The sequence below is a fragment of the Rhizobium arsenicireducens genome, from assembly GCF_964021225.1.
Map to the genome: position 1 here is coordinate 3,368,588 of NZ_CAXHYK020000001.1, position 53,913 is coordinate 3,422,500.

Annotated in this window: 46 protein-coding genes, 1 tRNA gene, 2 rRNA genes and 1 pseudogene (2 of these 50 only partly in view); 34 read left to right on the forward strand and 16 right to left on the reverse strand. The window is 62.8% G+C overall.

Features of this window, described 5'->3' with window-relative positions; translation table 11 throughout:
• The 4 genes in view from ACWPVA_RS16705 to ACWPVA_RS16720 are tightly spaced (at most 9 nt apart) and all read left to right on the forward strand, a layout consistent with a single transcriptional unit that may run on beyond the window.
• Positions 1-610, forward strand: the 3' portion of a protein-coding gene (locus ACWPVA_RS16705) for a C4-dicarboxylate TRAP transporter substrate-binding protein (protein WP_454288748.1). It extends 470 nt beyond the left edge of the window; only the last 610 of its 1,080 coding nucleotides appear in the window; its start codon lies beyond the left edge, outside the window; its stop codon occupies positions 608-610.
• Positions 607-1,158, forward strand: a complete 552-nt coding sequence (locus ACWPVA_RS16710; RefSeq protein ID WP_454288749.1) for a TRAP transporter small permease subunit — start codon at positions 607-609, stop codon at positions 1,156-1,158. The genes ACWPVA_RS16705 and ACWPVA_RS16710 overlap by 4 nt, the downstream gene beginning before the upstream one ends.
• A complete protein-coding gene (locus ACWPVA_RS16715) occupies positions 1,155-2,471 on the forward strand; it encodes a TRAP transporter large permease (RefSeq protein ID WP_454288750.1) in 1,317 nt (438 codons plus the stop codon). The genes ACWPVA_RS16710 and ACWPVA_RS16715 overlap by 4 nt, the downstream gene beginning before the upstream one ends.
• A 9-nt stretch (positions 2,472-2,480) precedes the next feature.
• Complete coding sequence (locus ACWPVA_RS16720; protein ID WP_454288751.1) at positions 2,481-3,008, forward strand: NADPH-dependent FMN reductase; 528 nt, start codon at positions 2,481-2,483, stop codon at positions 3,006-3,008.
• A gap of 54 nt (positions 3,009-3,062) precedes the next feature.
• On the opposite strand, the gene ACWPVA_RS16725 is transcribed toward ACWPVA_RS16720, so the two are convergent.
• The 3 genes from ACWPVA_RS16725 to ACWPVA_RS16735 form a co-directional block, all read right to left on the reverse strand.
• Positions 3,063-5,354, reverse strand: coding sequence for a Lon protease family protein (locus ACWPVA_RS16725; RefSeq protein ID WP_454288752.1), 2,292 nt, complete (start codon positions 5,352-5,354; stop codon positions 3,063-3,065).
• A gap of 143 nt (positions 5,355-5,497) precedes the next feature.
• Complete coding sequence (locus tag ACWPVA_RS16730; protein WP_454288753.1) at positions 5,498-6,130, reverse strand: hypothetical protein; 633 nt, start codon at positions 6,128-6,130, stop codon at positions 5,498-5,500.
• Positions 6,131-6,471: 341 nt separating this feature from the next.
• Positions 6,472-7,416, reverse strand: coding sequence for a sugar-binding transcriptional regulator (locus ACWPVA_RS16735; RefSeq protein ID WP_454288754.1), 945 nt, complete (start codon positions 7,414-7,416; stop codon positions 6,472-6,474).
• 179 nt (positions 7,417-7,595) lie between these two features.
• On the opposite strand from ACWPVA_RS16735, the gene ACWPVA_RS16740 reads away from it, so the two are divergent.
• The 9 genes from ACWPVA_RS16740 (at position 7,596) to ACWPVA_RS16780 (ending at position 16,892) form a co-directional block, all read left to right on the forward strand.
• On the forward strand, positions 7,596-8,318 hold the full coding sequence (locus tag ACWPVA_RS16740) for an HAD family hydrolase (protein WP_454288755.1): 723 nt from the start codon (positions 7,596-7,598) through the stop codon (positions 8,316-8,318).
• Positions 8,319-8,454: 136 nt separating this feature from the next.
• Entirely contained in the window at positions 8,455-10,089 is a 1,635-nt protein-coding gene (locus ACWPVA_RS16745) for an ABC transporter substrate-binding protein (protein WP_454288756.1), read from the forward strand.
• Positions 10,090-10,198: 109 nt separating this feature from the next.
• Positions 10,199-11,197, forward strand: a complete 999-nt coding sequence (locus ACWPVA_RS16750) for an ABC transporter ATP-binding protein (protein ID WP_454288757.1) — start codon at positions 10,199-10,201, stop codon at positions 11,195-11,197.
• Positions 11,198-12,184, forward strand: coding sequence for an ABC transporter ATP-binding protein (locus ACWPVA_RS16755; protein WP_454288758.1), 987 nt, complete (start codon positions 11,198-11,200; stop codon positions 12,182-12,184).
• 10 nt (positions 12,185-12,194) lie between these two features.
• A complete protein-coding gene (locus tag ACWPVA_RS16760; RefSeq protein ID WP_454288759.1) occupies positions 12,195-13,121 on the forward strand; it encodes an ABC transporter permease in 927 nt (308 codons plus the stop codon).
• Positions 13,122-13,146: 25 nt separating this feature from the next.
• Positions 13,147-14,013: an ABC transporter permease gene (locus ACWPVA_RS16765; protein WP_454289624.1), complete on the forward strand. Its 867-nt coding sequence runs from the start codon at positions 13,147-13,149 to the stop codon at positions 14,011-14,013.
• Positions 14,014-14,048: 35 nt separating this feature from the next.
• A complete protein-coding gene (locus ACWPVA_RS16770) occupies positions 14,049-14,798 on the forward strand; it encodes a glycerophosphodiester phosphodiesterase family protein (RefSeq protein WP_454288760.1) in 750 nt (249 codons plus the stop codon).
• Positions 14,799-14,833: 35 nt separating this feature from the next.
• Complete coding sequence (locus ACWPVA_RS16775) at positions 14,834-15,748, forward strand: TIM barrel protein (RefSeq protein WP_454288761.1); 915 nt, start codon at positions 14,834-14,836, stop codon at positions 15,746-15,748.
• Between the two features lie 148 nt (positions 15,749-15,896).
• A complete protein-coding gene (locus tag ACWPVA_RS16780; protein ID WP_454288762.1) occupies positions 15,897-16,892 on the forward strand; it encodes a substrate-binding domain-containing protein in 996 nt (331 codons plus the stop codon).
• A 232-nt stretch (positions 16,893-17,124) separates the two neighbouring features.
• Here the strand turns inward: ACWPVA_RS16780 and ACWPVA_RS16785 are convergent, their stop codons facing one another.
• The 6 genes from ACWPVA_RS16785 to ACWPVA_RS16810 form a co-directional block, all read right to left on the reverse strand.
• Positions 17,125-18,390: an ABC transporter substrate-binding protein gene (locus tag ACWPVA_RS16785; RefSeq protein ID WP_454288763.1), complete on the reverse strand. Its 1,266-nt coding sequence runs from the start codon at positions 18,388-18,390 to the stop codon at positions 17,125-17,127.
• A gap of 25 nt (positions 18,391-18,415) precedes the next feature.
• Complete coding sequence (locus ACWPVA_RS16790; protein WP_454289625.1) at positions 18,416-19,252, reverse strand: carbohydrate ABC transporter permease; 837 nt, start codon at positions 19,250-19,252, stop codon at positions 18,416-18,418.
• Positions 19,252-20,187, reverse strand: coding sequence for a carbohydrate ABC transporter permease (locus ACWPVA_RS16795; RefSeq protein WP_454288764.1), 936 nt, complete (start codon positions 20,185-20,187; stop codon positions 19,252-19,254). Before ACWPVA_RS16795 ends, ACWPVA_RS16790 begins: the two co-directional genes overlap by 1 nt.
• Complete coding sequence (locus ACWPVA_RS16800; protein ID WP_454288765.1) at positions 20,180-21,349, reverse strand: ABC transporter ATP-binding protein; 1,170 nt, start codon at positions 21,347-21,349, stop codon at positions 20,180-20,182. Before ACWPVA_RS16800 ends, ACWPVA_RS16795 begins: the two co-directional genes overlap by 8 nt.
• Positions 21,346-22,182: a metallophosphoesterase family protein gene (locus tag ACWPVA_RS16805; protein ID WP_454288766.1), complete on the reverse strand. Its 837-nt coding sequence runs from the start codon at positions 22,180-22,182 to the stop codon at positions 21,346-21,348. The genes ACWPVA_RS16800 and ACWPVA_RS16805 overlap by 4 nt, the downstream gene beginning before the upstream one ends.
• A gap of 326 nt (positions 22,183-22,508) precedes the next feature.
• On the reverse strand, positions 22,509-24,122 hold the full coding sequence (locus ACWPVA_RS16810; protein ID WP_454288767.1) for a sulfatase-like hydrolase/transferase: 1,614 nt from the start codon (positions 24,120-24,122) through the stop codon (positions 22,509-22,511).
• 92 nt (positions 24,123-24,214) lie between these two features.
• Between ACWPVA_RS16810 and ACWPVA_RS16815 the strand changes: the two genes are divergently transcribed.
• Entirely contained in the window at positions 24,215-25,138 is a 924-nt protein-coding gene (locus tag ACWPVA_RS16815) for a lysylphosphatidylglycerol synthase transmembrane domain-containing protein (RefSeq protein WP_454288768.1), read from the forward strand.
• Between the two features lie 82 nt (positions 25,139-25,220).
• Here ACWPVA_RS16815 and ACWPVA_RS16820 read toward each other — a convergent pair whose 3' ends face one another.
• Entirely contained in the window at positions 25,221-26,000 is a 780-nt protein-coding gene (locus ACWPVA_RS16820; protein ID WP_454288769.1) for a CDP-alcohol phosphatidyltransferase family protein, read from the reverse strand.
• Between the two features lie 7 nt (positions 26,001-26,007).
• Positions 26,008-27,132 carry a GTP cyclohydrolase II RibA gene (ribA, locus tag ACWPVA_RS16825; protein ID WP_454288770.1) on the reverse strand — a complete coding sequence of 375 codons (1,125 nt, stop codon included), beginning with the start codon at positions 27,130-27,132 and terminating at the stop codon, positions 26,008-26,010.
• Between the two features lie 321 nt (positions 27,133-27,453).
• On the opposite strand from ribA, the gene ACWPVA_RS16830 reads away from it, so the two are divergent.
• The 4 genes from ACWPVA_RS16830 to ACWPVA_RS16845 are packed head-to-tail and all read left to right on the forward strand — an operon-like array spanning position 27,454 to position 30,707.
• The gene (locus ACWPVA_RS16830; RefSeq protein ID WP_454288771.1) at positions 27,454-28,452 is read left to right on the forward strand and encodes a zinc-dependent alcohol dehydrogenase; all 999 of its coding nucleotides are present in this window, start codon (positions 27,454-27,456) and stop codon (positions 28,450-28,452) included.
• Between the two features lie 25 nt (positions 28,453-28,477).
• Positions 28,478-28,876, forward strand: coding sequence for a 6-pyruvoyl trahydropterin synthase family protein (locus tag ACWPVA_RS16835; RefSeq protein WP_454288772.1), 399 nt, complete (start codon positions 28,478-28,480; stop codon positions 28,874-28,876).
• Positions 28,873-29,916: a glycosyltransferase family 4 protein gene (locus ACWPVA_RS16840; RefSeq protein WP_454288773.1), complete on the forward strand. Its 1,044-nt coding sequence runs from the start codon at positions 28,873-28,875 to the stop codon at positions 29,914-29,916. Before ACWPVA_RS16835 ends, ACWPVA_RS16840 begins: the two co-directional genes overlap by 4 nt.
• Positions 29,913-30,707: a class I SAM-dependent methyltransferase gene (locus tag ACWPVA_RS16845; protein ID WP_454288774.1), complete on the forward strand. Its 795-nt coding sequence runs from the start codon at positions 29,913-29,915 to the stop codon at positions 30,705-30,707. The genes ACWPVA_RS16840 and ACWPVA_RS16845 overlap by 4 nt, the downstream gene beginning before the upstream one ends.
• On the opposite strand, the gene ACWPVA_RS16850 is transcribed toward ACWPVA_RS16845, so the two are convergent.
• Both ACWPVA_RS16850 and ACWPVA_RS16855 read right to left on the reverse strand, forming a co-directional pair.
• Positions 30,663-31,466 carry a RibD family protein gene (locus tag ACWPVA_RS16850; RefSeq protein ID WP_454288775.1) on the reverse strand — a complete coding sequence of 268 codons (804 nt, stop codon included), beginning with the start codon at positions 31,464-31,466 and terminating at the stop codon, positions 30,663-30,665. The two genes, ACWPVA_RS16845 and ACWPVA_RS16850, sit on opposite strands and share 45 nt — an antisense overlap.
• An 8-nt stretch (positions 31,467-31,474) precedes the next feature.
• Positions 31,475-32,032: a cytochrome b gene (locus ACWPVA_RS16855; RefSeq protein WP_454288776.1), complete on the reverse strand. Its 558-nt coding sequence runs from the start codon at positions 32,030-32,032 to the stop codon at positions 31,475-31,477.
• 230 nt (positions 32,033-32,262) lie between these two features.
• Between ACWPVA_RS16855 and ACWPVA_RS16860 the strand changes: the two genes are divergently transcribed.
• The 16 genes and pseudogenes from ACWPVA_RS16860 to ACWPVA_RS16935 all read left to right on the forward strand — a co-directional run bounded on the left by ACWPVA_RS16860 (position 32,263) and on the right by ACWPVA_RS16935 (position 51,460).
• Complete coding sequence (locus ACWPVA_RS16860) at positions 32,263-34,122, forward strand: SLC13 family permease (RefSeq protein ID WP_454288777.1); 1,860 nt, start codon at positions 32,263-32,265, stop codon at positions 34,120-34,122.
• Between the two features lie 283 nt (positions 34,123-34,405).
• Positions 34,406-35,809, forward strand: a complete 1,404-nt coding sequence (gene atpD, locus ACWPVA_RS16865; protein ID WP_454288778.1) for a F0F1 ATP synthase subunit beta — start codon at positions 34,406-34,408, stop codon at positions 35,807-35,809.
• A 13-nt stretch (positions 35,810-35,822) separates the two neighbouring features.
• Positions 35,823-36,182, forward strand: coding sequence for a F0F1 ATP synthase subunit epsilon (locus ACWPVA_RS16870; RefSeq protein ID WP_454288779.1), 360 nt, complete (start codon positions 35,823-35,825; stop codon positions 36,180-36,182).
• A gap of 5 nt (positions 36,183-36,187) precedes the next feature.
• Complete coding sequence (locus ACWPVA_RS16875) at positions 36,188-36,487, forward strand: AtpZ/AtpI family protein (RefSeq protein ID WP_454288780.1); 300 nt, start codon at positions 36,188-36,190, stop codon at positions 36,485-36,487.
• A 30-nt stretch (positions 36,488-36,517) separates the two neighbouring features.
• Positions 36,518-36,820: an N-ATPase subunit AtpR gene (locus tag ACWPVA_RS16880; protein ID WP_454288781.1), complete on the forward strand. Its 303-nt coding sequence runs from the start codon at positions 36,518-36,520 to the stop codon at positions 36,818-36,820.
• Positions 36,811-37,527: a F0F1 ATP synthase subunit A gene (locus ACWPVA_RS16885; RefSeq protein ID WP_454288782.1), complete on the forward strand. Its 717-nt coding sequence runs from the start codon at positions 36,811-36,813 to the stop codon at positions 37,525-37,527. The genes ACWPVA_RS16880 and ACWPVA_RS16885 overlap by 10 nt, the downstream gene beginning before the upstream one ends.
• Before the next feature lie 2 nt (positions 37,528-37,529).
• Complete coding sequence (locus tag ACWPVA_RS16890) at positions 37,530-37,820, forward strand: F0F1 ATP synthase subunit C (RefSeq protein WP_454288783.1); 291 nt, start codon at positions 37,530-37,532, stop codon at positions 37,818-37,820.
• 4 nt (positions 37,821-37,824) lie between these two features.
• Entirely contained in the window at positions 37,825-38,619 is a 795-nt protein-coding gene (locus tag ACWPVA_RS16895) for a F0F1 ATP synthase subunit B family protein (RefSeq protein WP_454288784.1), read from the forward strand.
• A gap of 10 nt (positions 38,620-38,629) precedes the next feature.
• On the forward strand, positions 38,630-40,168 hold the full coding sequence (locus ACWPVA_RS16900) for an alternate F1F0 ATPase, F1 subunit alpha (protein ID WP_454288785.1): 1,539 nt from the start codon (positions 38,630-38,632) through the stop codon (positions 40,166-40,168).
• Positions 40,155-41,033 (forward strand): F0F1 ATP synthase subunit gamma, encoded by an 879-nt coding sequence (locus tag ACWPVA_RS16905; RefSeq protein WP_454288786.1) that lies wholly within the window; start codon positions 40,155-40,157, stop codon positions 41,031-41,033. The genes ACWPVA_RS16900 and ACWPVA_RS16905 overlap by 14 nt, the downstream gene beginning before the upstream one ends.
• A gap of 160 nt (positions 41,034-41,193) precedes the next feature.
• Positions 41,194-42,351, forward strand: coding sequence for an osmoprotectant NAGGN system M42 family peptidase (locus tag ACWPVA_RS16910; protein WP_454288787.1), 1,158 nt, complete (start codon positions 41,194-41,196; stop codon positions 42,349-42,351).
• Positions 42,352-42,699: 348 nt separating this feature from the next.
• Positions 42,700-44,475, forward strand: a complete 1,776-nt coding sequence (locus ACWPVA_RS16915; protein WP_454288788.1) for an N-acetylglutaminylglutamine amidotransferase — start codon at positions 42,700-42,702, stop codon at positions 44,473-44,475.
• A gap of 1 nt (position 44,476) precedes the next feature.
• The gene (gene ngg, locus ACWPVA_RS16920; RefSeq protein WP_454288789.1) at positions 44,477-46,258 is read left to right on the forward strand and encodes an N-acetylglutaminylglutamine synthetase; all 1,782 of its coding nucleotides are present in this window, start codon (positions 44,477-44,479) and stop codon (positions 46,256-46,258) included.
• Positions 46,259-46,870: 612 nt separating this feature from the next.
• Positions 46,871-47,848 (forward strand): TAXI family TRAP transporter solute-binding subunit, encoded by a 978-nt coding sequence (locus ACWPVA_RS16925; RefSeq protein ID WP_454288790.1) that lies wholly within the window; start codon positions 46,871-46,873, stop codon positions 47,846-47,848.
• Positions 47,849-47,982: 134 nt separating this feature from the next.
• A complete protein-coding gene (locus ACWPVA_RS16930) occupies positions 47,983-50,166 on the forward strand; it encodes a TRAP transporter permease (RefSeq protein ID WP_454288791.1) in 2,184 nt (727 codons plus the stop codon).
• 146 nt (positions 50,167-50,312) lie between these two features.
• Positions 50,313-51,460 (forward strand): annotated as a pseudogene (locus ACWPVA_RS16935) (IS3 family transposase).
• Positions 51,461-51,730: 270 nt separating this feature from the next.
• On the opposite strand, the gene ACWPVA_RS16940 reads toward ACWPVA_RS16935, so the two are convergent.
• The 3 genes from ACWPVA_RS16940 to ACWPVA_RS16950 form a co-directional block, all read right to left on the reverse strand.
• Positions 51,731-51,807 (reverse strand) — tRNA-Met (locus tag ACWPVA_RS16940).
• Positions 51,808-52,018: 211 nt separating this feature from the next.
• Positions 52,019-52,133 (reverse strand): 5S ribosomal RNA (rrf, locus tag ACWPVA_RS16945).
• A gap of 236 nt (positions 52,134-52,369) precedes the next feature.
• Positions 52,370-53,913 (reverse strand): 23S ribosomal RNA (locus tag ACWPVA_RS16950); it runs 1,258 nt beyond the window's last position.

The window sequence follows — 53,913 nt, forward strand, 5'->3', positions numbered from 1 at the left end:
TTTCACCAAAAAGCCGGTCGCCAAGCTGGAGGATCTTGCCGGCATGAAGCTGTCGGCTCCCGGAGCACTCGGCACATGGCTGCGCGGCACGAATGCCAATGCCGTGGATGGTGCCCTCACCACCTTCTACACCGACATCCAGACCGGTGTATCGGATGGTGTCGTCTCACTTGCGCTCGGCGCCCTTCCCGCCAAGCTTTACGAAGTCGCGCCCTATGTCACCCGCGTCGACCTCGGCGTTGTGTTCTCCGGCGGCCTTGCCATCAACAAGGACACCTGGGACGGATTGCCGGAGGAAGTGCAGACGGCGCTTCTAGCCGCTGGCGACTTTTACTCCAAGGCCCATGCCGAGGACCTGATGCAGCGCCATGAGGTAGCGCTGAAGAAGATCGTCGAACTCGGAGCCACGCAGTCGCCGCCGGTTACTCTCACGCCGCTTGCCGCCGAAGAGCGCCAGCGCTGGGTCGACCAGATGCCAGATCTCGCAGGCGAATGGGCCTCGGCTGCCGAGGCGAAAGGCCTGCCGGCCAAGGCTTTCCTCAAGTCCTATATGGACGGTCTGCGCTCGCGCGGCGAAAGGCCGGCCCGTGCCTGGGATGAAACCAAGTGAGCGCGACGAAAATGGGTGCTCCCTCCGCCGCAAGGCGGGGGGTTCTCCACGGCTGGAGCTTTCTCGTGGATGGGATGGCGGCACTTGGCACCGTGCTGATCGGCGTGCTGATGGCAGTGATCTGCGCCGACGTGGTGGCGCGCAATCTGATGGGAGCCTCGCTGCCGCTGGTCTCGGAATTCGGTGCTTTGCTGCTGGTGATGATCGTCTATCTCCAGCTCGCCACCACCCTGCGGCATGATCGCATGCCTCGCTCGGATTTCCTGCTGATCGCGCTCGACAAGGCGCTGCCCTTGCCGGGTCGCATCATCCGAGGCGTGTTCGATCTCGTCACCGCGCTGTCGCTCGGCGTCATTGCCTGGTCGACCCTCGGCATTCTCAGCAAGGATCTGTCGGCCGGTGCCTTCATTGGCGTGACCGGCGTAGCGACAGTGCCGGTCTGGCCCTTCCGGGCCATCATACTCGCCGCCATGACGGTCGCCTGCATCCAGGCCTTGTTGCAGGCTGCAACAGGAACGGAAAAAAACGAGGGGGAGCCCGTAGAATGACCGGCGTCGAAATCGGAGTTTTGGCGGTCGCGGGTCTGGTCCTCCTGATCGTCATGGGCATGCCCATCGCTGTCGGCATGCTCGTCGTGTCATTCTTTGGCGTGGTAAGCATCCGGGGCAGCGGGGTGGCCTTACGCATGGCCGGTTCTGTGGGCAATGATGCTTTGCGCGAATATCTCTATGCGGTTGTCCCGCTGTTCATCCTGATGGGTCTTCTGGTGACCGTCTCTGGAGTAGGCAAGGATACGTTTGATGTTTTCCAGCAGTTGCTGCGGCGGGTGAAGGCCGGTCTTGGGGTCGCTACCGTCTTCGCCAACGCTGTGTTCGCAGCCATCACAGGTATCTCCGTCGCCTCAGCCTCGGTATTTGCCCGTATCGCAGTGCCGGAAATGCGCCGTCATGGTTACAGCAAGTCGTTTTCGACCGGCGTTGTTGCCGGCAGCTCAGTGCTCGGCATGCTGATCCCACCCTCGCTACTGATGATTGTCTACGCCGTGCAGGCTGAGGAATCCGTCGGACGGATGTTTCTGGCCGGAATTGGTCCTGGCATCGTGCTGGCGCTGGTCTTCACGCTGACGATCGCCCTTCTTGCGCGCTTTAGGCCGGGCTTCATATTCGACATGCCTGATATGACGAAATCGGACGCGACACTCTATACGGTTCCGCAGATGGCCGGCAAAGCGGTACCGATCCTGATCCTGGTCTCACTCGTACTCGGCGGTCTTTATGGGGGGTTCCTCAATCCCACCGAGGCCGGTGCTGTCGGAGCGCTCGGCGCTCTGGCAATCGCACTGTCGCGCCGCACGCTATCCGCCCGCTCGTTCTGGCGACTCCTGGTCGAAACCGGGCAAATCACCGTCTCTGTGTTATTCCTGATCCTGGCGGCCACATTCTTCTCGCGCATGCTGGCCATGTCCGGCCTTCCGGCTGCAGTCGCTGACGCGCTGTTGTCGGGGCCCATCGGCCCGCTCGGCTTCCTCGTCCTTTATCTCTTGCTGGTCATCGCGCTCGGCTGCCTGATCAATTCCATCTCGATCATGCTGATCGTGCTGCCGATCGCCCTGCCCGTAGCCGAAGCCGCCGGTTTCGACCTGATCTGGTTCGGGGTTCTGACTGTGGTCGCGGTGGAAATCGGGCTGTTGACGCCGCCCTTCGGCCTGTCGGTTTTCACCATCAAGGCAGCTCTGAACGATCCGTCGGTAGGGCTCGCCGACATCTTCCGGGGTGCATTGCCTTTCATCGCCGCCATGATCGCCTGCCTGGCACTGATCATCGCATTCCCCGGCATCGCAACCTTCCTTGCACGCCTCTGAGGTCCATCCATGCAACTTCTCGGCATTTCCGGCAGCCTGCGCGCCGCCTCCTCGTCCACAGCTCTGCTGCTTACCCTGAAAGAGCGGCTTGGGCCTGACATTACCCTGACACAGGCGGTGATTGGCGACATTCCCCTCTACAATGCCGATCACGACGGCGGCGCTGCTGTGGCGCGTCTGCGCGCCGAGATCGAGATGGCATCAGGCCTCATCTTCGTGACCCCGGAATACAACTATTCCATTCCCGGCGTGCTGAAGAATGCCATCGATTGGGTTTCTCGTCCTGCCTATGCTTCTCCATTCAAGGGCAAGCGTTGCATGGTAATCTCGGTCTCCAATGGAGCGTTGGGTGGGGTGCGGGCCCAGGCTCACCTCAAATACATACTCAACGGAATGTTAGCCGAGGTTCCCCCCACCATGGAGGTAGTCGTACCGAGATCACAAGGCTATGTCAGGGAACAACACTTTGATGATGAGAGCATCCTGAAGTTCGCAACGCAGGCAATCCAAGACAGCTTCAAGGTCCCTGGCAGATAGTTCTTGTATCAACGTGAGCCGAGGGTGTCCACGAAACTCAAAGCAATTCAACCCTCATGCATCCTCGGCGCCTCCCAGCCCCTCGGGCAATCGCAATTGCAGCATCGAGCTGCGGGTGTCGGCAAACTCCAGAAGCCTCACCTCGATATTGGCGTTGACCGAGCCTTCCTGAAACTCGCCATTCAGCATTCGTTTGCCGGCTGGCAGGCCAGTCAACTGTTCGATCGCATCGTCGATATTTGTGACTGTATGGATCTGAAAACGCCCCGCCGCGACCGCTTCAACGACATCTGGCCGCAGCATCAGGCTGGACTGGTTCGAATGTGGGATGATCACGCCCTGCCGCCCGGTCAGTCCTACGGCCTGGCAGACGTCGAAGAACCCCTCGATCTTTTCATTGATGCCGCCAACTGCCTGTACCTCACCCATCTGATTCACCGATCCGGTGACTGCAAAGGATTGCGAGAGCGGCACTTCTGCCAGCGCCGACAAAAGCGCGCAGAGTTCGGCGAGCGAGGCGCTATCACCCTCGACGCCACTGTAACTTTGCTCGAATACGAGGCTCGCCCAAAGTGAAAGCGGGGTATCCGGAACATAGCGCGTTGCCAGGAAGCTCGACAGGATCAGCACAGCCTTGGAGTGGATCGGTCCACCCAGCCGCACCTCGCGTTCGATATCGACGACACGTCCAGTGCCCATGCGCACACGGGCGGTGATGCGGACCGGTGCGCCAAAGCACTCCTCGCCGAGAGCGCTGATGGTCAGGCCGTTCACCTGGCCGATCACGCTGCCCTGCGTGGATATCTGGATTATGCCCCGGACAATCGCCTCTTGCAGCCGGTCACGGGTCAGCCCACGGCGGCGATCAGCGGCAGCAATGGCCCGCGCGACATGGTCCGCGGTCACCGAGGCTGCATGATCCTTTCCGGCCAAATGATCGGCTTCGAACAAGATGTCCCAGATCTCGCCCATCCGCAGCGACAGCTTTTCCTGGTCTTCGGCGGCGCGGGTCGCGGCATCGACAAGAGCGGCCACCCCGTCTCGCGCCACGGGTCGCAGGCCCTCGCGCGCCACCACGGTTGCCGCGAGCCGTGCAAACAGGGCTACTGATTCCGGGCCGCGAGCCATATCCTCGCCAAATTCGGCGGCGACGCGAAAGTACTGCGCAAAATCCGGATCGAGTTCAGAGAGCAGCAGATGGAGCAGCCGATCGCCCACCAGCACGACGCGCACCCTAAGCGGGATAGGTTGGGGTTCGAGCTTGGTCGTGGCAATCAGGCCCGATCGTTCGGCGGCGGTGATGAGATGCACCGCCCTGGTCTCGAGGCAGCGTTTCAGCGCATCCCAGGCATAGGGTTCGCTCAGCACGCGTCGCGCGTCGAGGACCAGAAAACCGCCATTCGCGCGATGCAAAGCCCCCGGTTTGATCTGCGTGAAATCGGTAACCAAGGCACCCTGCAACGGAATGTAATCGATCTCTCCGGTCAGATTGGCCAAAGTGGGCAAGGTCTCAACGACCACCGGCGCGCCAGCGATGTCCTCGCCATGGGTAATCATCACATTGACAGAATAGCGGTGAAAGCGCGGATCGTCGCGCAAGGCCACAAGTTGGGCGGGAAATGGGTCATCGGCCTTGCCGTGTTCCAGCGACAAGAACAGATCCGCGTGGGCGATTAGGTCAGCCCGTAGCGCCTCGAAATAGGCAGCCAATGCCGGTATGCCAACAAAATCGTGAATAGCCCGCGAGAGCGCGGCGTCCACCGCGAGCTTTGCCATTTCCTCGTTCAGCTGGCCGATAGCACTGCGTTGTTCGCGTTCGAGTTCTGGCAGGGCCAGCAGAAAATCCTCCAGCTCCTGCTCTGTCGCCGCGACATCTTCATCGACCTTCTGGCGTTCGCCTTGGGATAAGCGTTCCATCGCGTCGGCTTTGAGGATCTCGTCCCCGTGCATGGCCGCGAGTGAAAACCCCATCGGAGTGCGCAGGATCGCCACATTGCGCGTTTCGGCTGCTTTGCGCAGGATTTCGAAGGCGGATTCGTGGCGAGCGCCGTATTCCTGCTCCAGCGCCCTGCGGCGATTCTGGTAGTCTTCTGACACCAAAAGGGACGGAATGTGGATCGCCAGATCTTCAACCAGCGAGATCATGGCTGCACGCATCTTGGGCGCCATGCCGCGCGGCACTTCGATGGCAAGCGGGCGGTCAGGATCGCCGAAATTCTGGACGTAAACCCAGTCCGAGGGCACCGGCCGCCCCGCTGCTTCCTCGTTGAGGATTTTCAGCACCGCGGAGTGGCGACCGCTGCCTTCCGGCCCGTGGACATAGAGATTGAAGCGGTGGTGCTCCATCTGGGCGGCCAGACGGATCGCCTCGACTGCACGGTCTTGCCCGATCAATACCTCCAATGGCTCGAGCGTGGCGGTGGTGTCAAACGACAGGGAAGCCGGATCGCAAACGGCGCGCAGCTGGTCCGCCGACAGAGATGTGGCGCTCATGGCTGCACCGCGCCAGCAAGGGCTATTGTGCCGTGCAAACGTCTTGTCATCACCGCGCCGCCAAGAAAATGAAATCCCAAGCTCCGCTGGATGCGCCCGGTCCGATGAAATAGCGCCGAGAAAGCAAGCCTGAGCCGGATTGCCAGTACGGATGCGCGAAGACGAACTCCAATGAGATTGCAGGCATGCTCTTCCAATTTTCTGTTGATCAATTTTTTGTCCACACCATTCAAATCACAATGCCGCGCAGTTTCAACCTTAGCTGAGATATCGCCGTTTCGGCGCGAAAGAAAGAAACGCTGTTTTAGACTTGTGCAGAAAGGCCGAGCAGCTTGCCAGCCGACAATCTTTTCAATTGCCGGCGGTCGCCAGCGACACCGGGTTGCCGTACGAAAAGAATGGCAGCTGGACCGAAACGATCTGCTGGGGGTAAAAATGGTGATGCGGCCAACGCCTCGCTCGCAGCCGTCCGGGTCCATCAGCACGCCGCCCTCAGGGCTGACGACTAGGCCGAAGGACGCGCTGTTGGCCAGGTGTTCGGCGCTGTACTGCTCGCCGGGGTCACAACGGGCGACGTATGAGCAACTCAACGTTGGCGTCTTCCGGGCGACCCAATCGGAAGGCGGCATCCAGTGCCGGCTTCCGGCGCGACCCGCGAGCCAGAACTCTACAATCGCCACAAGCAGATGATCTCAGATGCCGTGATCGCCTACCTCCAGTCTGAATAGACAGGAGATCTGGGGAGGCCTATTCGCTAAGAAGTGAAGAAAGGTCACCATCATGGGAAAAACCAAGCGGGACGCAGTGCATCAGCTCGCCTGACCGCTATATCTTCCGAGTTCTCGCAGACCTCGCCGACGAGGCATTGGCCCGACCGGTGTCAGATCCCACGATCAGCTCGCTGTTCTCGCCTGCCCTGGCTGACGCGCTACGGTGGGCTCTCTGCCTCGTCAGCGAGGCGTCGCTCACGTCAGGCGCCTGGGCCCTTTAGGAGAAACCTTGCGCTTTCGGCATCGGTGACAATCGCAGTTGCAAGTGACGCCCGCAGCGCTGCAAGCAGGATTGCACGCTTGTGCGGCCCACCGGATGCAAGGATACGGGTCGGAATGCCGCGATAGGCGATAAGATCCGGCGAAATGACCTGACGGTTGAGGGGGTGATGGACCGGGCTTCCTTCAGCATCGAGATAGCGCCCGAGAAGGTCGCCGACAGCACCCATCGCAACGAGTTCGCTGATATCGGTCTGTTGCGGCAAACCATAGCGTACCTGTAGCGAGCGGCCAGTCACATCGCCGACGCTCAAGAAGGATAGGTCGACATTGGAACCTTCACGCAGGAATTCCTGAAAGACCGGCTGGGCCATGATCACTGCATGGGCCTCTTCGCTGCCGGCATAGATGGGTGCCGCGAAATAGTGGCACTTGGCGTTCAATACCTTGGCAAAGCTTCTGACGATTTCGAACGTATTGATCTCGGAACCGCGCGTCAGCCCGCCCATCAACGAACGCACGCGCATCTCGGGTTCGTTTGCACCCGTCATCTGCTTGACCGTTTCATGCAGCGTGGCGCCCCAGCCGACACCGATCGACCTCGGTTTGCGGACCTGGATGAGCCGGTCGAGAAATACAGCCGACGCCCGGCCTATCACCGCATGCATGCGTGACGGATCCGCAGGCGTCGGCGCCACCACGGCATCTTGAAGCCCGAAGTGTTCGCAAAGCCGCGCCTCCAGCTCGACATTCTCGGCAAGCGGTGAGCTGAAACTGATCCGGACGACGCCCTGCTCGAGGGCGGCGGCCAGCAACTCGTTGATTCGCCGGCGGGTGAGGTTCATCCGTTCGCCGATCTGCGCCTGGGTCAAGCCCTCGACATGATAGAGCCACGAAGCCCGCACCATCAATTGCTGGTTTTCCAAATTCCCTCTCCGATCAAATGTCACATGCGCGTAACATATGTAACGTAGACACACCGCATAGATGACCGCGGGCGTGAAGACAATTGTTTCCGAAAGCCGGCCGGCCAGCAAGCCATGCGAAGGCGAGAACTGGACCCAACGTTCACCCTGCCTCCGCCGCAACAGGAACGGACCGCGCCTTGACCACGACGGAACTGCTTATCTTCGATTGCGATGGCGTGCTGATCGACAGCGAACCTGCATCGAGCCGCGTGTTCTGCCGCGCTTTGAGAAATGCCGGGGTGGAGATCACCCCGGACGAAGTGCACCGTCGCTTTACTGGCTATTCCGAGACCGATGCCATGCGCATCTGCCGGGAAGAATTCGGCCTGGACGACGTGACCGCGGTCTTTGCCGAGACCCGGTCCGATCTCTATGGCGAATTCGCCCGCTCGCTTTCGCCCATGCCCGGCATGCCGCAGCTCATCCGCTCCCTGCCGCATCGCAAATGTGTCGCTTCCAACAGCACCCTCGAGCGCTTGAAGAACAGTCTTGGCCTCTTCGATCTCTGGAATGCCTTCGGGGGCCATATTTTCAGCGCCGAGATGGTCGCGCGACCGAAGCCCGCACCGGATCTCTTCCTGCTCTGTGCAAACCGTTTCGGCGTCGACCCAACCCACTGCATCGTGGTCGACGACAGTCCGCATGGCATCGCCGGCGCAGTCGCCGCCGGAATGCGGGCGATCGGCTTCATCGACCCGGCCGATCCGCGCGCCGACCGGCAGTCTGTGTTGGCCGGTGCCGGTGCGTCATTGATCGCGATTGGAGCCGATGAACTTGCGGGCGCGTTCGACACGCTTCTTTCCACATCAACTTGTCGCGTGCCGGCTCGCGAACCAGCAGCGCGCACGGTGACTGCCTGACCGTTGTCCGTCGCGGTCTCCGCGGCGGAAATATCACTAAAAATTCATGGGGCCATTAACAAACCGACACCCGGCAAGCGCAAGAAACCGCTTCCGCTTCCCCGGCTGTCTCTCTCTTGCGAAAAGGAGTATTCCGATGCTTCCCATCACCCGCCGTCACACCCTTGGACTGTTCGGCGCGACCGCCGGCAGCCTCATCCTGCCGCGCATGACCTTCGCCCAGGGCAAGCGCCCCTCGGTGACGATCGCCGTGCAGAAGATCACCAACAACAACACGCTCGACATCTGGAACGAACAGTCCAACGTCGGCGAACGCGTCTTCTTCCCGAACTTCTGGGAAGGCCTGATCAACCGCGACTGGATGGGCAATCAGGGTCCGGTTGCCGGCCTTGCCACCGAGTGGAAGCGCATCGACGACAAGACGCTCGAGCTGAAATTGCGCCAGGGCGTCAAGTTCCACAATGGCGACGAACTGACGGCCGAAGACGTCGTCTTCTCCTTCTCCAAGGAACGCCTGTTCGGCAATACCGAGCCGAAGGGCGGCAAGACGATCTATGAATCCGACAACAAGCCGACCACCGTCAAGGAACTGCCGGCAGCCGTTCCCGGCATCGGCCGCCGCCTGTGGCCGGCGCTCGCCGGCGTCGAAGCCGTCGACAAGTACACCGTGCGCTTCCACAACGCGACGCCGGACGTGACGCTCGAAGGCCGCCTCTATGCTTTCGGTTCGCAGATCACCAACCGCCGCGCCTGGGACGAAGCCGCTTCCTATACCGACTGGGCCCGCAAGCCGATCACCACCGGCCCCTACATGGTCGGCGAATACAAGCCGGACGTCTCGCTGACGCTGGTTGCCTTCGACGAATACTGGGGCGGCCGCCCGCCGCTCGAGGAAATCCGCTTCGTCGAGGTTCCGGAAGTCGCCTCGCGCGTCAACGGCCTGCTGTCGGGCGAATACGACTTCGCCTGCGACCTGCCGCCGGACCAGATCGCCACGGTTCAGGCCGCCTCGGGCTTCGAGGTCCAGGGCTCTACCATCCTCAACCACCGCGTTTCGGTGTTCAACACCCAGAACGAAATCCTCGCCAACCCGCTGGTGCGTCGCGCCATGACCCATGCGATCGATCGCCAGGCGATCGTCGATGCCCTGTGGGGCGGCCAGACCGTGGTGCCGCCGGGCCTGCAGTTCGACATCTTCAAGACGACCAACATGTTCATCGATGGCTGGGCCGCGCCGGAATACAATCCGCAGCTCGCCCAGGACCTCTTGAAGCAGGCCGGCTACAAGGGCGACGCCATCCCCTTCCGCCTGCTCAACAACTACTACACCAACCAGACCGCCAATGGTCAGGTCATGGTCGAGATGTGGAAGCAGGTCGGTCTCAACGTCGAGATCCAGATGAAGGAAAACTGGGCTCAGATCCACGATCCGGAAGGCGTCAAGGGCGTGCGCGACTGGTCGGCTTCCGCCAACATCAACGACCCGGTGACCCCGATGGTCACGCAGTTCGGCCCGAACGGCGAGATGCAGCAGAAGAAGGACTGGACCAACGCCGAGATGAACGAGCTGGCCGTCGTGCTCGAGACCTCGACCGACCGCGCGCTGCGCAAGAAGGCCTATGCCCGCATGCTGGAAATCTGCGAGCGCGAAGACCCGGCCTACCAGGTCCTGCACCAGAACGCCGTGTTCACCGGCATGAAGTCCTCGCTCAAGTGGAAGGCGGCCCCCGCCTTCGCCATGGACTTCCGTTCCAACAACTGGACGATGTGATCGCTCCAGCTCGATCCGGCGGCGCAGGCGCCGCCGGATTTGCCCTTCCAGCAACCGCAGCGGCGGGCCAAGGGCCTTGCCGCATCAGGCCTTGAAGAAGGTGACCGCAATGAGCCCCAATCTCGTGGAACTTCGCAATCTGAAAGTCGCCTTCGACGGCGTTCAGGTCCTGCACGGCATCGATCTCGACGTGAAGCCCGGCGAGGCGCTGGGCCTGGTCGGCGAGTCCGGCTGCGGCAAGTCGGTGACCTGGCTTGCGGCGCTCGGCCTGCTGCCGGGCAAGGCCCGTGTCACCGGTTCGGTTCGCGTCGAGGGGCACGAGGTCTGCGGCGCCCCGCGCCAGGCGCTGGAAAGCGTGCGCGGCGGACGCGTCGCGATGATCTTCCAGGATCCGTCGAGTTCGCTCAATCCGGTACTGCGCATCGGCCGGCAGATCACCGAGGCCCTCACCCTCCATCGCGGGCTCCATGGGGCCGCCGCCAAGGCCGAGGCGCTGCGGCTGATAGACCTCGTGGGCATTCCCGATGCCCGGCGGCGCTTCGATCTCTATTCCCACGAATTCTCCGGCGGCCAGTGTCAACGGCTGATGATCGCCATGGCGCTTGCCGGACAGCCGGATCTCCTGATCGCCGACGAACCGACCACGGCGCTCGATGCGACGATCCAGGCGCAGATCCTCGACCTGCTGATCGCCCTTCGCGCCGAAACCGGCATGGCGACTGTGTTCATCAGCCATGACCTCGGCGCCGTTTCCCAGGTCTGCGAGCGCGTCTGCGTCATGTATGCCGGGCGGATCGTCGAGCAGGGTTCGATCGAGCAATTGTTCTCCGAGCCGCGCCATCCCTATACCCGCGGCCTGTTCGACGCGATCCCGCGCATCGACGGCCCACGCAATCGGCTGATCCCCATTCCCGGCACCGTGCCCAACCCGAAGCACCTGTCGGCCGGCTGCGCCTTTGCGCCGCGCTGCACGCGCGCCACAGACGGCTGCGCCGACCAGCGGCCGATGCTGGAACCGATGGAGGACGGCCGCCGGCTCGCCTGCTTCAGCCCGGTCCCGGCTGCCCGCCCGCACCCCGTCAAGACGAAGATCCTGGAAGGCGCATAAGTGACTGCTCCCCTCATCAAGGCCGAGGGCCTCACCCGCGTCTACCAGTTGCGACGCGGCCTGTTCGGCAAGCCGATCCCCGTTCGCGCCGTCGACGGCGTTTCCCTGAACGTCATGCCGGGCGAGGCGCTCGGCATCGTCGGCGAGTCCGGCTCCGGCAAGTCGACGCTGGGACGCATGCTGCTCGGCATCGACCCGGCACAGTCCGGAAGGGTGACCTTCGAGGGCAAGTCCATGCCGGAATTCGGCACCGCCGAGTGGCGCGCGCTCAGGGCGAAGATGCAGCTCGTCTACCAGGACCCGCTGGCGGCACTCGACCGGCGCCTCACCATCGCCGCCCAGATCGGCGAACCGCTGGACATCCACGACCTTCTGCCGAAGGACGAACGCCCGGCCCACGTCGAGGCGCTTATGGCCGCCGTCGGGCTACGCCAAGACCAGGCCGACCGCTATCCGCACGAACTGTCCGGCGGGCAGCGCCAGCGGGCCGTCATCGCCCGGGCGCTGGCCACGCGCCCCAAGCTGCTGGTCTGCGATGAGCCCGTCTCGGCGCTCGACGTCTCGATCCAGGCGCAGGTGGTCAACATGCTGCGCGACCTGCAGGAAGACAACGGCATTGCCATGGTGTTCATCAGCCATGACCTCAAAGTGGTGCGCAACATCGCCGACCGCGTCGCCGTCATGTATCTCGGCCGGATCGTCGAGGAGGCCTCTTCCGACGTGATCTTCGCCGCGCCCAAGCATCCCTATACCCAGGCGCTCGTCTCCAGCGTGCCGGTTCCGGGCAAGCCGCTCATCGGTCGGACGATCCTGCAGGGCGAGCCGCCGAACCCGGCCAACCGGCCGTCCGGCTGCGCCTTCCATCCGCGCTGTCCGCTGGCGGCCGACATCTGCCGCACCACCGTGCCGGCGCTACGCACCATCGGCGTCCAGCGAACCGCCGCCTGCCATCTGGTCGAAGGCGCCGACGCGCCGCTCGCCGCGTAAGGAGACGACCATGATCCGCTTCGTCTTCACCCGCCTGCTGCGCGCCTTCATCACCATCCTGGCCGTCGTCACCTTCGCCTTCGTCGTGCTGCGCATGTCCGGCGATCCCGCCCAGGTCATGCTCGGCCCCGACGTGCCGCAGGACGCGGTCGATGCCTTCCGCAAGGCCTGGGGCCTCGACCAGCCGCTGTGGATCCAGTACCTCGCCTACATCAGGTCGATCTTCAGCGGCGATTTCGGCGTTTCGATGCGCGACAAGGCGTCCGCCCTGCAGCTGGTGCTGGAACGCATTCCCGCCACGCTGCAGCTGACGATTCCGGCGCTCGTTCTGAAACTGCTGATCGGCATTCCGGCCGGCGTCTATGCCGCACTTCACCGCCAGAGCATCATCGACCGCGGCGTGATCATGCTCTCCATCCTCGGCTTCACCATTCCGTCCTTCGTCATGGGTCTGCTTCTGGTGCTGATCTTTTCGGTGAGCCTCGGTCTCCTTCCCTCCGGCGGACAGGACACCTGGATGCACGGCCTGCTTCCGACGCTCACCATGAGCATTGGCGGGATCGGCATCCTCGCGCGTTTCTCGCGCAGCGCCATGATCGAGGTGATGGGCCAGCCCTATATCCGCACCGCGTCCGCCAAAGGGCTGAAATGGCCGGATGTCGTCTGGCAACATGCGCTGCCGAATGCCGCCGTGCCGATCGTCACCATCGTCGGCTTCATGGTCGGCTCGCTGATCGCCGGCGCGGTCGTGGTGGAATCGATCTTCTCCTGGCCCGGCATCGGCCGCCTGCTGGTGGTGTCCGTCGCCAACCGCGATCTCGCGGTCGTCCAGTGCATCCTGTTGATGATCGCCGCGACCATGGTGATCTCCAACCTCATCGTCGACCTGCTCTACGGCTGGCTCGACCCGCGCCTTCGCGCCCAAACCGCCCATTGAGGAGGACGTCATGAACTCGACAGACATGGCACAGGCGCAACCGCGAAGCGGCCACGGCACCGGCGTCTTCTCCACCCTTCGCCGCAACGTGCCCCTTTCGATCGGGCTCGGCATGCTGTGGCTCGTCGCCATGGTGCTGGTGGCGATCTTCGCCGACCTGCTGCGCCCCTACGGCATCACGGCGATGGACCTTGCCAACCGCCTGGCCGCGCCCGGCAATGCCAAGCACTGGCTCGGCACGGACGAGCTCGGCCGCGACGTGCTCGCCCGCCTGATCCAGTCGATCCGTGTCTCGCTGGTCATCGCGTTCAGCGCCACGATCCTCTCGGCGGTGTTCGGCACGGTGCTCGGCTTTGCCGCGGCGAAATTCCGCGGCTGGGTCGAACACCTGGTGCTGGTGCTCGCCGACTTCCAGGCGGCCCTGCCCTTCCTCATCATGTCGCTGGCCGTACTCGCCTTCTTCGGCTCGTCCATGCTTCTGATCGTCTGCCTGATGGGCTTCTACGGCTGGGAACGTTATGCGCGCATCGCCCGGGGACTGGCGATTTCGGCGAGTGCCCAGGGCTATGCCTCAGCGGTCGTGCAGCTCGGCGCCACGCCGTTCCGGGTCTATTTCCGCCACATCCTGCCGAATGTCGCCTCGACGCTGATCGTCTCGATGACGCTGACCTTCCCCGAAATCATCCTGATGGAAAGCGGCCTCTCCTTCCTCGGGCTCGGTGTGCAGCCGCCCGAAACCAGCCTCGGCAACATGGTCGGCTTCGGCCGCGAGTACCTGACGCGCGCGCCGTGGATCATGCTCGCGCCCGCCGTCGTCATCATGCTGACGACGCTGTCGATCTCGCTGGTCGGCGACTGGCTGCGCGACAAGCTCGACCCGACCGTGCGCTGACACTTCTCAACCCCAGATCCTTCAGGACCAAGCTCATGACACTGATCACCGGCCATCGCGGCGCCCGCAATCTCTGGCCCGAAAATTCGCTTCAAGGCTTTCGCAACGTGCTCGAGCTTGGCGTCGACGCCGTAGAATTCGACGTCCACCTGACCGATGCCGGCGAACTCGTCGTCATCCATGACGCGACGCTGGAGCGCACGACCGAGGGCCACGGTCCGGTCCGGGCGCTGACGCCCGAGGCGCGCCTGAACGTCAAGCTCAAGGACAGCGAAGAGACCGTTCCGACACTGTCCGAGGTGCTTTCGGTGCTGGCGGCGGCCGACGGCCTGCCCCTTCACGTCGAGATCAAGAGCGACGAGACGGGCACGGCCTATCCGGGGATCGTCGAAAAGGTCGCCGCGGAACTCGCCGCCCAGGGTCTGGCCGGGCGCAGCTACCTGACCTCGTTCGACGTCTCCGTGCTCGAAGACTGCCGCCGCATCGCCCCGGACATCGCCCGGCTCGTCTCGGTCAATGCCGCCTGGGCCGAAAGACAGGGCGGGCTGAAGCGCTTCATCGAGCAGGTCGAAGGTCTCGTCGAAATCGTCGCCATCCATCACGAGCTGATGGAGGCCGAATGGGACCTGATCACAAGCCTGCTGCCGCTTGACCGCCTCTGCGTCTGGACGCTGAACGACGAGGCGCTGATCGGCAGATGGCTCGAGCGCGGCATCGGCCACCTGACCTCCGACAGCCCCGACCTGGCATTGACACTGCGCGACAAGATCGCGGCTGCCGCCTGAACCCCTTGCCCACCCCCTACACCTGGAGTGAAACCATGAGCAATATCATCGCAACCGGATTCAATGCCGCCTCAGACAACGGCGAAATGCAAAGCCTCGGCGACGACCTTCGGGCGCTCGCCGACATGGGCGTCGACACGGTCGAGCTGGGCGTCACCACCCTCGACCTGATCGCCGGCGGCCGCATCATCAAGGACCGCGCCGAGCGTCTCGTCGCCCTCACCAAGCAGTTCGACCTGCGCTACACGGTCCACGGCCTCGTTTCGTCCAACTTCATGGACCCGGCCACCTGCCGCTACCAGATCGATGCGGCCAAGGCCCTGGTCGAGATCTGCGACCGGATCGATGCCCGCATTCTCGTCCAGCACGGCGGCTGCCTGCGCGCCGAGCAGATCTTCGACCGCGCCGCCGCCGACCTTCGCGAACGCGAAGCGCTGCTGGAACTCGCCGAATTCGCCAAGCCCTACGGCGTGCGCATCGCGCTCGAAAACATCTTTACCACCGAGCCCGGCCAGTATCGCCAGACGCCGGCCGAGGTCGCCGAGACGGTCACGGCGGTCAATCACGCCAATGTCGTCGCCCTCATCGACTTCAGCCACGCTTATATCGAGTCGACCTATCGCGGCCTGAACTTCCGCGAGCAGATCGCCGCCATGGCGCCGGTTGCCGGCCATCTGCATCTGCATGACAGCTTCGGCCGCCCGCAGGGCTTCTACAAGGGCTATCACCTGCAGGAGAACACCGCGATGGGTATCGGCGACCTGCATATGCCGCTCGGCTGGGGCGACATCGACTGGGAAGACATCTTCTCCGAGCTCGACTTCCTGCCCGGCACCGTCGCCATGATGGAAATCGGTGCCCGTTACCGCGCCGAACAGCCGGAATGCCTGGAGCGCGCCCGCAAGCTGATGGCGCTCAACAACCGCCAGAAGTCCATCGCCGCAGAGTGATCGCCCGGCTGGACCAGACATGCATGGCCGTCGTGGAGATCACGACGGCCAATGGCGTTTCGGGATATGCGGCCGAGCCTTTTCCAAGCCGAGTTCACGAACGATCCGCCACCCTGTCTGACTTTCGCAACGACATAGCGAGTACCAAATGTCGACACTTGAGGAAATAGCTTCGCGAGCCGGTTGCTCCATGGCCACGGTCAGCCGCGTACTCAATCGTAGCGGACCGGTCAGCGATGGCATGGTCCGGCGCGTGCGCAAGGCGGCCTCGGATCTCGGCTATCACCGGATCGAGCGAACCCTTCCGCCGGGACGCCGCCGGCCGGTGATCGGCGTGCTCATTCCCAGCATCACCAATCCCGTCTTTGCCGCCTCGCTGTCAGGCATCCAGAACCGCATGCGGGTATCGGGGCACGGCGTGCTGATCGCCCAGTCCGACTATGATCCGTCGCGTGAGGCCGATGCCGTCGACCATCTGCTGGCGGAAAAGCCGACCGGCCTCATCCTGACGGTGTGCGACCCGTTGAAAAGCCAGGCTATCCTCCCCGCCTTCCTGCCGCCGACTGTCCTGCTCAACAACTTGCCAACCTTGCGCTTTCCCGCCGCGGTGACGACCGACAACCGCCTCGCCGGGCGCGACATCACCACGCATCTCATCGAAAATGGCCATCGGCGCATCCTGTTCGTGTCGGGGCGCTTCGAGAGTTCCGACCGCGCCCGGCTCCGGTATGATGGATATGGTGACGCAATGGCGGCAAATGGCCTTTGCGTGCTGGACGCCCTGCAGATCCCCTTCGTCACCGGCCATGACGAACTCGATCTCGGCCAGGCCGTTCAGTTCCACCGGCCCACCGCCATAATTGCCTCGAACGACCTTCTCGCGCTGGGCGTGATCAGCGCCCTCCGGCGCGACGGACTGCAGGTACCCGGCGACGTGTCGGTCGCGGGCTTCGACGGCATCGCCATCGGCCGGCTTGTACATCCGCCCTTGACGACGATCGAGATGGCCGATGCCAGCATGGGCGCAACGGCGGCCTCGCTACTGCTCGACATCGCCGAAAACTCCGCGACGCCCCGCCATCTCACGCTCGGCTACAAGCTGAATGCCGGCGGTACGGTGCGGCGGATCGACCCCGCTTCGTAAGCTCATCTTGCTGACAAGAAGAGACCGCTGACAAAGCTTGCTAGGCTCTCCTTCGACATCCTCGGCCTTGTGCCGAAGATCTGCGAACGGTTGATTTCAGTGACTTCACGACCTTCTCGGCACAAGGCCGAGGATGTCGCCGCGCAAGGATTGGGGACTGTCGGCAAACGGAGATACGCCGCCCTTGCGAGCGGCGCATCTTCAGTCGGCTGGTATTGGGCGAGCGTCAGGCTTAGCTGCGCGGCAGCAGGCCTTCGACTTCGGCGGCGGCGTCGTCAAGCGCTTCCTTCGGCTCGGCCGACTGTTCGACCACACGCGACAGGTTCTCGACGATGGTCTGGGTGACCTTCACGCCGTTCGAGCCGGGGAAGGCATACCAGGGCTGCATCAGCGGCATCTGCTCGAGGCCGGCGCGGAACAGCGGGTTCTCCTTGTAGAAGTTGCCGAGATAGTCCGGCGACTGGGCGGCGAGCTCATTGTTCGGCACGTAGCCGGTACCGGGAACGACGACCGAAGCGCCGAACGGACCGGCGGCGAACTTGATGAATTTCCAGGCCGCTTCCTGCTTTTCGGCGTCGCGGGTCAGCATGACGGCGGCATTGCCACCGGTCGGCAGCTTGCCGTTGGCCGGATCGATCAGCGGGATATGGCCGGTGCGCAGGTCGAACTTGTCGCCGACATTCTTGATGGTGTTGCGAAGCGCGCCGGTGGTCATGAAGGCAAAGCCGACCTTGCCGGCGACGAAGGCCTGTTCGCCGGCCTGCTTGGTGAACACCGGAAGGCCGCCTTCCTTGACCATGCGGTCGACCAGTTCGAAGGCCTTCTGACCTTCCGGACCGTTGAATGCCACGCCGCTTTCGTCATCCTTCAGCATCTGGCCGCCGGCGCCGAACAGCAGGGCCGAGAACATCCAGTCGTCGCCCTGCCAGCGGAAGTCGATGCCTTCATTGCCGTCGCCGAGCGCCTTGATCTTGGACGACAGCGCGATCACCTCGTCCCAGGTCTTCGGCGGCTGGTCCGGATCGCCGCCGGCTTTGCGCACCAGATCGGCGTTGTAATACATAATCGGGTTGGAGGTGGCGAAGGCCAGGCCGACCTGCTTGCCCTTGACCTGGGCGAGCTTCAGGATGTTGTCGGAAAAGCCCTGCTCGGCCATGTTGCCGTCCTTGGCCATGAAGGGAGCGAGGTCGACGGGGATGTCGCGCTCGTTGACCATGCGCAGGCGGTTGAGGCCGATGAAGGTGACATCCGGCATTTCGGCCGTACCGGCCTGGCGCATGATGGTCTGGATGCCTTCTTCATAGGTCGCCGACGGGTTGGCGAAGGTGATCTTGATGTCCGGATTTTCTTCCATGAACTTCTTCGAGATCGTGTCCATCACGTCCTTGAAGAAACCCGGCATCGGATAGTGCACGTTGAGCGTGGTCTCGGCATGGGCGGGCATGCTCACGGACAGCGTCACCGCTGCCGCGGCGAGCGCCTTCTTGAGATAGGTCATCGCAGGTCTCCTTGGTTGCGACCGATCAGCCTTTCAGACCGGTCATGGTGATACCCTCGACGAAGCGCTTCTGCGCGAGCAGGAAGGCAAGCACGAGGGGAAGGGTGATGATGAGGGTCGCCGCCATCAGCGCGCCGTAGTCGTCGCCGGCTTCGGCGGCGCGGAAATAGAGAAGTCCGAGCGGCGGCGTGGCGTAATTCTGGTTGGTGACGACGATCAGCGGCCAGAACAGGTCGTTCCAGTGGGCGACGACAGAGAAGATCGCAAAGGCGGTGATCGCCGGCCAGGCATTCGGCACGACGACCCGCGCCACGATGCCGGCCTCTGACATGCCGTCCAGACGGGCCGCATGGATCAGGTCGTCGGGAATGCCGCGGAAGAACTGCAGGAAGAGGAAGATGGCAAAGACCGAGATCGAGAAGGGCGCGACCAGCGCAAAATAGCTGTTGAGCACCGACAACCGGTCGAAAGCGACATAGAGCGGCAGCGCGGTTGCATGGATCGGAACCAGCAGTCCGAGCATGACGAGCGCCATCATCATCCGCGCCGCGCGGAACGACAGCTTGGCCATGGCATAGGCGCAAGGGATCGCCACCATCACCTGGACGACGAGGATCAGGCCGCAGACGATCACGCCATTCAGGAGCAGGCCGCCCATCGACACCCGGCCGAAGGCCTTGGCGAAGTTCTCCGCATAGGACCAGGTCTGCGGGATCAGGTTCAGCGACGAGGAGAAGATCTCGCTCTGGGCCTTGCCAGCCGTCGAGATCATGAAGATGTAGGGCGCCAGAAAGACGATGGCCCCGAGCGTGAGGAGAGCAAGGCGCACGGCGCGGCCGGGCGTGAAGCGATCGGTTATCATCATGCGTAGTGCACCTTCCGGTCCATGACGCGGTATTGGAGGAACATCAGCGACACCAGGATTGCCAGGAAGATGACGGTCATCGCCGAGGCGTAGCCGACCTTGAGGAAGACAAAACCTTCCTGGTAGATGGTGAAGAGCAGGACTTCAGACGCCTTGTTCGGGCCGCCCTCGGTCAGCGTCTTGACGGTCTCGAACACCTTGACCGAATTGATGATGCTGATCGTCGTGACGAACAGCGTGGTCGGCCCCAGCATCGGCCAGGTGACGAGGCGGAAACGGGAGAGCGCCGAGCGCGCGCCGTCGACTTCCGCCGCCTGGTAGAGCTCGCGCGGGATGGCCGACAGGCCCGCCAGGAACAGCACCATGTTGAAGCCGGTCGCCTGCCAGATGCCGATGATCGACAGGCTGGTCATCACCGTGCTCGATGCGCCGAGCCAGTTCGGGCCGTCGATGCCGATCAGGGCGAGTGCGGCATTGACCGGGCCGATGGTCGGATGGAAGAGATATTGCCAGACCGTCGCCATGGCCACGAGCAGCGAAGCGACGGGCAGGAAATAGGCGGTGCGGAACAGGCTCTTGCCCCAGCCCTCCGATTCGATCAGCAGCGCGATGCCGAGCCCGAGCGCCATCGACGTGGGCGCGACGATCGCCGCATAGATCGTGGTGTTCCACAGCGATTTCTTGAAGGTGCGATCATTCAGCAGTTCGGCATAGTTCTCGAAACCGACAAAGTTGAAGCTGGCATAGCCAAGTTCGAAATCGGTGAAGCCGAGAAAGATCACCGCGATCGTCGGTAGGATAATGAAGAGGAAAAGCAGCACCAGGGCCGGAGCCGAGAGCAGGAGGGCGATGCGGGCCTCGCGCCTCTTCGCGGCGTCAGCGGGGGAGAGAACGAGCGACACCCGGCCTGAGTCGAGGGCGAGACTAGCCATGCAGCACCTCCGACCGCTCGGCCGAGACTATGGCGATGCTGGCGGCAAGCCGGTCGCCGTTTTCGTCGAACAGCAGAATGGCGTCGGGATCGAGTTTCACATCGATGCGCTGGCCGGCGGCAAGGCCGATGGCTTCCGCAGGCGGGATCTTGGCCACGACGATGCCGTCCATGGCCGCCAGCCTGGTAAAGACCACCACTTCCGAGCCGAGAAATTCGAGCCGCTCGATGCGGGCCGGCAGGCTTCCTTCGCCGGCAGACGCAAGCGCCACAAATTCCGGGCGGAAGGCGACCATAACCGGCGCACCGGACTTGAGGTGGAGACGGGTCGCAAGGCGGACGTCGCCGGCCTGCACCAGCCCTTTGTGGTCGACCACCGTCGACAGGACATTGATGCGCGGCTGGCCGAGGAAGCGGGCGACCTCGATATGAGCGGGGTCGTCATAGATCTTGCGCGGGCTGTCCAGTTGCAGAAGACGTCCGCCGATCATCACCGCCACACGGTCTGCCATCGACAGGGCTTCCGACTGGTCATGCGTGACGTATAGCGTCGGCACGCCTGCCTTGCGGTGCAGTTCGACGATCTCGCCGCGCGCATGGATGCGCAAGTTTGCGTCGAGGTTCGACAGCGGCTCGTCCATCAGGAAGACGCTGGGTTGGCGCACCATGGCGCGGGCGAGCGCCACGCGCTGACGCTGGCCGCCCGACATCTGCCCGGGCTTGCGGTCGAGCAGATGGTCGATCTTCAGGGAAACAGCCATGTCCTGGACCTGGCGCTGGATGTCGGCGCGGATCTGCCGCTGGCCCGACAGCATGGCGCCGATCAGCGGCAGGCGCCCGGCCGTCGACAGCCGCCGCATGGCGAGCGGAACGGCGATGTTCTGGCCGGCGGTGAGATGCGGGTAGAGCGCATAGGACTGGAACACCATGGCGATGTTGCGATCACCGGCAGCCCTGCCGGAGACTTCCTCGCCGCCGATGACGATCTCGCCATGGTCGGCATGATCGAGGCCGGCGACGATGCGCAGGAGCGTGCTCTTGCCGCAGCCGGACGGCCCGACGAGGGCGATGAATTCGCCAGCCTCGGCCTCGAGGCTGACACCCTTCAGAATGCTGTTGCCGCCATAGGACTTGTTGATGTCGCGAAGGCTGAACGCGCTCATTCGGCAGCCTCCACCGGGACTGCGGAGATGTTGCGGGGATAAACCTCGTCGATGACCTCGTCGAGCACATGAGCGATCATGCCGGCCGCCGCGACGATCTCGCTCGTCACGTCGTCGCCGAGATGATGGATGACACCACCGACGAGACGCTCACCCGGCATGTCCCGTTCCAGCTTGTCGATGATGAAGGAGGTCGGCGGCGCCCAGACGAGCTTGGTACCGTCGACCTCACCCTGCCAGGTCCAGTGCAGATGACCGCTGGCATAGAGCGCCACGTCGTGGGCGGCCAGAAGGTCGAGAAGGCGCTGGCGTTCGGCAGGGCGGGCGCCCCAATAGCCCGTATCGCCCTCGGCCGGATCGTCGACGAAAAGCGGCTTGTGCGCGAAGATCACCACGCGGCGACCGTCGCGGCCCTCCAGCGTCTGCACCAGCCAGTCGAACTGCGCTTGTTCCTCCATATGGCCGGAGCCGATCAACAGACTGTTGAGACCGATCATTCGCCAGTTGCCGATGTCCTTGGCAAAACGGTCGGGACCGGCAAGCCGGCGCCAGCGTTCGAGGCGGGCATCGTTGACCGGCTGGTGCGAGCCGGGCATGTGGCCGACGTCGTGATTGCCGGGAACGACGAGAACCGGCACGTCGAGTTCGCCGAGCAGCGCCATGGAGAAGACGATGTCGTCCTCCTGGTCGGCGCCGTCGATGGTGAGGTCGCCGGTATGCACGACGAGGTCGGGCTTGACCTCCTCGATCCAGCGGCGAATGGGCTCCCAGTTGCCGTTGAAATGCGGCTTGGACGGACTGAAATGCGTGTCGCTGATCTGGACGATTTTCATGGGCTGGCACCTTCTAAGCACAGGATCGGCGCGGGATCGCGGGCAAACCCGGCGCGCTCGGCGATGTGTTTAGGTGCTCTGCGTGTCAGTCGCTTGAGGCGGGTTTCAGTGTTCTTCCAATTCCGTCATGAGATCTTCAAAAAAGGATTGGCGCGTGCTGCGACGGCACGGCTCCGGCAGGCAATTGCTACTCAAACCGCCTGAAACCTGAGACCACATCCTCAGCCTGCGAGGCGAATGATGGCTGAAAGAGGCACCCGCAAAATCCAGGGCCTTCCACTGGGGCTTGTGGACCAGCTTTTAGGGAATTGGGCGGAACCTCGGTCTCACGGCTTACTGAAATGGCTTATCAAATGCTTCCGCATGCTATCCATCGATGGCTCCGGGGCCTCAGGGTCCGGCGTCATTCCGACATCGAAGCCCTCCGCTACGAAACGCTCGACAAGCACGCGGTCTCTGCTCACGATGTGGATCGGGACCGAGCGCGAGGCATCCGGTCCCGTAACGATAGCCGCAGGCTGATGATCGCCAAGCACAATGAAGACGGCATCCCTGCCAAAACGGGTGACATAGTCACCCAAGGTTTCCAGCGTGTAGTCTATGGTTTCGATATACTGCCGGCGGACGCGCTCTTGATTGGCCCAGACCACCCGTGGCGGATCGCCGCTTTCGGCCTGGTCGTTGAAGGCCGTGCCGTCGCCGACGGCATCCCAATCGATCAGTTTCGGCACGGGCGTCCATGGCGCATGGCTGGAAATGAGGGCGATCTCGGCCATGACGGGCTTGCCGTTCTTGCGGGCAGGTTCACGGGCGAGGCGTTCGAATGCTGAAAGCGTATACTGGTCCGGCATGGTCACCCAGTTGAAGGGCTTGCCACGATAGCCAAGGTCTTTCGCAGCGAGGATTTGGTCATAACCGAAATAGGCGGACTCCGGCCAGTCCATGGTGATGGCGGGCATGATTGCGGTGGTCCGCCATCCCGCCTCGCGAAACAGCCGGTTGAGGCTTTCGCGGTCGCTGTTCATAAGAAGGTCATAGCGCGCCTGGCTATCGACCCACAGGCCCGACAGCAGCGTTCCGTGAGCAAGCCAGCTGAGGCCGCCGACAGTCGGCGAGCGGGTCCAACCGCTGGCGGAGACGAAACCCGCCGACTGGAGCTGCCGCTCGACGCTGTCAAGACGCGGCTTGATCAGCCAACCATAACGCGGATCCTCGATGGCGCTTCGCCCGTAGGATTCGATGAAGACGAGGATCACGTCACGGCCCCTGACCCGGGCAAAGACATGATCGCCGCCTTCATATCCGTTGTCGGCGGCGAGCGCGCCTTCGAAGGCCCTGATGTCGGCAACCGAGCGAGCCACGAGGGAAAGCCGCGCGCCGAGATAGGAAGCCACCCGCAAATCCGCGACATCCTTCAGCCCTGCCTGCGAGCCGGCCGCCAGCAGCCCGAGACCAACGGCGAGGATGATCGCGAAACCGGTGACGGCCGCGCGCCGGGCCTTCCGGGCCAACCGCGGCATACGGAGGCAGGCCCACCAGAAGGCGCCCATCAGCATTGCCATGGCTCCCACCACCAGACCGATGGCGAGAGCCGCGCCAAGCGCGCCGACCGCACCGGAGAGTACATTCCAGCCGTCGAGCAGCATCTTCATGTCGAGATAGGGATTGAAGCGCCTCTGGAAGGCGGAGAGCACCCCGACGTCCGCGAGCTTCAGAAACAGCAGACAAAAGACGACGATCGTGGCAAGAACGGCAAGCGCGATGGCCATCCGCCTGGGCAGCAACAGCAATGCGAGCGCGACCAGCGGCACCTCGAGCGGCAGGCGCAGAAACGCATGCGGATGGAAAGCGCCCGGACTGTCCGGCATAGTGGAGGCAGCGACTCCGATAACGACAAAGATCATGACAACAATGCCGGCCTTCCATCCGGAAACATGCATGCGCCTATCTTGCGATCCGTACCGCTTCATCCGCTTCATCTTCCTACCGACTGGAATGCAGTTTTGAACGACCGTCCCGAAACGAGACTACCATGAGTAAGCTGAAGGCCCTCACCATCGGCGCCGTCGTCCTGCTTCTGGCGATCCTTCTTCTCGCCGTCGATCCGGCAGGCGTCATCGAGGCCTTGGGCAGGGTGCCGCCGGGACACATTCTTGCAGCGGTGCTGGTGGTCCAGGTACAGATCGTGCTGTCCGCCCTGCGCTGGCGATTCACCGCCGCCCGCCTCGGTCATCATATCCCGGCGCGACTGGCGATCCGCGAATATTATCTCGGCGGCGTTCTCAACCAGATCCTGCCGGGTGGGATCGCCGGCGACGCCGCGCGCGTCTACCGCAGCAAAGACGAGAATTCCGGCGGATGGAAACGGGCGGCGACCGCCGTCGCACTGGAGCGCCTGTCCGGTCAGTTTGCTTTCTTCTTGCTGACAGTCATCGGCCTGATGGCCTGGGCAATCCTGCATCCCAAGAACCTGCCCATGGACCCTTCGCCGGCGATCTGGATTGTCTTGGCCATCGTTGCCGCTCTCAGCGCCGCCGTCGCATGGTTCGGCACATCGCTGAAGGCACGGCTCGGCCAATTCGGCCCCGACCTTGCGGCGGCGTTCTGGAAGGACGGGGCGCTCGCGGTACAGGCTGGCCTCAGCACCCTGATTGTCGCCAGCTATGTCCTGACGTTCATGCTTGCGTCCGACGCGGTCGGCGCAACGCTGCCGCTGATCGCGGCCGTCACCGCGGTTCCACTCTGCCTGATGACTATGCTCGTGCCCCTCGGCATCGGCGGATGGGGAACGCGGGAAGCCGCTGCGGCCGCACTCTGGCCGCTCTTTGGCTTTACTGGCGCCGAGGGCTTCGCCGCGAGCCTCTTGTACGGTATCTTTTCCCTCGCGGGCACCGCCCTGCCCGGCGTGCTCGTTCTGGCCGCTTCCTTGCTCGGCAATCTCGGCCGCCGCAAATAGGGACCGCACGCGCCTCACGAGAAAGACCGGGCGCAGATACCACTTTACGGGCATTTGGCCGTTCCGAGGTGCGCCATCGCACTCATCTGCCCGCCTCCCCGCGACGCAACAAGTTGAGGCTGTCGACCGCGAAGGAATAGGAAAGCAACAGGAGCGCGATGGCGGAGAGCCATGAGGAGACTGGCGGAACCATACCGGGCAGGAGAACCAGGCACATCACGGCGACCTGCACCACGCAGACGAGTTTCCGCCTGAACGAGGGCGGCAACGGCGACTTCAAACGGGGTACGATATACTGAGCCAGCACGAAGCCGTAGCGCATCAGTCCGATGAGCAATACCCATGGACCTGCCTTGCCGAATAGGAGGGCGGCCGTCGATAGGCAGAGGATCAGCAGCGCGTCGACTTCCATGTTGAATCGTGCCCCCAGGTCAGATTCGTACCCATAGCGGCGCGCGAGATGGCCATCGACACCATCGAGCGCGAGGGCGACGAGCACGAGCACGACAAGCGCCCATACGGTGGTTTCGCCATGCTGCATCGCGCCGGGAAAGAAAATGATGGCGCCGACCATACTGACGAGCGCAGCACGAACCGCGGTGACCGCGTTGGCGAAGCCGAACCGCTCGAAGCCATGGTGATGCAATCCGTTGACGACGAGTGCGAAGATGAGGATGAGCACGACCGCCGCTGCTACTATGGCGTTGCGGCCGAGCGACAGGTGAAAGGCCACCAACCCATAGCCGACGAGCGCGGCGGCGAAGATGCTGCCGAGAACGATCAGCGCGCTGGCCTTTAGTGCGGGCGATGCTCCGCTCCCCGCGGCTAGCCCCTGCACGGCTGATGGTTCCTTCGACAACATGTCCTGCCTACTCCGCGGCAAGAAGAGCCTCGATGTCCAGCATGTGGCCGGCGCGCATCTTCTTCGTTTGTAGATAGCCAGCGTTCTCGACCGTCACCTCGCCGGTGAGCGCAACGCGGCTGTCGACTTCGATACCCCCCTCGGAAAGAGCGGCGATCTTGGCCGGATTATTGGTAAAGATGACGACTTTCGCGATGCCGAGCAAGCGCAGCATCGCCATCGCCGCCTCGTAGCGACGGTGGTCGCTGCCAAAGCCGAGTTCGGCATCGGCATCAATCGTGTCCAGCCCGAGATGCTGGTATCCGTAGGCTCGCATCTTGGCGCCGATGCCGGTACCGCGCCCCTCCTGGTCGAGATAGAGAAGCACCCCACCGCCCACCGCCTTGATCGAGGCGAGACCGTTGCGCAACTGGTCACCACAGTCGCATTTGAGCGAACCGCAGAGGTCGCCGGTGATGCAGGAGGAATGGATGCGGATCGGCACCGGAGCGTTGAAATCGGGCTGGCCGACCACGATGGCGATCTGATCCTTCTGCGCCAGTCCGCCGCGAAAGACCACGAACTCCGCATCGCCGAGATCGCGTAGCGGCACGCGGGTGCGGACCACCATGTCAAACCGCTGGCGCGCTGTACCGGCAGTCGCGAGAAGAGACCTTTCGAGCGTGCAGCAAGCCGCGAATCGACTATCGAAGTTGTTGATGTCGGCACAGACCATCGCCGGTAGCAGCAGCGCCAGTTGCGCCAACTCGGCAGACGCTCCCATTAGCGTGTCGGCCTCACGCCAGCGCATCGGTGCCTGTGCCTGTGCCTGTGCCTGTGCCTGAAGGCCGTAGGCCAAGCGCGACGCCTCCGCAAAGGAAAGCCCCTCGAGCGGAACCGAAATATCACCGCATGCGCCCGGCAAGAGTCGCGCGGCGCGGTGTTCCGTCAGGAAGAGCGAATGCTTCCCTTCGACGGCGGCGGCAAATTGATCGTATATGGAGGGCGCCGCACTATCGAGCGCCAGTGCGGCGAGCCGCCGCGAACCGTCCCTGAGGATCACCGGCCGGCCGAACCGCAATTCGGCGACTGCGCGTTCCACCTGCATCGCAGGCGAGGCGAAATGAAAACCGTGGTCGTCCGACGATGTCATCACAATTCTCCCAAAAATCCATCAAAGAACTTTACGTGCTGAGGCCCCGGCCGGATCATGCAAGGCGCCCGTCGTCTGCCGGATTTTCCGACCGACCGCCCTGTGAGGTCCGGCTCCGCGTGCAAAAACACGAAGAATTTGCACACCCGTGCAATTGCTCCCTGCGGCTTCGCGCTATGTACGATGGTACCGGAACCAACCGGTCGGAGACAAAGACCCGGTGGCGCCGTTCGCCAATTCGAGGCATCGTAGCCACCACTACGCTTTCGGCACGATGGTCAGCTCAGGAAAGGCCCGCACGACGCGCCAAGGAGAACATGAATGAACCTGGACACCAGGGCCGGAGAGTTGGGCGATGGGAATGCCCGAGCGTTGTGGTTTTCGGCCGCCGGCACATGCGAAATACGAGGTGAAACCCTGTCACCGCGGGCAAGGGGCCAGGTGCTCCTGCGCATGCTATTCAGCGGCATCAGCCGCGGGACGGAGAATCTCGTCTTCCACGGCCGCGTGCCCACGAGCGAATTCGAACGCATGCGCGGCCCCCATATGGGCGGGCAATTCCCCTTTCCGGTGAAATACGGATATTCAGCCGTAGGGCAGGTTGAAGCGGGCAGCGCGTCGCTTCTCGGCAAGTCCGTGTTCTGCCTTCACCCGCATCAGGATGTCTTCACCGTCGAAGAGGCCTCCGCAATCCCCCTGCCCGACGGATTGCCGCCAGCGCGGGCCGTGCTGGCCGCGAACATGGAGACCGCGCTGAACATCGTCTGGGACGCTAACATCCTGCCGGGCGACCGGGTTGTGGTGTTCGGCGCGGGCGTCGTCGGCGCCCTCGTCGCCTATCTCGCGTCACGCGTCATCGGCACCGAAGTCCTGCTCGTCGATCGCAACCCAGCAAGACAGGCCCTGGCCGCACGCCTCGGGCTCGATTTTGCCTCGGGCCAAGACCTCGCCGGCGAATACGACGTGGCTGTCAACGCTTCCGGTTCGGCCGAGGCGCTTGGGCAAGCCATTGAACTGGCCGGGCAGGAGGCGCGCATCGTCGAGGCCAGCTGGTACGGCGACAGCCCCGTCAGCCTGCGGCTCGGCGGTGCCTTTCATGCGCGACGGCTTACCATCGCCAGTTCCCAGGTGGGGTCCGTGCCGCCGGCTAGACGTGCACGCTGGACCTATGCCCGGCGGCTCGCCAAGGCGCTCGACCTTCTGTGCGACGACCGCCTCGACGCGCTGATATCAGGTGAAACCCGCTTCGCCGCGCTTGAGAACGCCTATCCGGCGATAATCGCCGATCCAGAAACCCTTTGTCATCGTATTCGCTACTGAGCGTAACTATGGAGAGCGAGCGCCCATGTTTGCAGTTGAAGTCCGCGATCACATCATGATCGCCCACAGCCTCCCCCGACCGGTTTTCGGCCCTGCCCAGGGCATGCATGGTGCCACGTTCGTGGTCGATGCCGCCTTCTTCACTCGCAACGTCGACGACGATGGGCTGGCGGTCGATATCGGTGCCGCGACCACTGTGCTCGGCGAAGTGCTGACGCCGCTCAACTACAAAAATCTCGACGAAATCCCCGTTTTCACCGGCAAGGTTACGACGACGGAAGTGATCGCTAAGCACATCTTTGACGCACTCGCGCGCGCGGTCGCCGACAAGAAGCTGGGACCGGGCAGCCACCGCATCTGCCGTCTGAAAGTAACCCTGCACGAATCCCACGCCGCCCGCGGCTGGTACGAGGCCGACCTTTGAGCGAGAGTGTCACATTCGCCTATCCCGGCGATTTGGCGCTGAAGACCGGCGGCTATGCTTATGATCGGCGGGTGATCGCAGGTCTTTGCGAAAGCGGTTGGTCCGTCGAGCGCCTGCCGCTGGGCGAGGGCTTTCCTGCCCCGCCCGCGGACGCGAAGCGTGAGGCCGAGCGCAGGCTGTCGGAACTGGCGGACGGCGCCCTTGTTGTTATCGACGGCCTCGCCTTCGGCCTGCTCGACGAATGGGCCGAGCGCGAGAATGGCCGGCTGCGCATTGTCGCGCTCGTGCACCACCCGCTGGCGCTCGAGACCGGCCTCGATATTCGCCAGCAGGACCGGTTCCAGAACCGCGAGCGCCGCGCGCTTTCCTTCGCCAGGCACGTGATCGTGACCTCACCTATGACCGCGCGCGAGTTGGAAGCCAATTACGGCATACCTCAACGCCGGATCACCATCGCCATTCCGGGCACAGATCCCGCGACCGCCGCCAACTGCGACGGCGATCCGCCGCATATCCTCTCCATCGGCACCCTGACGCCGCGCAAGGGCCATGACGTCCTCATCGCCGCGCTGAAACAGGTGGAGCACCTGGCTTGGCGGGCAACCATCGTCGGCAGCCAGACCCTCAATCCAAATACGGCCACGCTTCTGCGGCAGCAGGTCGAGACGCTCGGCCTTGCCGACCGGATTTCGCTAGCCGGCGAATGCGACGATCCGCGCGCGCTCTTGGCCGGCGCCAACATATTCGCCCTTGCCAGCCGCTTCGAAGGCTATGGCATGGTTTTCGCGGAAGCCCTGTCGCAAGGACTGCCGATCGTCGCCTGCAGGACGGGCGCCGTGCCCGACGTCGTTCCGCACGCCGCCGGCACACTGGTTCCCGTGGATGATATCGGCGCCTTCGCGGGCGCGCTTCACGACCTTCTCACTGACAAGACGCTACGACTTGCGAAAGCCGAAGCGGCAAGGCGCGCCGGCGCACAATTGCCAGGATGGGCCACGACTGTTGACATCATCTCGACCACGTTGAGGGCATTTCGATGAGCGGGTTCGACAAGGACTGGCTGGCGCTGCGCGAGCCCGCCGATCGGGCAGCCCGCCACGACGGTCTGGTCGATGACCTGGCCCGGTATCTCAGCGACATGAAAGACACCCGCATTCTCGACATCGGCTGCGGCACGGGTTCGACCTGGCGCGCCCTCAATGATCGACTGCCCGGCGCGGTACACTGGGGGTTGCTGGACCACGACCCCCTGCTGCTGGAAGAAGCGGAGCGCCGGATCGGTGCGAACGGTAGGGTCGGGTTCTGCAGGCACGATCTCAACGATATCGACACCCTGCCACTGAAAGGCGTTGATGTCGTCACCGCATCCGCGCTGTTCGACCTGTGTTCGGAGCGCCTCTGCGAAGCCATGGCCGACCGGCTCGCTTCAACGCTCTGCGGCCTCTACGCGGCGCTGAACTATAACGGCATCATGCACTGGTCCATCCCGCATGCGCTCGATGAGCAAATAGTGGACCTGTTCAACCAACATCAGCGGACCGACAAGGGATTCGGGCAGGCACTCGGCCCTGACGCCACGGCCTGCCTCGCCCGCCTTCTCACGACAAGGGGCTTCAGCGTCAGGATCGAGGAGAGCCCATGGCGGATGGACGCCGGTTCGACCGCCCTGCAGGTCGCCCTGCTGAACGGACTGCGCCAACCGCTTCTGGAGATTTCCGAACTGTCCGAGGCAACGATCGAGGGCTGGCTGGGCTATCGGCTGTGGGCTATCGGCGAACCGGACAGCTCATGCATGGTTGGCCATACGGACCTCCTGGCCCTGCCGGTCTGAGGCCCGTTGCCGTTCCAACCGGCAGTCGAACAGGATGTCGCTGCCCAGGTTATAGACTTCTGTTGCGGGCCGGTGAGCGCAGGTGAGCCGATCGATTGGCGGCAACATGATGCCGCTCGGCCCGGAACCGATGATGATCGGGGAAATGGCGACATGCAGCCGGTCGACGAGATTGGCATCGATGAATCGCGCGATCGTTCGCGCGCCACCTTCGACCAGGATGCGATGGAGATTGCGCCTTGCCAGCGCATCCAGGATGTCGCGGGGATCAAGGCCACATGCCTTGGTCTGAAGGTCTATTACCTCGGCCGTCGGCAGCGGCCTGCCTCTGGCGCTCGCGCTGCGGAACACGACCACCGGTGCCCCGCCGTCGTGAAACAGGCTTTCGCTGCCGTCCAGGACCGCATGACAGTCAACGACCACGCGCACTGGCGCCGGTCCCCTGACCATCCTGACCGAGAGTCTCGGATCGTCGGCTCTGACCGTGCCCACGCCGACGATGACGGCATCGACCAGCGCCCGGCACCGGTGCAGATGAGCAAGGCCGTCTGGCCCTGAGACATTGCGTGCATCACCTGAAGGCGTGGCGATGCGCCCGTCGAGCGATTGCCCCACCTGGGCCAGCACGAACTGTCCGCGCGCGCCGGCTATGGGCGAGTACAGATCATAGGCGGCATCGGTGGAGGCCAGATCGGCAGTTCCCTTTCGAAGGGCGAGCAGCCGCTCCCATGTTGCCTCGGTGATCTCCATGCTTCCCATTGTCGGCCCTAGAGTATCCTGTACAGGGTGTTGTCGCGCTTGATCACATGATGAAGCAGTACAGCCCCGATATGCAACGCAAATAGCAGCAAAAGGATCCATGCGCTCCAGCCGTGGATCGCCGATAACGTCCAGGCGATGTCGGGCGCCTTGCCCAGCGGGCTCCAGACCGGTACGAGGCCGAACCAGACGAGCGGGAAACCGTGTGCATTCGTGGCAAGGAAGCCGCTGACGGGCATGATGATCAGGAACACATAGAGCAGGCCGTGGACCGTGGAAGCCGCGAAGCGCTCGATCGCCGGTCCTTCCGGATGCGGCGCCCGGGCGATTAGCTTGTTGCCGACGCGCAGCAGCATCAGCCAGAGTACAAGGAAGCCGAAGCTCTCGTGGATCATGTAGAAATCCAGCGACACTTCCTTCTTGGTGAACTGGATAAAGAAGCCTAACGGCCAGGTCGCAAGCACGAGCACCGCCACGATCCAGTGAAGAATGCGGGACGTCGCCGGATAGCGCTCAACGCGGATGACCGCTTCGGACGGACAGGTCGTCTTGGAAAGGATGTTCATTTCACTGATCCTGGACATGATTGTCTCGAGATATGAACGCCTCACAAAATCTGATCACATGCCTAGACCAAGCGCAATGACGTTCTCCCGACGCGCGCCCCTTTCACTCCACTTCTGGCGTGGTTGAGACGACCGCAGGGAGTTCCAAGGTATCCGACTGTGAAATAGTCCATTGAACCCGCGCTCCTTTTCTGGTCATTTCAAAGCAATATAATCGCAAAGCCGCTTCCATGACCTACCCCCAGATGCTTGTCTTCGCCATCCTGGCCGCGACCATGGCGCTGTTCCTCTGGGGGCGGTTTCGACACGACATTGTAGCGCTGATGGCGCTGATGGCCTGTGTCGTCGCGGGGCTGATTCCGGCCGCTGACGCCTTCGCGGGCTTTGGCCATCCGGCGGTGATCACGGTGGCCTGCGTGCTGGTCCTCAGCCAAGGGCTGCAGAATACCGGTGCTGTGGACCGGCTGGCCCGCGCCGTACTACCGCGCGAGACCGGCCGGCTGGCCAGCATGGCCGCCCTGATGGGGTTGGGCGCGCTGCTGTCAGGATTCATGAACAATGTGGGTGCGATGGCGCTTCTGATGCCTATCGCCGTGCAGCTCTCGAAGAGGCTGGGTCTGGCACCGGGACAGGCGTTGATGCCGCTCGCCTTCGGCACCATCCTGGGCGGCATGACCACGCTGATCGGCACGCCCCCCAACCTTATCGTCTCCGATTTTCGGGAAGAGGCAGGATTGGGGCATTTTGCCATGTTCGATTTCGCCCCCGTGGGTGTGGCTGTGGCACTGGTGGGCGTGGCCTTCGTCGCCGCGATCGGCTGGCGCCTCGTTCCTGCGCGCAAGTCGGCGGCCAACGGCGGATTCGAAACGGGGTCCTACCTGACCGAGGTGCGCGTACCGGAAGCCAGCAAGGCGGCCGGGCTGACCCTGCGGGCTTTTGAGCGCGAGATCGAGGACAGTGGTGCGCAGGTCGTCGGACTTGTGCGCAACGAAGTGCGCATGATCGCCCCCCACGGCGGACGGCGCATCCGCGCGGGCGACATCCTAGTGCTGGAGGCCGATGTTGACGCGCTGGCGGAAGCGCTGTCGGTTTTCGGCATCAAACTGGAGGAGCAGGTGTCTTCCTCCGAAGAGAAGGACAAGAAGGAGGGAACGCCAGCGAAGGAACCATCGCAAGCGGCCCGCACGGATGGGGGCAGGGAGGGTAAGGCCGAGGAAAGCCCGAAGCGCGACGAAGATATCGTGCTGCGCGAGCTGGCAGTACTACCGGGATCCACCATCGTTGGACGTTCGGCCAGCGATTTGCGGCTGCGCACGCGCTACGGGCTTAATCTGCTGGCCGTCTCACACGAAGGACATCCGCCAAAAGCGCGGCTGCGTACGCTCAAGCTCAATTCCGGCGACCTATTGCTGATGGAGGGGCCGGCCGAGGTGATGACCGACTTCATCAGCGATACCGGTTGCGTACCGCTGGGCGAACGCGAATTGCGCATCCCTGACAAGCGCATGGCGATCATCGCGGGCGCGATCATGCTGGGATCGGTCGGCATCGTCACGCTGGGACTGCTGCCTGCGCCCGTGGCCTTCACTTTAGGCGTAATCGTCTCGATGCTGTTGCGCACAGTGCCGCCACGACAGGTCTATACTGCCATCGACTGGCCGGTGATCGTTCTGCTGGCGGCGTTGATCCCGGTAGCCGGCGCGATGCAGGTCACGGGGGCGGCGGACGTGTTGGCACGTTTCCTGGTTGAAACTGTCGCGCAAGGCAATGCGGTCGCCGCACTGGCCGTGGTCCTGGTCACCACTATGTTCCTGTCGGACGTGATGAACAACGCCGCGACCGCTGCAGTGCTGTGCCCCATTGCTATCGGAATCGCCGGCGCCCTCGGCGTCAATCCCGACAGCTTCCTCATGGCGGTGGCGATCGGCGCCTCTTGCGCCTTCCTCACCCCCATCGGTCACCAGAACAACACCCTGATCCTCGGCCCCGGCGGCTTCGGCTTTGGCGATTACTGGAAACTCGGGCTGCCGCTCGAAGTGCTGGTGGCGGCGGTCAGCATTCCGCTGCTGCTAATCGTATGGCCACTGTGAGACGCCGGTATCCTCGAAGAGGACCGACGAGGCAACGCTCTCGCTGTTCTTTTTCGTCGCAACCAACAATCGCCTAGTACCGACCTTCCGGACGCTCTTGCCTGTGGCGGGAAGGCGCCGCGCGCGATGTCACGCAAGAGCCACTTTCATTCATCTCCCTCGGAGGTTAGGTTAAGCAGTGGCGTCTGTTGGGTCCATGTCAATTTGTGTCCGTCAGCAGGTCTGGCTTGTGCGAAAACCACGCGGCCCACTGCGACCTGTCAGAGAACAACGAAAGCGGGGGATGATGGAGCGCGAAACGCGCATCGGTCATATCGTCAGACTCGGCGGTGGAATCGCCGATATTCGGTTCGACGGGGATCTGCCGGCGATCACGAACCGGCTGGTGACGTTGACCGATCCTGAAATCGTCATCGAGGTCGCCAGCCTGCCGAGCGAGACAATCGCCCGCGGGCTCATCATGAACCCCTCGTCCGACCTGCGCATTGGCCTTGCCGTGCGCGACACCGGCGGCCCCATTGACGTTCCGGTAGGTGAGGCGGTGCTGGGCCGGATGTTCAATCTCTTCGGCGAGACGATCGACAATGGCCCGCCCCTGGGTGAGATGCTGCGCCGACCGATCCTGCGCGCGCCCGTTCCCCTGACCGACCGGCGGGTAGAAGGTACGATCTTCGAGACCGGGATCAAGGCGATCGACCTGCTCAGCCCGCTGGAGCGCGGCGGCAAGGCGGGGCTTTTCGGCGGCGCGGGTGTGGGTAAAACGGTGCTGATTACCGAAATGATCCATAACATGGTCGCCGAATACGACGGGGTCAGCCTGTTCTGCGGGATCGGTGAACGCTCGCGCGAGGCGGAGGAACTGTATCGCGAGATGGGAGAGGCCGGCGTTCTGGACAACACGGTAATGATGTTCGGCCAGATGAACGAGAGCCCCGGCGTTCGGTTTCGTGTGGGCCACGCGGCACTGACGATGGCCGAATATTTCCGCGACGATATGCGCCGCAACGTGCTGGTGCTGATCGACAACATCTTCCGCTTCGTGCAGGCGGGCTCCGAGGTGTCGGGCCTTCTGGGCCGCATTCCGAGCCGGGTGGGCTATCAGCCGACGCTGGGTACCGAGTTGGCCGATCTGGAGGAGCGCATCTGCTCTACCAACCGGGGCACGATGACCTCGATCCAGGCCGTCTATGTGCCTGCCGACGACTTCACCGACCCAGCGGCCACGCACACCTTTGCCCATCTCTCGGCCTCGATCGTGCTGTCGCGCAAGAAGGCGTCCGAGGGGCTGTATCCCGCGATTGACCCGCTGCGTTCCTATTCGCGGATGCTGACACCCGGAACCGTCAGCCCGCGTCACTACCGCGTCGCACGTGCGGTGCGCACGACGTTGGCCGAATACGAAGACCTTAAGGACATCATCGCCATGCTGGGCTTGGAGGAACTGTCCGAGCGCGACCGGGCCACCGTCAGGCAGGCCCGTCAGTTTGAGCGCTTCCTGACCCAGCCGTTCTTTTCCACCGAGGCGATGACCGGCAATCGGGGCCGCTTCGTCACGTTGGAGGAGACGCTCGACAGTTGCGAGCGCATCCTCTCGGGTGAATTCGGGGACCGGGACGAGGGCGATTTCTACATGATCGGGTCGATCACGGACCTAGTGGAACCATCGGGAGAGAGCGATGCGGCTTGAGGTGATAACCCCCATGGCAATCTGCGTGGATCGTCCGGTGCGGCGCGTGGTGGCCGAGGCGCCCGATGGGCATTTCGGAATGCTTCCGGGCCATGTCGATTTCGTCAGTGAACTGGTGCCGGGCATATTGCTCTATGAAACCGCAGAGGGCGCCGAACGCTTCGTCGCAGTCAATTCCGGCACTCTGGTGAAATGCGGCGACGAGATACGTGTTGCGGTGCGCGGTGCGGTCGAGGGCGACAATCTGGCCGAGTTGCGGGCAAGAGTGGAGGCCGATTTCCGCAAGCGCGATGAGGATGAGCGCGAGGCGCGCACGGCGCTGGCGCGCCTCGAGGCCAGCATGATCCGCCGCTTCCGCGACTTGGGGATGTGATGGACATGACCGGTGAACGCCGCGGCGAAACGGAGACTGAAACGGAAACCATCGCGCGCAAGGCGCAGCGGATGGAGGAATCCCGAAAGCGCCGCCGCGAGAGCGCGTGGTACGGGCTGGGCATGTTCGGGCTGGTGGGCTGGTCCGTCGCAATTCCCATCGTTGCGGGCATTGCGCTGGGAATCTGGATCGACCGGCGCTGGCCGGGCGAAGTGTCCTGGACGCTGACCCTCTTGATCACCGGCGCGGCAGTCGGCGCGATGAACGCGTGGTATTGGGTCCAGCGGGAGGGACGCGATGACTGATCGGGACAGACAGTTCGGCGGAGGGCCACGATGAGCGTTTCGGTGCTTTCGCTTCTTGTCGCCGCGCTAGCGGGGGCCGCGCTCGGTGGCGCCTATCTGGGCCTACTGTGGTTGGCCGTACGGCGGCTGCCGCAGGATCGGGGCGGCGTACTGGTCTTCGTCGGGCTCGGGCTTGCGCGCGGCGCGCTCTTGCTCGGCGCATTGGCCGCAGCAGCCGTGCTTGGAGTCCCGGCGGGAGGGATTGTTGCCGCGCTGGCCGGGTTCGTCGCCGTACGGTTCGCCGCGACGCGTCTCATGGGTCGCGGAACGCCGGGAGACGCTTTATGGAAATAAGCCCCGACGCCTGGGTTCTCTACGAATGGCGAGGCGTTCAGCTCAACGCCACGATCGCCTTCACATGGGTCGTGATGGCACTGCTGATTCTCGGCTCCTGGGCCGTCACGTCGCGGTTGAGCGAGGGCGAAACCGTCTCGCGCTGGCAGGCGCTACTGGATGTGATCATCTCGGCCATCCGCGGCCAGATCGATGAGATCGGCGCCGACGATCCTGATCGCTACCTTTCGTTCATTGGGACGCTGTTTCTGTTCATTGCCACCGCAAACGTACTGGCGCTGGTGCCGGGCTTCCAGCCGCCCACCGGTTCGCTCTCCACGACGGCGGCGCTGGCGATTTGCGTGCTGATCGCAGTGCCGCTTTTTTCGATCGGGAAGCGGGGGCTCGGAAATTATCTGCGCACCTATCTGCAACCGACGCCACTGATGTTGCCCTTCAACCTCGTGAGCGAGGTCTCGCGCACCATTGCGCTGGCCGTGCGCCTCTATGGCAATGTCATGAGCGGAACGGTGATCGTCGGTATTTTGATCAGCGTCGCACCCTTCTTCTTTCCGGTCGTGATGCAGTTGCTTGGTCTGTTGACCGGCCTGATCCAGGCTTACATCTTCGCGATCCTCGCGATGGTCTATATCGGCTCGGCAAGCCGCAGCCAGCGCGAGCCCGACCACCCGGCCGCGATAAAGGAAACAGAAGGAAGAGGAGACTGATTATGGATGCAGCAACATGGGTTGCGGTGATCTCGATCTTTACCGCCGGGCTGACCATCGCCATCGGCTCGATCGGCCCGGCACTGGCCGAAGGGCGCGCCGCCTCGCAGGCCCTTCAGGCAATCGCGCAGCAGCCCGACGCCGCCAACACGATCACGCGGACCCTGTTCGTCAGCCTCGCGATGATCGAATCCACAGCAATCTACTGTTTCGTGGTGTCGATGATCCTGATCTTCGCCAACCCGTTCACAAACCTCGCCGTCGTAACCGCCACACAGGGTCCGGGAGGCTGATCCCATGCAGATCGACTGGCTGACCGTCGCGGCGCAGATCGTCAATTTCCTCGTTCTCGTCTGGCTGCTGCAGCGGTTTCTCTACCGCCCCATCACTCAGGCCATGGCCCGGAGGGAAGAGCGTATCCAGACCCGGCTGTCCGAGGCGAAGGTCGCACGCGAAGAGGTCGAGGCCGAAACAGGCCGTTTGCGGGAACAGCAGCAGGCGCTGGAGGCAGAGCGGGAAGAGATGCTGAGCAAGGCCCGGCAGGAGGCCGCCGCCCTGCGCGCCCGACTGGAGGATGACATCCGCGAGGAGATAGAAGTCAAGCGCAGCACGTGGCAGGCGCATCTACAGGACGAGCGCGAGGCCTTTACCGCCCAACTGCGGCAGCGCGCCGGCCATCAGGTGATCGACATCGTCGGGCGCGTGCTCAAGGACTATGCGGGCAGCGACCTTGCCGGACAGGTGGCCGGCACCTTCGCCGACCGCCTCGCTGCACTCGACGCCGGCGAGCGGGAAAAACTGTCGGCCGCCGCGAGCCGTGCACAGGGCCCTGCTCGCGTGGAAAGCTCCGTCGTGCTCCAACCGGGTGCTCGAGGCCAGATTACCCGCGCGATCCGCGACTGTATCGCCCAGGAAATCGAGGTCGATTATACCGAGGATGACCATTTGCTGCTGGGCATCCGCCTGACCATCGGCGAGCAAATGGTCGAATGGTCCGCCTCGCGGTTCCTGCACCGGCTCGAAACAACGCTCGACGAGGTGATCGAAGGCAGCGGCCATCAGGGCAGCGGCCGCGCGCCGGCCACAGGCTGAGGGGGACATGATGACCTTCGACAATCTGCACGTCGGTCTCTTCGCGCCGCTCGAAGACGCGCTCACCCGGGTCAGCCCTGCAATAGAGCGAGCCGAGATCGCCCACATCGTGTCGGTGGGGAATGGTGTGGCGCAGGTCGCGGGCTTTACCGACTTGCGCGCAGATGAGCTTCTGGCCTTCTCCGGCGGCGTGATGGGGATCGCTTCGAACCTGAGCGAGGATCGCGCGCAAGTCATCGTTCTGGGCGCGACTATGAGCCTGCGACCAGGCGATCCGGTGCGCCGCACGGGTCAGGTGGTCTATGTGCCGGTGGGTTCTGCTCTGATCGGTCGGGTGGTGGATGCACTGGGTCGACCGCTCGATGGAGGCAATCCCATCGACCCGGAAGGTTTCCTGCCTATCGAGCAGCCGGCCCCCCCGATCATGCATCGCGCGCCGGTGCAGGTACCGCTACAGACCGGGATCAAGGCGGTCGATGCCGCGATCCCCATCGGCCGTGGCCAGCGCGAACTAATCCTGGGCGACCGCCAGACGGGCAAGACCGCCATCGCCGTCGATGCGATCCTCAATCAGCGTGATACTGGCGTGATTTCGATCTACTGCGCCATCGGCCAGCGTGCCTCGGCCGTGGCGCGCGTCATCCAGAGCCTGCGCGAAGGCGACGCTATGGACCGTACCATCGTTGTCGTGGCCAGCGGCGAGGATGCGCCGGGACTGCAATTCGTCGCCCCCTATGCCGCGACCTCCATGGCCGAGCATTTCATGGCCGAGGGTCGGGACGTGCTGATTGTCTACGACGACCTTACCCGCCACGCCCGCGCCTACCGCGAGCTGTCTCTCCTGTTGCGCCGCCCGCCCGGGCGCGAGGCCTATCCGGGAGACATCTTCTACATCCATTCTCGCCTGCTGGAACGCGCCACCCAGCTGCGCGAGGAACATGGGGGCGGCTCGCTCACCGCCTTGCCGGTGGTCGAAACGCAGGCACAGAACATTTCCGCCTACATCCCCACCAACCTCATTTCGATCACCGACGGGCAGGTCTATCTGTCCCCCTCTCTCTTTGAGAAGGGGCATCTGCCGGCCATTGACATCGGCACCTCGGTAAGCCGGGTGGGCGGCAAGGTGCAACTGCCCGCCTTCCGCGCCGTCGCGGGCAATCTTCGGCTAATGTATGCGCAGTTCGAGGAGCTGGAGACCTTCGCCCGATTCGGCACCCAGCTCGACGCCGAAACGCGCCGCAAGCTGACCCGTGGTGTGCGGGTGCGCGAGGTTCTCAAGCAGCGCGAGCACGACCATATCGAGGTGCCCGAGCAGATCGCGACGCTGCTGGCAGCGACGGAGGGCCTGTTCGACGATCTGGCGCCAGAAGCCGTCGCCGAGGCCGAACGGACGGTGCGCGAGGCCATGCGATCACAGGCGCCCGGTATCTGCGCCCGCATCGTGGAGGGTGCGAAGCTGGACGACGAGGATCGTAGAGCGCTGATCGAATTGATGCGCGACGCACTCTCGGCGCCAGATCAAAAGGGAGCGGACGATGGACACGCTTGAAAACCTGTCCGACGCGCTCAAGACGACGGGTGACATTCAATCCATCGTGCGCACGATGAAGGCCCTTTCCTCGGTCAGCATCCGGCAATACGAACACGCCGAAGCGGCGATGGCGGATTACGCTCGAACCGTCGAGCTGGGCCTGATGGCGCTTTTGCGCCAGCGCTGGCAAGCTGGCCTGCCCCTGCGAGGCGCCGACAGCGGGACCGCGCGCGAGGTCATGATCGTGATCGGTTCGGATCGCGGGCTTTGCGGTGGCTACAACGACAAGATCACCCGCTTTGCCCAAGCCCGGATGGAGGATCAGCCAATGGTTCTGGTGGTCGTGGGCGGGCGCGTTGCGGCCCGGCTCGAAGCGGGTGGGCGGCGTGCCGATACAATTCATACCCTGCCGGGCTCGGTCGAAGGATTGTCGCGGCTGGTCCAGACCATAATCGTAGAGGTCGACCGCTGGATGCAGCTCGAGCGGGTCGGGCACGTCTGGCTTTTGCACAATCGTCGCGAGGGCCGTAACACGGCAAAGCCGCAAGCTCACCGGCTACTGCCGTTGCCCGACAGCTATCTGCGCAAGCTGTCCGAGGCAGACTGGCCAGGTCGGTCGCTGCCGCTGTTCCGGATGGATCCCGACCGGCTCATGTCGTGGCTCGTGCAGCAGCGGCTTTTCGTTGTGATCTATCGCGCCCTGGCCGAGGCGCTGGCCAGCGAACACGCCTCGCGGCTTGCTGCGATGCAGGCCGCAGAGCGCAACATCGAGGAGCGGCGCGACGACCTGCGCCAGCTTTACCGCCTCCGTCGGCAAGAGACAATTACCCGCGAACTTCTTGACCTAGTGTCAGGTTACGAAGCCATCCGCACGGAGGATTGAGCAGGCACGTGCCGAGTGACGTTCCCGAGCGGCGCGTGCCATCGGCGGTCCCAAAAACGGCCAGCACTTGACCAGGCTTAGGCCTCCCACCGAGGGGCTGTCTGCGGTCATCCGCCCGAAGCCCGTTGACCTTACGGGCGACGGTTGCGACAAGAGGGACATGGAACAGCCGATCAGAATCGACTCCGACTATCTGACCCGTCACCTGAAGGCGCTGCTGGAAATATCGAGTCCGACCGGCTTTACCGACGAGGCCGTGCGCTACACGGCGAGCGAACTGGAGCGGCTCGGCCTCGAGGTGAAACTGACCCGCCGAGGCGCCATCCGGGCGCTGAGACCGGGTGCTGCGACCCGTCCCGCGCGAGGCATCGTTTCCCACCTCGACACGCTCGGCGCCCAGGTCAAGGCGCTCAAGGAAAACGGCAGGCTGGAACTCGTCTCCATCGGCCACTGGTCGGCCCGGTTTGCAGAAGGCGCCCGGGTTTCGGTCTTTTCCGCGAAAGGAACCTATCGCGGCTCGATCCTGCCTCTCAAGGCGTCGGGCCACACCTTCAACGACGAGGTCGACACCCAGCCGGCCGGCTGGCCCCATGTCGAGTTGCGCGTCGATGCGCTCGCGCGCAACCACAACGACCTCGTCCAGCTCGGCATAGACGTCGGGGACATTGTCGCGATCGACCCGCAACCAGAATTTCTGGAAAATGGCTTCATCGTCTCCCGCCACCTCGACGACAAGGCGGGCGTGGCCGTCATGCTGGCCGCGCTCGAATGCATGCAGCGGCTGAATATAGCAACGCCGGTCGATACCTACTGGCTGTTCACGATCGGTGAGGAAGTCGGCGTCGGCGCATCAGCGGCGCTGGTTCCAGAGATCGCCTCCCTTGTCGCCATTGACAACGGCACGACGGCGCCCGGGCAGAACTCCCAGGAATTCGGCGTGACGCTTGCCATGGCGGATCAGACCGGGCCCTTCGACTACCACCTGTCGAAGAAGCTCCACCAGCTCTGCCGCGAGTACGACATCCCTGTCCAGAAGGATGTCTTTAGATACTACCGTTCCGACGCCGCCTCCGCCGTGGAGGCGGGTCACGACGTCCGAACCGCGCTCCTCACTTTCGGCCTCGATGCCTCGCACGGCTATGAACGCATCCATCTTCACGCATTGATGTCGGTCGCCCGCCTGACCATCCACTACGTCTCCAGCGAGGTGCAAATCGAGCGCGACGCCGAGGAGGTGTCGGGACTGCGCGGCTTCACCCGTCAGGAGGTCCAAGAGGCCGAACAGGTTCTGAAGGCTAACGAACAGAACGCGCCCTAACTAGCCTTGGTGGCTCGCCTGAGATTCGAATGCGGTTTCCGCGCCGGTTTAATCTGGACGCTGATAGTATCCCAATCTTGCTGTCCGACCGCATGCTGCCCGAGGATCACCCGAGCTATCCCACCGAACCCTCCCCCTCTCCTTCAACTTCTCCTCCGTCGTCGCAAACTGACACCGGCGCGACCGATCTACGCCGAGGCGCTCGCTGCTGCTCAGGCGATCGAATAGGAGGGCAGGGGGAACATCTGGCCGCGCCGAGCATTCTAGTATCATCGCATCGGGGCCGCGGATCATCCACGGCCCCGATGCCTTTCCATGGTACCAACAACGGAGGTTTTGACCCGTTTCATGTGTGGAATATGCGGAGAAGTCAGGTTCGACGGGGGCTCGCCGTCGGTTTCGGCAGTCTCGATCATGGCGGATGTTCTCGCCCCTCGCGGCCCGGATTCCTCGGGAATCATGGTTCGCGAAAATGTGGGACTGGGGCATCGACGATTGCGCATCCTCGATCTCTCCGAAAAGTCGCAGCAGCCGATGGTCGATCCCGAACTCGGTCTTACCCTCGTCTTCAACGGCTGCATCTACAATTTCCGCGAACTGCGGGCTGAGCTCGAGACCAAAGGCTACCGCTTCTTCTCCGAGGGAGACACCGAGGTCATACTCAAGTCCTGGCACGCCTGGGGCGAGGAATGCGTTTCCCGCTTCCACGGCATGTTCGCATTCGTCATCCACGAGCGCGACACCGGCCGCGTCGTGATGGCCCGCGACCGCTTCGGCATCAAGCCGCTCTACCTGGCGCAAGTCGATGGCGCCCTGCGTTTCGCGTCGACCCTGCCGGCAATCGTCAAGGCAGGCGGCGTGGACACGTCGATCGATACCGACGCCCTGCACAATTACATGACGTTTCACGCGGTCGTGCCGCCGCCGCGCACCATCCTTGCCGGCGTCAGCAAACTGCCGCCGGCCACGATCCGCGTCTACGGGCGCGATGGCATGTTCAAGGACCACCGTTACTGGGATCCGGCCTACCATCGCCGGCCGGAGGACCGGGCCGTCTCACGCGAGGAATGGCAGGAGCGCCTGCTGGATGCGCTGCGCATTGCCGTCAAGCGGCGCATGGTGGCCGATGTTCCCGTTGGCGTCCTTCTCTCGGGGGGCGTCGATTCCAGCCTGATCGTTGGCCTTCTCGCGGAAGCCGGCCAGACGGGACTGATGAGCTTTTCGGTCGGCTTCGAGGAGGCGAACGGCGAGAAGGGAGACGAGTTCGTCTATTCCGATCTCATCGCCGCTCATTTCGGCACCGATCACCACAAGATCTTCGTGCCCTCCGCCGATCTTATGGGCGCGCTGCCCGGCACCATCGCGGCCATGTCGGAACCCATGGTCTCCTATGATAATGTCGGCTTCTACCTGCTGTCGAAGGAAGTCTCGAAACACATCAAGGTCGTGCAGTCTGGCCAGGGTGCAGACGAGGTCTTTGGCGGCTATCACTGGTATCCACCGCTCGTGAACTCCAACGACGTGGTTTCCGACTACGGCCGGGCCTTCCGCGACCGCTCGCATGAAACGCTTTCGACGCAGCTCTCCGAGAAGGCCTTCGGCAGGAGCGACGTCAGCGGCGAATTTCTCGCCGAACACCTCCTGCGCAAGGGCGCCGACACCCCGGTCGATCAGGCGCTTCGCCTCGACAGCAACGTCATGCTGGTGGACGATCCCGTCAAGCGCGTGGACAATATGACCATGGCTTGGGGCTTGGAAGCGCGCGTGCCCTTCCTCGACCATGAACTGGTGGAGCTCGCCGCCCGCATTCCGCCAGACGAAAAGCTGCGCGACGGCGGCAAGGGCATCCTCAAGGACGTGGCGCGCAAAATCGTTCCGAGCGAAGTGATCGACCGCAAGAAGGGTTACTTCCCCGTACCTCAGCTCAAATATATCGACGGTCCCTATTTGGAGATGATCCGCGACGTGCTGGGTTCGCAGAAGGCCAGGGAACGTGGGCTCTTCCGGCAAGCTTATCTCGAACGCCTGTTCAGCCGGCCCTCGGACCACCTCACGCCTCTGCGCGGCTCGGAACTCTGGCAAGTGGGCCTTCTGGAGCTGTGGCTTCAGGAACAGGGAGTGTAAGATGGAAAAGGACGGAGAAATGGCATTGCCGCGCTCGCGGACTAAAGGAACAACAGCCGTGAGCCACCGCCTGAAGCGGCTTCGGACCCAGGCTCGGCCGGGACAGCATCTCGGACCGGCCGAGACTTCTACGACCCGGAAGGACGTGACGTTGGACTGCGGCTGGGGGCGGCTGCTCTTTTCCCAGACCTTCGACGATGCTGCCCTGCTCTGCGAATTGCGCGGCGAGGCTCCCTCGAGCCGCGACATCGCCTTCTACGTCAACGAGCCGCATGTGCTGCTGTCGCTGGCCCCGCAGGAGATATTCCTCGATCCCTCGCATACCTACCGCCTCGATCTCTCGACCTACCGCGCCCGGTCCCGCCCCGCACGGGGCATCACGATCCGCCGTCTCGCGACGGAGGCTGACGCCGAGGCCATCAACCGTGTCTATGCCGCCTGCGGCATGGTGCAGATCCGGCCGGACTTCTTCTCCTCCGAGCGGGACAACCGCTCGCTCAGCTATTTTGTGGCCCAGGACGACGCGACCGGGGAGATCGTCGGCACGGTGACTGGCATCGACCACCAGCGGCTGTTCGACGATCCCGAGGGCGGCGCCTCGCTCTGGTGCCTCGCGGTCCATCCGCAGGCGCGCCAGCCTGGGATCGGTGAAAAGCTTGTACGAAAGCTTGCTGAGCACTTCCAGGCGCGGGGCCTTGCCCATGTCGACCTGTCCGTCATGCACGACAATGAGCCGGCGAAAAAGCTCTACGAGAAGCTGAACTTTCGTCGTGTGCCGCTCTTCGCCGTCAAGCGGAAGAACGCGATCAACGAAAAGTTCTTCGCGATGCCGCACCAATCCTACGAGGCCCTCAACCCGTATGCGCGCCTGATCGTGGACGAGGCGACGCGGCGCGGCATCCACGTTGAGATCACGGACGCCGAGGGCGGTTTCTTCCGCCTTTCCCATGGCGGCCGGTCCATCCATTGCCGGGAAAGCCTGTCGGAACTGACCTCGGCGGTTGCCATGTCGATCTGCGACGACAAGGCCATCACCCGCCGGGTCGTGACCGCCGCGGGTCTTTCCGTTCCGGACCAGATCCAGGCAGGCTCGGACCGAAAGGCGCTTGAGGCTTTCCTCGAAAAACACGGCAAGGTCGTGGTCAAGCCGGCACGCGGCGAACAAGGCCGCGGCATCGCCGTCGGCATCACCACCATGGAAACGCTGGAAGAGGCGATCGAGGCCGCCAGCCGGGTCTGCGATCGCGTCCTGCTTGAGGCCTGTTTCGAAGGGGTCGACCTGCGTCTCGTCATCATCGACTACAAGCTGGTTGCCGCCGCGGTGCGCACCCCGCCGCGCGTGATCGGCGACGGCCGCACCGCGATCCGAGAACTCATCGAACTGCAGTCGCGCCGCAGAGAGGCGGCGACCGGCGGGGAAAGCCGGATTCCGCTCGACGCCGAAACGGAGCGCTGCCTTGCCGAGCAGGACCTCGCCCTCGACACGGTCCTCGAGGATGGGCTTGAGATCACCGTTCGCAAGGCCGCCAATCTCCACACCGGCGGGTCCATTCACGACGTCACGGAGACCGTCCATCCGGACCTCGTCGAAGCCGCGTGCTCGGCCGCCCGGGCGATCGACATTCCGGTGGTCGGCATTGACTTGCTGGTCAAGGATCCGACGGAGCGCGACTATGTCTTCATCGAGGCGAACGAGCGGCCGGGGCTTGCGAACCACGAGCCGCAGCCGACCGCCGAACGCTTCGTCGAACTTCTCTTCCCTGGCAGCCGCAGCGGACGGTAGGGCTGGCGCTCATGCCCCGGCAAGAATGATCATCGGCTTCCGGGGGGTGGGCGGACGTCAAGCGGGCTTAGTCCTTGCCAGCGACAGTGTTTCGTTTCTATCTCCGCCTTTCCTCCCGGTACCCTGCTTAGAACTCAAGCGGCATCGTGCTCGTGATAGGATTCTTGCCAGATCGGTTGCGTGGGAGGGTGAGGCCGTGGCCGGGAATGTCATGCATGGTGGAGACCCGCTCATTTCACAGCTGCGGCAGCCCGTTCGGCGGCTACAAACAATCCGGGAACGACCGCGAGGGACACGTTGGGCTGGATTGCCAAGACTTCCAATTCGATCACCCGAGCGGCAGTGCAGGTGGTTTTCGACGAGGCCGTGATGCAAAGGTCTTCGTGACGTTGTTATCCCCACCCACCGCACTGGCAAGAGTGGGTGGATTCCGACCCGCTGCCGACCGTAATGTTACGTAATCCACCCATCAGGTCTGGAAAAATGGGGAGGTCGGCGGGCCGGCGCCGCTGCCTGCATTGCTTTGATTCTCGGTAAGGGTTTCGGTTGCACGCGATCCCTGTTCGTGAGGATACTCGGGTCAAGCCTAAGTGAGGATTTTGGGAGGATTCAATGCACAAGTCTATTCTTGCTGCGGTCGGTACCGTGGCTCTGTTCTTCAGCTCTCCAGTCGCCGCTCAAGATAAGAGTGACTGGCCGGGCAGCATGACCATCGGCACGGCCAGCCAGGGTGGAACCTACTTCATCTATGGTACCGGTCTTGCGGGTCTCATAACCGAGACGCTGGGCATCAACGCTTCCGCAGAAGTTACAGGTGGCCCCGTTCAGAACGCCACGCTTATTGAAACCGGTGACCACCTGATGGGTCTTGTCACGATGGGTCCAGCCTACCAAGCATGGACGGGCGCCAGCGAACTGGCACCAGGCGTCGAACACAAGAAGCTGCGCGCGCTGTTCCCGATGTACCAGACGCCATTCCAGGTGGTGGCGCTCAAGTCTTCCGGCATCAATACTGTGGCTGATCTGGACGGAAAGCGCGTTTCAGTAGGCCCGGCCGGTGGGACAGCTGCGACCTACTGGCCCCGTTTCTTCGAAGCGGCCGGAGTAGCGCCCAATGTCTCTTTCTCGGGCGCTAACGATGCCACCGGGCAAGTCAAGGACGGCCTCATCGACGCCTTCGCCTTTGCGGCCGGCGTACCCATCTCGGCCTTCGCGCAGATTGCTGCTGAAAATCCGGTGAACATCTTCGGTTTCACCGCTGACGAGCAGAAGAAGATCCTAGAAGCCATGCCGGAGCTGGCTGCCTTCCAAGTGCCCGGTGGGCTCTACCAGGGCTTCCCCGACCCGCAAGGCACTGTCAGCCTTTGGAACTTCGCGGTGGCCAACGCCGAAATGCCGGAATCGCTTGCCTATGAGATCACCAAGCTGGTGATGGAAAGCAACGATCGCATGATCCAGATCCACGCCACGGCCGCCGAAACAATCGCCCAGAATATCGAAAAGAACACGTTCCTGCCGTTCCACCCGGGCGCCGTGCGCTACTTCGAGGAAAAGGGCATAACGATCCCGGCCGAATTAAAGGGCGAATGAGCGCCCTCGGCCTTTTGCCTGAAGCGAGTGGCGTCCATTCGACAGTGCATGCCTCGAGTTGAAGCGTTGAGCGGCAGCCGAGAGCTGCCGCCGGCTTCGTGCCTCATTCGGTATTCTTTTCGGGAAAGATAACCATGACACATGTTGACACGGCTACTGCGCCCCAAGGCACAGGCCCAATCCTGGCGCGCAACGTTGACGAGGAACCAGTTGCGAGCAACCAGAGGCTTCATACCGGTTGGTTGAACAAGGCGATCATCGTCCTCTGCATCGCCTACACGACTTTCCATATCGGGGTCATGAACCTCTATCCTCTGGAAACCTGGACCTATCGCCTCATTCATGTCTGTGGCGGCCTGTTTCTCGGCTTCCTCATCTATTCCGCCGCGCAACTGCCGCACGACGAAGAAGTCAAGGTCTCCCGCCGTCATCCGCTTGAGTGGCTGTTGATGGCCGCCGGAATTGGCGGGATAGGCTACGGTTTCGCGATGGTCACCTACGCTTGGGCGGGCCACTGGCTGGCCGGTCTTGCGCGGCCGCCGGCTTTCGTCTTCACGACGTTTGGAATTCCCTTGGCCGTCGGCTCTGTCGCCGCGCTATTCGCGACCTGGTTCTTCCCTGATCGAAACAGGAGCCGCATCCACTGGGCGGATTATGCCCTTGGCGTCGCGGCGATCGCCGTTCTTGGCTATATCCTGTTCAACGTCGGGCCGCTTCGCCTGCGCGCAGGCACGGCACTCGCCCAGCCGGCGGATTTCTTCGCCGCGCTTGTGGGTGTATTCCTGATCCTCGAGGTAACACGGCGTGTCGCCGGTCTGGCGCTGGTCGTTATAGCCTCAATCTTCATCCTCTACGCGTTCACCGGACCCTACCTGCCTGGGTTCCTCGCCCATCGCGGATATGATGCCCCTCGCTTCTTCACCTATATCTTCACCGACCAGGGCATTCTGAGCGATCCGGTGGCGGTATCATCGACTTACATCATCCTGTTCATCACGTTTGCGGCATTCCTGCAGGCGTCCAAAGTAGGTGATTATTTTGTCAACTTCGCCTTTGCTGCGGCGGGCCGCGCGCGCGGAGGTCCGGCAAAGGTCGCAGTCTTCGCCTCTGGTTTGATGGGCATGATTAACGGGACGTCGGCAGGCAACGTGGTATCGACGGGGTCCTTGACCATACCGCTGATGAAGAAAGTCGGCTATCCGGCCAAGACAGCCGCTGCAGTCGAGGCGGCAGCCTCCTCGGGTGGGCAGATCATGCCGCCGATCATGGGTGCGGGTGCCTTCATCATGGCCGAGGTGACCGGCATTCCCTATACCGATATCGTGATTGCGGCGATCATTCCATCGGTACTCTACTTTGCTTCGGTCTATTTCATGGTCGATCTCCAGGCCACCAAACTTGGCATGAAGGGTCTTTCGAAGGAGGAACTCCCGATCTTCAAGGAGCTCCTCAAGCAGGTCTATCTCTTCATCCCCATTATCATCCTGATCTATACGCTGTTCGCTGGCTATTCCGTCATCCGAGCCGGCACGGTGTCGATGGCGGCGGCGGCAATGGTCAGTTGGCTGACGCCGCACCGCATGGGACCGCGGCTTTTCGCCAGAGCCCTCGACCTGGCAGCACGCATGTCGATCCAGCTTGTCGCGGTTTGCGCCTGCGCAGGCATTATCGTCGGTGTGATCGCATTGACCGGTGTCGGCGCGCGGTTCTCCAGCCTTCTGCTCGGCATCGCCGAACAGAACCAGCTTTTGGCGCTGTTCTTCGCCATGTGCATCGCAATCGTGCTCGGAATGGGCATGCCGACGACGGCCGCCTATGCGGTGGCGGCGGCTGTGGTGGCGCCGGGTCTGGTCAATCTCGGCATTCCGGTTCTCACCGCGCATTTCTTCGTTTTCTATTTCGCAGTCATGTCAGCGATCACGCCGCCAGTGGCGCTGGCAGCCTATGCGGGGGCGGCCTTATCAGGATCGGATCCCATGAAGACATCTGTCGAGAGCTTCAAGATCGGCCTTGCCGCTTTTGTCGTTCCGTTCATGTTCTTCTATTCACAGGCATTGCTAATGCAGGGCACCTGGATGGAAATCCTGCATGTATTCGTGACCGCAAGTGTTGGGATCTACATGCTCGCCGCAGCGGTCCAGGGCTGGTACTTCGGCCGCATGGGCGCTGCACTGCGCGTGGTCCTGCTTTTTGGAGCACTCGGCATGATCCAGGGCGGATTGATCTCGGATGCAATCGGTCTCGTCATCGGCCTTGCGCTCTTTGCCTACCAGAAACGCTTGGTTACCCCATCCGTGATTGCTCGCGGATCCGACTGAATTGGCGACCGTCGCGGCCGGGCCTTTACGGGGGGCAACGTCACAGAAACAAAAAAACTCCTCGATTGCTCTGATCCCCAAAAACTGGACCGTTCATAGCTGGAGTTTTCCGCGATAACTTCCCGGTTGGGAAAAGGAGCGGAAGCATGAAGGCATCGAAGTTCTCGGACGCCCAGAAGGCGTTCATTTTGAAGCAGGGCGACGACGGCGTGCCGGTGGCGGAGATTTGCCGGAAGGCGGGGATCAGCCAGGCAACCTATTTCAATTGGCGCAAGAAGTATGGAGGGCTGCTGCCCGACGAGATGCGCCGATTGAAGGCTCTGGAAGATGAGAATTCGAGATTGAAGAAGATCGTCGCGGATCTGACGCTGGACCGCGAGATGCTGCAGGACGTCATCCGGCGAAAGCTCTGAGGCCTGTCCGGAAGCGCAAGCTGATCGACGGGATGCTGGTGGATTGGGGCATATCAATCCGACGGGCCTGCAAGGTCCTGAGGTTCGATACATCGACCTACCACTACAAATTCCGCCGCACCGGACAGGCCCCACTCGAACGACGCATCAAGGAGATTTGCGAGAGACGCGTGCGGTATGGCTATCGGCGCGTCCATGTGCATTTGCGCCGAGATGGCTGGAAGATCAACATGATTGGAGCCGGATGAACAAACGATCCAGTGAATCGTTTGTCCGGCGGAACGACACGCAAGATTTACAGCGAGTTAGGGCTTCAACTGCGCAACAAGCATCCGAAGCGTCGGCTCAAGGCAAAGCTCAGGGAGGATCGCCAGGAGGCGGTCGGACCGAACGACGTCTGGGCGATGGACTTCGTTCACGACCAGCTCGCGACAGGCAAGAAGCTGCGCATCCTGACCGTGGTCGACACCCACTCGCGCTACTGCCCTGCAGCCGATGCACGCTTCACCTACCGCGGCGAGGATGTGGCCCGGACACTGGAAGGCATCTGCCGGAAGACCGGCTATCCGAAGACGATCAGGGTGGACAATGGCAGCGAGTTCATCTCCCGGGATCTCGACCTGTGGGCCTATGCCAACAACGTCACCCTGGACTTCTCACGGCCTGGCAAGCCGACCGACAACGGCTTCATCGGAGCATTCAACTGCGAGCTACGCGCGGAGTGTCTGAACGCCCATTGGTTCCTGACCCTTGCGGATTCGCGCGAAAAGTTGGAGACTTGGCGTCGATACTACAACGAGGAACGTCCTCACTCGGCGATCGGATACAACGTCCCGATTGCCCTGCATAATCCCGGTGGCGCAACCAGCCAGCCATCGTGATCAGAGCCGGAAAACTCTAATTCCCGGCGGTCCAAAGTTTGGTCCCAGAGCAGGAGCTATCCGTCATTGGCCGGTGGGCCTCTATCCTCGCCTCAATGCAGGCGTTTCAAGAATACAGCGCAGGTGTGCGTCAACAGCACGCAAACGAGTTCGCCCGCCGGGTTAGGGCGGGTGAGTTCAAGGGAAGCGAAGAGAAGTTGGGTTATCTGAACCGGTTTCGGGCTGTCCTCACTGAGGAGGAAGCTTCATGGCGGCGGTTACAAGTTTCAGTGGTTGCGGGGGCAGGATTTGAACCTGCGGCCTTCAGGTTATGAGCCTGACGAGCTACCGGGCTGCTCCACCCCGCGTTATTGTTTGAGCGCCGGGCATTGCCCGTTTTTTTGTTTGCCGGTGCTCGAAGGCATTTGCCTTCTGCGGGCCGGCGGGGGCTGCTCCACCCCACGTTATGCTTTGATCGACGACTATTCGAACGCAAGAGGGCCGCTTTGCGAGCGGCCCTTGGTCGGCGATGGGCCGTAGAGATTTTGGATGAGAAGATGTTTGTTTTGCACTTAGCAGACCTGGCAGCGACCTACTCTCCCGCGTCTTGAGACGAAGTACCATTGGCGCTGGGGCGTTTCACGGCCGTGTTCGGAATGGGAACGGGTGCGGCCGCCCCGCCATGACCACCAGGTCGGCTAAGGGCAAAACATTGAGAAGCTGGTAGAGGCGTTTGCCTCGTTTGTCTTTTAGAACACGTCTTTTTTCTTCTGATCGGGCGTCGGAGCGAAGCTCCGCAAGGCCAAGCGGCCGTCGCACCTGATGGTGCGGCCCGTCCGGAGCGAAGCGGCAAAGCCGCGACAGCGTCAGGACAGAAGAACAGCATCATCATCGCGCCTTGAGGCGCGCTGATGAGCATGGTCAATGAGAACGATCAAGCCAATCGAGCTATTAGTACCGGTAAGCTTCATGCATTGCTGCACTTCCACACCCGGCCTATCAACGTGGTCGTCTTCCACGGCTCTGATAGGGAACACTCGTTTTCAGGTTGGTTTCCCGCTTAGATGCCTTCAGCGGTTATCCATTCCATATATAGCTACCCTGCTATGCCGTTGGCACGACAACAGGTCCACCAGAGATATGTCCATCCCGGTCCTCTCGTACTAGGGACAGATCCTGTCAATATTCCTACACCCACGGCAGATAGGGACCGAACTGTCTCACGACGTTCTGAACCCAGCTCACGTACCGCTTTAATTGGCGAACAGCCAAACCCTTGGGACCTGCTCCAGCCCCAGGATGCGATGAGCCGACATCGAGGTGCCAAACAACCCCGTCGATATGGACTCTTGGGGGTCATCAGCCTGTTATCCCCGGCGTACCTTTTATCCGTTGAGCGATGGCCCTTCCACGCGGGACCACCGGATCACTATGACCGACTTTCGTCTCTGCTCGACTTGTCAGTCTCGCAGTCAGGCGGGCTTATGCCATTGCACTCGACGACCGATTTCCGACCGGTCTGAGCCCACCATCGCGCGCCTCCGTTACTCTTTCGGAGGCGACCGCCCCAGTCAAACTACCCACCATACACTGTCCCGGATCCGGATAACGGACCGCGGTTAGACATCCATGACGATAAGGGTGGTATTTCAAGGATGGCTCCACGAGAACTGGCGTCCCCGCTTCAAAGCCTACCACCTATCCTACACATGCCGACACGAATGCCAGTGTAAAGCTATAGTAAAGGTGCACGGGGTCTTTCCGTCTGACCGCAGGAACCCCGCATCTTCACGGGGAATTCAATTTCACTGAGTCTATGCTGGAGACAGCGGGGAAGTCGTTACGCCATTCGTGCAGGTCGGAACTTACCCGACAAGGAATTTCGCTACCTTAGGACCGTTATAGTTACGGCCGCCGTTTACTGGGGCTTCGATTCAAAGCTTGCACCTCTCCTCTTAACCTTCCAGCACCGGGCAGGCGTCAGACCCTATACGTCGTCTTGCGACTTCGCAGAGCCCTGTGTTTTTGATAAACAGTCGCTACCCCCTGGTCTGTGCCACCCCACCTTACTTGCGTAAAATGGGGTCACGCTTCTTCCGAAGTTACGCGTGCAATTTGCCGAGTTCCTTCAGCATAGTTCTCTCAAGCGCCTTGGTATACTCTACCTGACCACCTGTGTCGGTTTCGGGTACGGTCTATAGGGTGGAGCTATTTCCTGGAACCGCTCCACAGCACATTCAATCCAATAAGAATGTACCATTTGTGCGATCCGTCACTACCACCAGGCCCACGAATATTAACGTGGTTCCCATCGACTACGCGTTTCCGCCTCGCCTTAGGGGCCGGCTAACCCTGCTCAGATTAACTTTAAGCAGGAACCCTTGGTCTTTCGGCGAGGGAGTTCTCACTCCCTTTATCGTTACTCATGTCAACATTCGCACTTCCGATACCTCCAGGGCCCCTCACAGGTACCC

What these genes read in the sequence shown, in the direction of transcription:
- ACWPVA_RS16805 (WP_454288766.1), bottom strand. Translation starts at nt 22,182, where the DNA reads ATGAAAATCGTCCAGATCAGCGACACGCATTTCAGTCCGTCCAAGCCG.
- ACWPVA_RS16915 (WP_454288788.1), top strand. Translation starts at nt 42,700, where the DNA reads ATGTGTGGAATATGCGGAGAAGTCAGGTTCGACGGGGGCTCGCCGTCG.
- ACWPVA_RS16765 (WP_454289624.1), top strand. Translation starts at nt 13,147, where the DNA reads ATGGCACAGGCGCAACCGCGAAGCGGCCACGGCACCGGCGTCTTCTCC.
- ACWPVA_RS16885 (WP_454288782.1), top strand. Translation starts at nt 36,811, where the DNA reads ATGGAAATAAGCCCCGACGCCTGGGTTCTCTACGAATGGCGAGGCGTT.
- ACWPVA_RS16800 (WP_454288765.1), bottom strand. Translation starts at nt 21,349, where the DNA reads ATGAGCGCGTTCAGCCTTCGCGACATCAACAAGTCCTATGGCGGCAAC.
- ACWPVA_RS16830 (WP_454288771.1), top strand. Translation starts at nt 27,454, where the DNA reads ATGAACCTGGACACCAGGGCCGGAGAGTTGGGCGATGGGAATGCCCGA.
- ACWPVA_RS16720 (WP_454288751.1), top strand. Translation starts at nt 2,481, where the DNA reads ATGCAACTTCTCGGCATTTCCGGCAGCCTGCGCGCCGCCTCCTCGTCC.
- ACWPVA_RS16845 (WP_454288774.1), top strand. Translation starts at nt 29,913, where the DNA reads ATGAGCGGGTTCGACAAGGACTGGCTGGCGCTGCGCGAGCCCGCCGAT.
- ACWPVA_RS16850 (WP_454288775.1), bottom strand. Translation starts at nt 31,466, where the DNA reads ATGGGAAGCATGGAGATCACCGAGGCAACATGGGAGCGGCTGCTCGCC.
- ACWPVA_RS16760 (WP_454288759.1), top strand. Translation starts at nt 12,195, where the DNA reads ATGATCCGCTTCGTCTTCACCCGCCTGCTGCGCGCCTTCATCACCATC.
- ACWPVA_RS16925 (WP_454288790.1), top strand. Translation starts at nt 46,871, where the DNA reads ATGCACAAGTCTATTCTTGCTGCGGTCGGTACCGTGGCTCTGTTCTTC.
- ACWPVA_RS16880 (WP_454288781.1), top strand. Translation starts at nt 36,518, where the DNA reads ATGAGCGTTTCGGTGCTTTCGCTTCTTGTCGCCGCGCTAGCGGGGGCC.
- ACWPVA_RS16815 (WP_454288768.1), top strand. Translation starts at nt 24,215, where the DNA reads ATGAGTAAGCTGAAGGCCCTCACCATCGGCGCCGTCGTCCTGCTTCTG.
- ACWPVA_RS16890 (WP_454288783.1), top strand. Translation starts at nt 37,530, where the DNA reads ATGGATGCAGCAACATGGGTTGCGGTGATCTCGATCTTTACCGCCGGG.
- ACWPVA_RS16905 (WP_454288786.1), top strand. Translation starts at nt 40,155, where the DNA reads ATGGACACGCTTGAAAACCTGTCCGACGCGCTCAAGACGACGGGTGAC.
- ACWPVA_RS16855 (WP_454288776.1), bottom strand. Translation starts at nt 32,032, where the DNA reads ATGAACATCCTTTCCAAGACGACCTGTCCGTCCGAAGCGGTCATCCGC.
- ACWPVA_RS16910 (WP_454288787.1), top strand. Translation starts at nt 41,194, where the DNA reads ATGGAACAGCCGATCAGAATCGACTCCGACTATCTGACCCGTCACCTG.
- ACWPVA_RS16835 (WP_454288772.1), top strand. Translation starts at nt 28,478, where the DNA reads ATGTTTGCAGTTGAAGTCCGCGATCACATCATGATCGCCCACAGCCTC.
- ACWPVA_RS16790 (WP_454289625.1), bottom strand. Translation starts at nt 19,252, where the DNA reads ATGATAACCGATCGCTTCACGCCCGGCCGCGCCGTGCGCCTTGCTCTC.
- ACWPVA_RS16725 (WP_454288752.1), bottom strand. Translation starts at nt 5,354, where the DNA reads ATGGAGCACCACCGCTTCAATCTCTATGTCCACGGGCCGGAAGGCAGC.
- ACWPVA_RS16745 (WP_454288756.1), top strand. Translation starts at nt 8,455, where the DNA reads ATGCTTCCCATCACCCGCCGTCACACCCTTGGACTGTTCGGCGCGACC.
- ACWPVA_RS16780 (WP_454288762.1), top strand. Translation starts at nt 15,897, where the DNA reads ATGTCGACACTTGAGGAAATAGCTTCGCGAGCCGGTTGCTCCATGGCC.
- ngg (WP_454288789.1), top strand. Translation starts at nt 44,477, where the DNA reads ATGGAAAAGGACGGAGAAATGGCATTGCCGCGCTCGCGGACTAAAGGA.
- ACWPVA_RS16895 (WP_454288784.1), top strand. Translation starts at nt 37,825, where the DNA reads ATGCAGATCGACTGGCTGACCGTCGCGGCGCAGATCGTCAATTTCCTC.
- ACWPVA_RS16770 (WP_454288760.1), top strand. Translation starts at nt 14,049, where the DNA reads ATGACACTGATCACCGGCCATCGCGGCGCCCGCAATCTCTGGCCCGAA.
- ACWPVA_RS16750 (WP_454288757.1), top strand. Translation starts at nt 10,199, where the DNA reads ATGAGCCCCAATCTCGTGGAACTTCGCAATCTGAAAGTCGCCTTCGAC.
- ribA (WP_454288770.1), bottom strand. Translation starts at nt 27,132, where the DNA reads ATGACATCGTCGGACGACCACGGTTTTCATTTCGCCTCGCCTGCGATG.
- ACWPVA_RS16715 (WP_454288750.1), top strand. Translation starts at nt 1,155, where the DNA reads ATGACCGGCGTCGAAATCGGAGTTTTGGCGGTCGCGGGTCTGGTCCTC.
- ACWPVA_RS16785 (WP_454288763.1), bottom strand. Translation starts at nt 18,390, where the DNA reads ATGACCTATCTCAAGAAGGCGCTCGCCGCGGCAGCGGTGACGCTGTCC.
- ACWPVA_RS16900 (WP_454288785.1), top strand. Translation starts at nt 38,630, where the DNA reads ATGACCTTCGACAATCTGCACGTCGGTCTCTTCGCGCCGCTCGAAGAC.
- ACWPVA_RS16820 (WP_454288769.1), bottom strand. Translation starts at nt 26,000, where the DNA reads ATGTTGTCGAAGGAACCATCAGCCGTGCAGGGGCTAGCCGCGGGGAGC.
- ACWPVA_RS16775 (WP_454288761.1), top strand. Translation starts at nt 14,834, where the DNA reads ATGAGCAATATCATCGCAACCGGATTCAATGCCGCCTCAGACAACGGC.
- ACWPVA_RS16795 (WP_454288764.1), bottom strand. Translation starts at nt 20,187, where the DNA reads ATGGCTAGTCTCGCCCTCGACTCAGGCCGGGTGTCGCTCGTTCTCTCC.
- ACWPVA_RS16875 (WP_454288780.1), top strand. Translation starts at nt 36,188, where the DNA reads ATGACCGGTGAACGCCGCGGCGAAACGGAGACTGAAACGGAAACCATC.
- ACWPVA_RS16870 (WP_454288779.1), top strand. Translation starts at nt 35,823, where the DNA reads ATGGCAATCTGCGTGGATCGTCCGGTGCGGCGCGTGGTGGCCGAGGCG.
- ACWPVA_RS16810 (WP_454288767.1), bottom strand. Translation starts at nt 24,122, where the DNA reads ATGCATGTTTCCGGATGGAAGGCCGGCATTGTTGTCATGATCTTTGTC.
- atpD (WP_454288778.1), top strand. Translation starts at nt 34,406, where the DNA reads ATGATGGAGCGCGAAACGCGCATCGGTCATATCGTCAGACTCGGCGGT.
- ACWPVA_RS16930 (WP_454288791.1), top strand. Translation starts at nt 47,983, where the DNA reads ATGACACATGTTGACACGGCTACTGCGCCCCAAGGCACAGGCCCAATC.
- ACWPVA_RS16860 (WP_454288777.1), top strand. Translation starts at nt 32,263, where the DNA reads ATGACCTACCCCCAGATGCTTGTCTTCGCCATCCTGGCCGCGACCATG.
- ACWPVA_RS16730 (WP_454288753.1), bottom strand. Translation starts at nt 6,130, where the DNA reads ATGCCGCCTTCCGATTGGGTCGCCCGGAAGACGCCAACGTTGAGTTGC.